57 protein-coding genes and 1 riboswitch (2 of these 58 cut by a window edge) are annotated in these 55,670 nt (G+C 71.6%); of the genes, 27 read left to right on the top strand and 30 right to left on the bottom strand.

The genetic code is table 11. The features are described from left to right. On the top strand, positions 1-163 hold the 3' portion of the coding sequence (locus tag IE278_RS08890) for a streptophobe family protein (protein ID WP_189770458.1). The gene continues 1,781 nt to the left of window position 1, outside the view; only the last 163 of its 1,944 coding nucleotides appear in the window; the start codon falls outside the window, past its left edge; it ends in the stop codon at positions 161-163. A 156-nt stretch (positions 164-319) separates the two neighbouring features. Then, a complete protein-coding gene (gene serB, locus IE278_RS08885; RefSeq protein ID WP_189770457.1) occupies positions 320-1,537 on the top strand; it encodes a phosphoserine phosphatase SerB in 1,218 nt (405 codons plus the stop codon). A 100-nt stretch (positions 1,538-1,637) separates the two neighbouring features. On the opposite strand, the gene IE278_RS08880 is transcribed toward serB, so the two are convergent. The 4 genes from IE278_RS08880 to IE278_RS08870 form a co-directional block, all read right to left on the bottom strand. After that, complete coding sequence (locus IE278_RS08880) at positions 1,638-2,153, bottom strand: SixA phosphatase family protein (RefSeq protein ID WP_189770456.1); 516 nt, start codon at positions 2,151-2,153, stop codon at positions 1,638-1,640. A gap of 109 nt (positions 2,154-2,262) precedes the next feature. After that, positions 2,263-2,478, bottom strand: coding sequence for a hypothetical protein (locus tag IE278_RS08875; RefSeq protein WP_189770455.1), 216 nt, complete (start codon positions 2,476-2,478; stop codon positions 2,263-2,265). Positions 2,479-2,722: 244 nt separating this feature from the next. Further along, entirely contained in the window at positions 2,723-2,839 is a 117-nt protein-coding gene (locus IE278_RS42900; RefSeq protein ID WP_107017780.1) for an SGM_5486 family transporter-associated protein, read from the bottom strand. Positions 2,840-2,899: 60 nt separating this feature from the next. Then, entirely contained in the window at positions 2,900-4,282 is a 1,383-nt protein-coding gene (locus IE278_RS08870) for a CynX/NimT family MFS transporter (RefSeq protein WP_189770454.1), read from the bottom strand. A gap of 49 nt (positions 4,283-4,331) precedes the next feature. Here IE278_RS08870 and IE278_RS08865 point away from each other — a divergent pair, with 49 nt between their 5' ends. Beyond that, entirely contained in the window at positions 4,332-5,036 is a 705-nt protein-coding gene (locus tag IE278_RS08865) for a FadR/GntR family transcriptional regulator (protein ID WP_189770452.1), read from the top strand. A gap of 37 nt (positions 5,037-5,073) precedes the next feature. Here IE278_RS08865 and IE278_RS08860 read toward each other — a convergent pair whose 3' ends face one another. From IE278_RS08860 to fabG, 3 genes are all read right to left on the bottom strand, one after another. Continuing rightward, positions 5,074-5,349, bottom strand: coding sequence for a hypothetical protein (locus IE278_RS08860; RefSeq protein ID WP_246570188.1), 276 nt, complete (start codon positions 5,347-5,349; stop codon positions 5,074-5,076). 381 nt (positions 5,350-5,730) lie between these two features. Next, positions 5,731-6,501 carry an enoyl-ACP reductase FabI gene (gene fabI / locus IE278_RS08855; protein WP_189770450.1) on the bottom strand — a complete coding sequence of 257 codons (771 nt, stop codon included), beginning with the start codon at positions 6,499-6,501 and terminating at the stop codon, positions 5,731-5,733. A 5-nt stretch (positions 6,502-6,506) separates the two neighbouring features. Further along, entirely contained in the window at positions 6,507-7,226 is a 720-nt protein-coding gene (gene fabG, locus IE278_RS08850) for a 3-oxoacyl-[acyl-carrier-protein] reductase (RefSeq protein ID WP_107017775.1), read from the bottom strand. 184 nt (positions 7,227-7,410) lie between these two features. Here fabG and IE278_RS08845 point away from each other — a divergent pair, with 184 nt between their 5' ends. The 3 genes from IE278_RS08845 (at position 7,411) to tyrS (ending at position 11,731) form a co-directional block, all read left to right on the top strand. Further along, positions 7,411-8,934, top strand: a complete 1,524-nt coding sequence (locus IE278_RS08845; protein ID WP_189770448.1) for a TldD/PmbA family protein — start codon at positions 7,411-7,413, stop codon at positions 8,932-8,934. Then, positions 8,931-10,325 carry a metallopeptidase TldD-related protein gene (locus IE278_RS08840; RefSeq protein WP_189770445.1) on the top strand — a complete coding sequence of 465 codons (1,395 nt, stop codon included), beginning with the start codon at positions 8,931-8,933 and terminating at the stop codon, positions 10,323-10,325. Before IE278_RS08845 ends, IE278_RS08840 begins: the two co-directional genes overlap by 4 nt. Before the next feature lie 137 nt (positions 10,326-10,462). Next, entirely contained in the window at positions 10,463-11,731 is a 1,269-nt protein-coding gene (gene tyrS, locus IE278_RS08835) for a tyrosine--tRNA ligase (protein WP_189770443.1), read from the top strand. A gap of 87 nt (positions 11,732-11,818) precedes the next feature. Here tyrS and IE278_RS08830 read toward each other — a convergent pair whose 3' ends face one another. Further along, positions 11,819-12,094: a GlsB/YeaQ/YmgE family stress response membrane protein gene (locus tag IE278_RS08830; protein WP_189770441.1), complete on the bottom strand. Its 276-nt coding sequence runs from the start codon at positions 12,092-12,094 to the stop codon at positions 11,819-11,821. 212 nt (positions 12,095-12,306) lie between these two features. Between IE278_RS08830 and IE278_RS08825 the strand changes: the two genes are divergently transcribed. Further along, the gene (locus IE278_RS08825; protein ID WP_189770439.1) at positions 12,307-12,693 is read left to right on the top strand and encodes a DUF3099 domain-containing protein; all 387 of its coding nucleotides are present in this window, start codon (positions 12,307-12,309) and stop codon (positions 12,691-12,693) included. Positions 12,694-12,938: 245 nt separating this feature from the next. After that, complete coding sequence (locus IE278_RS08820) at positions 12,939-13,196, top strand: hypothetical protein (protein ID WP_189770437.1); 258 nt, start codon at positions 12,939-12,941, stop codon at positions 13,194-13,196. Positions 13,197-13,224: 28 nt separating this feature from the next. Here the strand turns inward: IE278_RS08820 and moaA are convergent, their stop codons facing one another. The 3 genes from moaA to IE278_RS08805 all read right to left on the bottom strand — a co-directional run bounded on the left by moaA (position 13,225) and on the right by IE278_RS08805 (position 16,435). Continuing rightward, positions 13,225-14,214 (bottom strand): GTP 3',8-cyclase MoaA, encoded by a 990-nt coding sequence (moaA, locus tag IE278_RS08815; protein ID WP_213089713.1) that lies wholly within the window; start codon positions 14,212-14,214, stop codon positions 13,225-13,227. Between the two features lie 224 nt (positions 14,215-14,438). Further along, positions 14,439-16,082: a monocarboxylic acid transporter gene (locus IE278_RS08810; RefSeq protein WP_189770435.1), complete on the bottom strand. Its 1,644-nt coding sequence runs from the start codon at positions 16,080-16,082 to the stop codon at positions 14,439-14,441. Then, positions 16,079-16,435: a DUF485 domain-containing protein gene (locus IE278_RS08805; RefSeq protein WP_189770433.1), complete on the bottom strand. Its 357-nt coding sequence runs from the start codon at positions 16,433-16,435 to the stop codon at positions 16,079-16,081. The genes IE278_RS08810 and IE278_RS08805 overlap by 4 nt, the downstream gene beginning before the upstream one ends. Before the next feature lie 418 nt (positions 16,436-16,853). Between IE278_RS08805 and IE278_RS08800 the strand changes: the two genes are divergently transcribed. The 3 genes from IE278_RS08800 to IE278_RS08790 all read left to right on the top strand — a co-directional run bounded on the left by IE278_RS08800 (position 16,854) and on the right by IE278_RS08790 (position 21,361). Next, positions 16,854-18,380, top strand: coding sequence for a S8 family peptidase (locus IE278_RS08800; RefSeq protein WP_189770431.1), 1,527 nt, complete (start codon positions 16,854-16,856; stop codon positions 18,378-18,380). Between the two features lie 147 nt (positions 18,381-18,527). Beyond that, positions 18,528-20,063 carry a S8 family peptidase gene (locus tag IE278_RS08795; protein ID WP_189770429.1) on the top strand — a complete coding sequence of 512 codons (1,536 nt, stop codon included), beginning with the start codon at positions 18,528-18,530 and terminating at the stop codon, positions 20,061-20,063. A gap of 263 nt (positions 20,064-20,326) precedes the next feature. Further along, on the top strand, positions 20,327-21,361 hold the full coding sequence (locus IE278_RS08790; RefSeq protein WP_189770427.1) for a CopD family protein: 1,035 nt from the start codon (positions 20,327-20,329) through the stop codon (positions 21,359-21,361). Between the two features lie 35 nt (positions 21,362-21,396). On the opposite strand, the gene IE278_RS08785 is transcribed toward IE278_RS08790, so the two are convergent. From IE278_RS08785 to IE278_RS08755, 7 genes are all read right to left on the bottom strand, one after another. After that, positions 21,397-22,440, bottom strand: a complete 1,044-nt coding sequence (locus IE278_RS08785) for a zinc-dependent alcohol dehydrogenase family protein (RefSeq protein WP_189770425.1) — start codon at positions 22,438-22,440, stop codon at positions 21,397-21,399. Positions 22,441-22,527: 87 nt separating this feature from the next. Next, positions 22,528-23,226, bottom strand: coding sequence for a lysoplasmalogenase (locus tag IE278_RS08780; protein ID WP_189770423.1), 699 nt, complete (start codon positions 23,224-23,226; stop codon positions 22,528-22,530). Beyond that, entirely contained in the window at positions 23,223-24,182 is a 960-nt protein-coding gene (locus tag IE278_RS08775; RefSeq protein WP_189770421.1) for a sterol desaturase family protein, read from the bottom strand. Before IE278_RS08775 ends, IE278_RS08780 begins: the two co-directional genes overlap by 4 nt. Positions 24,183-24,395: 213 nt before the next feature. Continuing rightward, entirely contained in the window at positions 24,396-25,625 is a 1,230-nt protein-coding gene (locus IE278_RS08770; RefSeq protein ID WP_189770419.1) for an amidohydrolase family protein, read from the bottom strand. Further along, entirely contained in the window at positions 25,622-26,908 is a 1,287-nt protein-coding gene (locus IE278_RS08765) for an amidohydrolase family protein (RefSeq protein ID WP_189770520.1), read from the bottom strand. The genes IE278_RS08770 and IE278_RS08765 overlap by 4 nt, the downstream gene beginning before the upstream one ends. 61 nt (positions 26,909-26,969) lie before the next feature. Beyond that, on the bottom strand, positions 26,970-27,854 hold the full coding sequence (locus IE278_RS08760; protein WP_189770417.1) for an SDR family NAD(P)-dependent oxidoreductase: 885 nt from the start codon (positions 27,852-27,854) through the stop codon (positions 26,970-26,972). Next, positions 27,854-28,687: an acetoacetate decarboxylase family protein gene (locus IE278_RS08755; protein ID WP_189770416.1), complete on the bottom strand. Its 834-nt coding sequence runs from the start codon at positions 28,685-28,687 to the stop codon at positions 27,854-27,856. The genes IE278_RS08760 and IE278_RS08755 overlap by 1 nt, the downstream gene beginning before the upstream one ends. Before the next feature lie 255 nt (positions 28,688-28,942). On the opposite strand from IE278_RS08755, the gene IE278_RS08750 reads away from it, so the two are divergent. The 5 genes from IE278_RS08750 to IE278_RS08730 all read left to right on the top strand — a co-directional run bounded on the left by IE278_RS08750 (position 28,943) and on the right by IE278_RS08730 (position 33,962). Next, the gene (locus tag IE278_RS08750) at positions 28,943-29,956 is read left to right on the top strand and encodes a DEDDh family exonuclease (protein ID WP_189770415.1); all 1,014 of its coding nucleotides are present in this window, start codon (positions 28,943-28,945) and stop codon (positions 29,954-29,956) included. 113 nt (positions 29,957-30,069) lie between these two features. Next, on the top strand, positions 30,070-30,303 hold the full coding sequence (locus tag IE278_RS08745) for a metallothionein (protein WP_079103534.1): 234 nt from the start codon (positions 30,070-30,072) through the stop codon (positions 30,301-30,303). A gap of 49 nt (positions 30,304-30,352) precedes the next feature. Next, positions 30,353-31,144, top strand: coding sequence for an SURF1 family cytochrome oxidase biogenesis protein (locus tag IE278_RS08740; RefSeq protein ID WP_189770414.1), 792 nt, complete (start codon positions 30,353-30,355; stop codon positions 31,142-31,144). A gap of 189 nt (positions 31,145-31,333) precedes the next feature. Beyond that, positions 31,334-33,202 carry a glycoside hydrolase family 15 protein gene (locus IE278_RS08735; RefSeq protein WP_189770413.1) on the top strand — a complete coding sequence of 623 codons (1,869 nt, stop codon included), beginning with the start codon at positions 31,334-31,336 and terminating at the stop codon, positions 33,200-33,202. Positions 33,203-33,206: 4 nt separating this feature from the next. Beyond that, positions 33,207-33,962: an SDR family oxidoreductase gene (locus tag IE278_RS08730; protein WP_189770412.1), complete on the top strand. Its 756-nt coding sequence runs from the start codon at positions 33,207-33,209 to the stop codon at positions 33,960-33,962. 168 nt (positions 33,963-34,130) lie between these two features. Here IE278_RS08730 and amaP read toward each other — a convergent pair whose 3' ends face one another. The 5 genes from amaP to IE278_RS08705 are packed head-to-tail and all read right to left on the bottom strand — an operon-like array spanning position 34,131 to position 36,447. Continuing rightward, the gene (amaP, locus tag IE278_RS08725) at positions 34,131-34,718 is read right to left on the bottom strand and encodes an alkaline shock response membrane anchor protein AmaP (protein ID WP_189770411.1); all 588 of its coding nucleotides are present in this window, start codon (positions 34,716-34,718) and stop codon (positions 34,131-34,133) included. Further along, the gene (locus IE278_RS08720) at positions 34,715-35,389 is read right to left on the bottom strand and encodes a DUF6286 domain-containing protein (protein ID WP_189770410.1); all 675 of its coding nucleotides are present in this window, start codon (positions 35,387-35,389) and stop codon (positions 34,715-34,717) included. Before IE278_RS08720 ends, amaP begins: the two co-directional genes overlap by 4 nt. Continuing rightward, positions 35,386-35,739, bottom strand: a complete 354-nt coding sequence (locus IE278_RS08715) for an Asp23/Gls24 family envelope stress response protein (RefSeq protein WP_189770408.1) — start codon at positions 35,737-35,739, stop codon at positions 35,386-35,388. Before IE278_RS08715 ends, IE278_RS08720 begins: the two co-directional genes overlap by 4 nt. After that, the gene (locus tag IE278_RS08710) at positions 35,736-35,930 is read right to left on the bottom strand and encodes a hypothetical protein (protein WP_189770406.1); all 195 of its coding nucleotides are present in this window, start codon (positions 35,928-35,930) and stop codon (positions 35,736-35,738) included. Before IE278_RS08710 ends, IE278_RS08715 begins: the two co-directional genes overlap by 4 nt. Positions 35,931-35,952: 22 nt before the next feature. Beyond that, on the bottom strand, positions 35,953-36,447 hold the full coding sequence (locus IE278_RS08705) for an Asp23/Gls24 family envelope stress response protein (protein ID WP_189770403.1): 495 nt from the start codon (positions 36,445-36,447) through the stop codon (positions 35,953-35,955). An 87-nt stretch (positions 36,448-36,534) separates the two neighbouring features. On the opposite strand from IE278_RS08705, the gene IE278_RS08700 reads away from it, so the two are divergent. Further along, the gene (locus tag IE278_RS08700) at positions 36,535-37,260 is read left to right on the top strand and encodes a nucleopolyhedrovirus P10 family protein (RefSeq protein WP_189770401.1); all 726 of its coding nucleotides are present in this window, start codon (positions 36,535-36,537) and stop codon (positions 37,258-37,260) included. A gap of 54 nt (positions 37,261-37,314) precedes the next feature. On the opposite strand, the gene IE278_RS08695 is transcribed toward IE278_RS08700, so the two are convergent. The 3 genes from IE278_RS08695 to IE278_RS08685 all read right to left on the bottom strand — a co-directional run bounded on the left by IE278_RS08695 (position 37,315) and on the right by IE278_RS08685 (position 40,425). Further along, positions 37,315-38,106, bottom strand: coding sequence for an enoyl-CoA hydratase/isomerase family protein (locus IE278_RS08695; protein ID WP_189770399.1), 792 nt, complete (start codon positions 38,104-38,106; stop codon positions 37,315-37,317). 133 nt (positions 38,107-38,239) lie between these two features. Beyond that, the gene (locus IE278_RS08690; RefSeq protein WP_006143370.1) at positions 38,240-38,461 is read right to left on the bottom strand and encodes a helix-turn-helix domain-containing protein; all 222 of its coding nucleotides are present in this window, start codon (positions 38,459-38,461) and stop codon (positions 38,240-38,242) included. Positions 38,462-38,826: 365 nt separating this feature from the next. Continuing rightward, positions 38,827-40,425 (bottom strand): ABC-F family ATP-binding cassette domain-containing protein, encoded by a 1,599-nt coding sequence (locus IE278_RS08685; protein WP_189770397.1) that lies wholly within the window; start codon positions 40,423-40,425, stop codon positions 38,827-38,829. Positions 40,426-40,753: 328 nt separating this feature from the next. Here IE278_RS08685 and ypfJ point away from each other — a divergent pair, with 328 nt between their 5' ends. Beyond that, positions 40,754-41,644 carry a KPN_02809 family neutral zinc metallopeptidase gene (gene ypfJ / locus IE278_RS08680; RefSeq protein ID WP_189770395.1) on the top strand — a complete coding sequence of 297 codons (891 nt, stop codon included), beginning with the start codon at positions 40,754-40,756 and terminating at the stop codon, positions 41,642-41,644. Positions 41,645-41,803: 159 nt separating this feature from the next. Further along, the gene (locus IE278_RS08675; protein WP_189770393.1) at positions 41,804-42,217 is read left to right on the top strand and encodes a VOC family protein; all 414 of its coding nucleotides are present in this window, start codon (positions 41,804-41,806) and stop codon (positions 42,215-42,217) included. Between the two features lie 27 nt (positions 42,218-42,244). On the opposite strand, the gene IE278_RS08670 is transcribed toward IE278_RS08675, so the two are convergent. The 3 genes from IE278_RS08670 to IE278_RS08660 form a co-directional block, all read right to left on the bottom strand. Further along, positions 42,245-43,759: a hypothetical protein gene (locus IE278_RS08670; RefSeq protein ID WP_189770391.1), complete on the bottom strand. Its 1,515-nt coding sequence runs from the start codon at positions 43,757-43,759 to the stop codon at positions 42,245-42,247. A gap of 156 nt (positions 43,760-43,915) precedes the next feature. Next, positions 43,916-45,052 carry an alpha/beta hydrolase gene (locus IE278_RS08665; protein WP_189770389.1) on the bottom strand — a complete coding sequence of 379 codons (1,137 nt, stop codon included), beginning with the start codon at positions 45,050-45,052 and terminating at the stop codon, positions 43,916-43,918. Positions 45,053-45,193: 141 nt separating this feature from the next. Continuing rightward, a complete protein-coding gene (locus IE278_RS08660) occupies positions 45,194-45,901 on the bottom strand; it encodes a class II aldolase/adducin family protein (protein ID WP_189770387.1) in 708 nt (235 codons plus the stop codon). Between the two features lie 194 nt (positions 45,902-46,095). On the opposite strand from IE278_RS08660, the gene IE278_RS08655 reads away from it, so the two are divergent. From IE278_RS08655 to IE278_RS08645, 3 genes are all read left to right on the top strand, one after another. Next, positions 46,096-46,836, top strand: a complete 741-nt coding sequence (locus IE278_RS08655) for a lysozyme (protein ID WP_189770385.1) — start codon at positions 46,096-46,098, stop codon at positions 46,834-46,836. A 196-nt stretch (positions 46,837-47,032) separates the two neighbouring features. Then, positions 47,033-48,268 (top strand): inorganic phosphate transporter, encoded by a 1,236-nt coding sequence (locus IE278_RS08650; protein ID WP_189770383.1) that lies wholly within the window; start codon positions 47,033-47,035, stop codon positions 48,266-48,268. 12 nt (positions 48,269-48,280) lie between these two features. Continuing rightward, entirely contained in the window at positions 48,281-48,502 is a 222-nt protein-coding gene (locus IE278_RS08645) for a hypothetical protein (protein ID WP_189770381.1), read from the top strand. A 93-nt stretch (positions 48,503-48,595) separates the two neighbouring features. Here IE278_RS08645 and IE278_RS08640 read toward each other — a convergent pair whose 3' ends face one another. After that, positions 48,596-48,925 carry a hypothetical protein gene (locus IE278_RS08640; protein ID WP_189770379.1) on the bottom strand — a complete coding sequence of 110 codons (330 nt, stop codon included), beginning with the start codon at positions 48,923-48,925 and terminating at the stop codon, positions 48,596-48,598. A gap of 63 nt (positions 48,926-48,988) precedes the next feature. Beyond that, a riboswitch (cobalamin riboswitch) is annotated at positions 48,989-49,130 on the top strand. Between the two features lie 116 nt (positions 49,131-49,246). On the opposite strand from IE278_RS08640, the gene IE278_RS08635 reads away from it, so the two are divergent. The 5 genes in view from IE278_RS08635 to IE278_RS08615 are tightly spaced (at most 52 nt apart) and all read left to right on the top strand, a layout consistent with a single transcriptional unit that may run on beyond the window. After that, positions 49,247-50,251, top strand: coding sequence for a cobalamin biosynthesis protein (locus IE278_RS08635; protein ID WP_189770377.1), 1,005 nt, complete (start codon positions 49,247-49,249; stop codon positions 50,249-50,251). Beyond that, positions 50,248-51,768, top strand: a complete 1,521-nt coding sequence (locus IE278_RS08630) for a cobyric acid synthase (RefSeq protein WP_189770374.1) — start codon at positions 50,248-50,250, stop codon at positions 51,766-51,768. The genes IE278_RS08635 and IE278_RS08630 overlap by 4 nt, the downstream gene beginning before the upstream one ends. Positions 51,769-51,820: 52 nt before the next feature. Next, positions 51,821-53,956, top strand: coding sequence for a putative cobaltochelatase (locus tag IE278_RS08625; RefSeq protein ID WP_189770372.1), 2,136 nt, complete (start codon positions 51,821-51,823; stop codon positions 53,954-53,956). Further along, complete coding sequence (gene cobO, locus IE278_RS08620; protein WP_189770369.1) at positions 53,956-54,555, top strand: cob(I)yrinic acid a,c-diamide adenosyltransferase; 600 nt, start codon at positions 53,956-53,958, stop codon at positions 54,553-54,555. The genes IE278_RS08625 and cobO overlap by 1 nt, the downstream gene beginning before the upstream one ends. Next, positions 54,555-55,670 carry the 5' portion of a cobyrinic acid a,c-diamide synthase CobB gene (locus tag IE278_RS08615; RefSeq protein ID WP_189770518.1) on the top strand. 387 nt of this gene lie beyond the right edge of the window, so the window shows 1,116 of its 1,503 coding nt (coding positions 1-1,116); its start codon is at positions 54,555-54,557; its stop codon lies off the right edge, out of view. The genes cobO and IE278_RS08615 overlap by 1 nt, the downstream gene beginning before the upstream one ends.

Here is a 55,670-nt window from a genome sequence, read left to right as displayed (position 1 = left end):
CGTGTACGGTGCGCAGACGATGATCGGTCCCTTCCCGCCGTCGCCCCGTCAGGCTCCTCCCGGCAAGGGGCGCCGTGGCCGCTCGTGGCAGGACGGACCGCCTCCCCCGCCGGACGAGCTGCCGCCCCCGCCTCCGCCCCGCAAGCCGGGCGGGCGCCGCTGACAACTGACCGGGGAGGCGGAGCAGGCGCGGGGAGCGGGCGCGGGGCCGTCACGGCCCGTGCAGGCCGGGGACACCCGGGCGACATGTACTGTTCCCTGTCCGTCAGGCGGACCTCGGGGGCATTCGGCACGGAGTGCCGGATACGGTGTAAGCACCATGAGCGCATCACAGACCTCTGATGTTCCCACTGATGTCCCCACTCTCCTCGTCAAGATCTTCGGCAAGGACCGTCCCGGTATCACCGCCGGGCTCTTCGACACCCTCGCCGCCTACTCGGTCGACGTGGTCGACATCGAGCAGGTCGTCACCCGTGGCCGGATCGTGCTGTGCGCGCTCGTGACGCATCCGCCGGCCGGCCTGGAGGGCGATCTGCGCGCCACCGTGCACAGCTGGGCGGACTCGATGCGGCTGCAGACCGAGATCATCTCCGGTCACGGCGACAACCGGCCCCGCGGGCACGGCAGGTCGCTGGTGACCGTTCTCGGGCATCCGCTCACCGCGGAGTCGACGGCCGCCATCGCCGCCCGGATCACCGGGGCTGGCGGCAACATCGACCGTATCTTCCGGCTGGCCAAGTACCCGGTGACCGCTGTCGAGTTCGCGGTGTCCGGTACGGAGCCCGAGGAGCTGCGGACCGCTCTGGTGACCGAGGCCGCGGCGCTCGGCGTCGACATCGCGGTGGTCGCGGCCGGGCTGCACCGGCGGGCCCAGCGCCTGGTCGTCATGGACGTGGACTCCACGCTCATCCAGGACGAGGTCATCGAACTGTTCGCGGCGCACGCCGGGTGCGAGGCCGAGGTCGCCGAGGTGACGGCCGCCGCGATGCGCGGCGAGCTGGACTTCGAGCAGTCCCTGCACGCGCGCGTGCACCTGCTCAAGGGGCTCGACGGCTCCGTGGTGGACAAGGTGCGCAGCGAGGTGCGGCTGACACCGGGTGCGCGCACGCTCATCCGCACGCTGAAGCGGCTCGGTTTCCAGGTCGGGGTCGTCTCGGGCGGCTTCACCCAGGTGACGGACGACCTGAAGGAACGGCTCGGGCTCGACTTCGCCCAGGCCAACACGCTGGAGATCGTCGACGGGAAGCTGACGGGCCGGGTCATCGGCGAGATCGTGGACCGGGCGGGCAAGGCGCGGCTGCTGCGCCGGTTCGCCGCGGAGGCGGGCGTACCGCTCTCCCAGACGGTGGCGATCGGTGACGGAGCCAACGACCTGGACATGCTCAACGCGGCCGGGCTCGGAGTCGCCTTCAACGCCAAGCCGGTGGTGCGCGAGGCGGCGCACACCGCGGTGAACTTCCCCTTCCTGGACACGGTCCTCTACTTGCTGGGCGTGACACGCGAAGAGGTCGAGGCGGCGGACATGCACGTGGACTGACCGCCCTGGTGCGCGCTCCGGCGGGCACCTGGGGTCTCCCTGACAGGGACGGGGCCCGGCACCATCGTGGTGCCGGGCCCCGTCCGCGCTCAGGGGGTGTTCACTCGGACGGGTCCCAGTAGTCGAGCAGCGTGGCCGCGCCGGGCTCCAGGCTCTTCCAGGAGCCGGTGAAGGAGAGGACGGCGAACGCGGCGGGGTGGAACTCGCGGGTCGCTCCGTCCTTCGCGTCGGCCTCGGACCGGCCGGCCAGGATGTCGGCGAGGCCCTGCACTCCGGGGTTGTGACCGATCAGGAGGGCGTTCTGCGCGTCGTCCGGGGTTTCGTTCAGCACGGCGATCAGCTCGCCCGGGGAGGCTTCGTAGAGCCGCTCCTCGTAGACCGTCTTCGGCCGGTGCGGCAGTTCCTGGACGGCGAGCTTCCAGGTCTCGCGGGTCCGGGTCGCGGTGGAGCAGAGGGCCAGATCGAAGGGGATGCCGGTGTCGGCCAGCTTGCGTCCGGCGACGGCGGCGTCCTTGCGGCCCCGCTCAGCCAGCGGACGCTCGTGGTCGGGCACCTCGGGCCAGTCGGCCTTCGCATGCCGGAAAAGGACAATCCTGCGGGGTTCTGCGACGCTCATGGGTCCCAGCTTCGCATGAAACACGCCACGGGGCGCGGGTAGTTGCTGCGCTGCCACCCTGAGGCGCGGGGAGCTCGCGGCCCCGGTACAGCCCCGGTGCGGCACGCGCTCAGGAGCCCTGGTGCAGCACCAGCCGCTGGATCCGCTCGAAGAGGCTGCCGACCGCCGGGTCCGTGCCCGCCGCGTGGGCGTCCGCCGGGTTCAGTATCAGCAGCAGGAGCGCCGCGAAGGCGAGCGCGGGGAGGAGAAGCGCCCACCAGGGCAGTCGCGTATCGACGCCGCGCCCGGTCGCCGGGTGGGGCGGGGTGTGCGTTGGGGCCGACATGCCGCCTCCGTGGGGCTTCGAGTGGTCCGTGGTCCGCGTCCTCGCGGTCACCACTCGAAGGTACGGACTCGGGAACCCGCAACCCATCCGGTGATCCACCCACTTGACCCTGACACTCGCCCCCTAGGGGACGGTGGGGATAACCCCACCATGCGCCGCACGAGGGCTGGGCGGGGCCCGTTCAGGGAACCCCATAGGGTCCAGCGGGCCCACCGGGTCCAGCGGGCCCATCCACCCGGGGTGTTCAGGGTGAGGCGATGGACGCGATGACGCCGATGACCACGAAGATGAGGAGGAACGCGCCGAAGACGAGCAGCATCTTCTTCTGGCCGTTCTTGGGGTTCGGATCGAGCACGGGCATACGCCCAGTCTCGCACTCTTCGCCCGGCTCCTCACCGGTGGGGTCGGTGCCCCGGAGCGGTCAGCGGGCGGCGGCCTCGTCCTCCACCGTACGGTCGCGGCCCGCCAGGACGCCCACCACGATCTGCGGGACCATCAGGCCCGCCATGAGCGCGATCGGCAGCCCCCAGCCGCCGCTGTGCTGGTAGAGCACGCCCACCAGCAGCGGGCCGGGGATCGAGATCAGGTAGCCGGTGCTCTGCGCGAACGCCGAGAGCTGCACGACCCCCGCCCCGGTCCTGGCCCGCATGCCGACCATGGTGAGGGCCAGCGGGAACGCGCAGTTGGCGACACCGAGCAGCAGCGCCCAGGCCCAGGCGCCCGCGGCCGGGGCGAGGTAGAGCCCCGCGTAGCCGGCGAAGCCGCAGAGGCCGAGGGCGACGACGATCGGCCCCTGGTGGGGCAGCCGGGTGGCCAGCCGCGGTATGACGAAGGCCAGGGGCACGCCCATCACCATCGTGACCGCGAGCAGCAGCCCGGCGGTGCCCGCCGGGACCCCGGCGTCCCGGAAGATCTGCGCCATCCAGCCCATCGTGATGTACGCGGCGGTGGCCTGCAGTCCGAAGAAGACGGCGAGCGCCCAGGCGGTACGGCTGCGGGTGATCCGCAGCGGGGCGGCCTCCTCGCGCGCTCCGGAAACCGGAGCCTTCGGGACCGCGTCCGCCCCGGCCCCCGCGACCCCCGTGGGCGCCCCTGCTCCCGTGGCCACCCTGGCCTCCGTGGGCGCCGCGGACAGGGGCGTGCCCTTGGCCCGGACGAGAGGGATCCAGGGCAGGACGGCGACGGCCGCGAGGGCGGCCCAGACGGCGAGGCCCGACTGCCAGTTCCCGCCCAGGGCCCGGGTCATGGGCACGGTGACGGCGGCCGCGGCGGCGGTGCCGAGGGCGAGGGCCATGGAGTAGAGGCCGGTCATGGTGCCGACCCGGTCCGGGAACCAGCGCTTGACGATCACCGGCATGAGGACGTTGCTGACGGCGATGCCCATGAGGGCGAGGGCGCTGGCGACGAGGAAGCCCGCCGTGCCCCCGACGAAGGGCCGGAGCACCAGGCCCGTGCCGATCGCCAGCATGCCGGCGCAGACCACCGCGGCGGGTCCGAAGCGACGGGCGAGACGCGGCGCCATGACGCCGAAGACGGCGAAGCACAGCGGCGGTACGGAGGTGAGGAGCCCGGCGACGCTGCCGCTCATGCCGAGGCCGTCGCGCACCTCCTCCAGGAGGGCGCCCAGGCTGGTGATGGCGGGCCGCAGATTGAGGGCGGTCAGGACGATGCCGGCGATCACCAGACGCGTCATCCACGCGCGCGTGGGAGGCGTGCGCAGGTCCGCGTCCTGCGCCGAGCTGCGGATCGGTATCGATGGGGACACGGTCGTCCGGGTTTCCTCGCCAGTCATGAACCCCATCATAGAATCATGGGATGATTGGTTGTCCAACCCCCTGGCGCGAAGGACCGTCATGCCCCTGAGCCACCCCCGCCGGTCGGCGCTGTCCGAGCAGGTCATCGCCGCCCTGCGGAACGAGATCACTTCGGGCGAGTGGCCGGTGGGCTCCCGCATCCCCACCGAGCCCGAGCTGGTCGAGCAGCTGGGGGTGGCCCGCAACACGGTCCGGGAGGCCGTGCGGGCCCTCGCGCACAACGGTCTGCTCGACATCCGGCAGGGCTCGGGCACCTATGTGCTGGCGACCAGCGAGCTGGCCGGTGTGATGCACCGCCGGTTCGCGGACGCCGATCCGCGGCACATCGCCGAGCTGCGCTCCACGCTGGAGTCGAGCGCGGCGAGGCTGGCCGCCGAGCGCCGCACCGAGCGTGACCTCAAACAGCTGGACACGCTCCTCGTGCGCCGGGAGGAAGCCTGGGAGTCGGGCGACACGGAGGCCTTCGTGACCGCCGACACGACCTTCCACCTGGCCGTGGTCGCCGCGTCCCACAACGACGTCATGACGGCGATGTACGCGGACCTGGGCGAGGTCGTGCGCGACTGGCTGCGCGAGGACGTCGGCGAGGAGCTGACGCCCGAGACGCACATGGACCACACGCGTCTGGTGGACGCGATCCGTGCGGGCGACGCGCAGACGGCGGCCTCGGAGGCGGCGGGCTATCCGTTCCTGTGCCGCCCGGGGCGGTCCGAGCCCGCGGGGCGGCCGGGACCGCCGGAGTAACCGGGGGCGGCCGGGACCGCCGGGACCGCCGGGAGCGTCACTTCCGGTGGCTGACCCACGCCGAGCGGACTTCCTTCCAGCAACGGCCGGTCAGCCGGACGTTCTGCGCGGGGCCCGCCTCGACCCTCGCCCCGTCGGCGTCGATGTCCCACCACCGGTCGCACTCGATGTGCAGGCCGACATGGTCGGGCTCCGGATACGGGTTGCGGCAGTACGCCGTCACATGTGAGCCCTCGACGACGGTCCGGCACGCCGCTCCGAAGGGCCGTTTGTCGACGGGCCGTTTCTCGGCGGGCCGTTTGTCGACGGGCACGCGCGCGTGGAGCCCGTTTCCGGTGCCGTTCGTGCCGCGTGTGCCGTGCGTGCCGTGCCAGGTGTGGGTGGTGTGGGTGCTGTGTGAGGCGGCGTCGGAGGGCACCGCGAGCAGCAGGGTCAGAGCGGCGAGCAGCGCGGCGGGGGCCGCCGCGAAGCTGTTCCTGTGGTGCCGATGAATGCATCGGGCCTGGGACAGGCGCACAAAGGGACCTCCTCGGCTGGGCTCTGGAGGGCATCTCGGGAGAAGAACTCCTCCTTCAGAGTGGGCCGTTACCCCTCCTGGCCGCCCGGCCGGTGGGGCCGAACGGGTGACGCCCCGCTCCCCGCGCGCTGCGGGAAACGGGGCGCCGACTCCGTAGAGGCACCTTCGCGGGGGCGGTTACGCGCCGATCGCGTGCAGACCGCCGTCGACGTGGATGATCTCGCCGGTGGTCTTCGGGAACCAGTCGCTGAGCAGGGCGACGACACCGCGGCCGGCCGGCTCGGGGTCCTTGAGGTCCCACTCCAGGGGCGCGCGGTTGTCCCAGACCGCGGCCAGCTCGCTGAAGCCCGGGATGGACTTGGCGGCCATCGAGCCGATCGGGCCGGCCGAGATGAGGTTGGAGCGCACGTTCTGCTTGCCCAGGTCGCGGGCGAGGTAGCGGTTGGTGGCCTCCAGGGCGGCCTTGGCCGGGCCCATCCAGTCGTACTGCGGCCACGCGTACTGGGCGTCGAAGGTGAGGCCGACGACCGAGCCGCCGCCGTTCTGCATCAGCGGCAGACAGGCCATGGTCAGCGACTTCAGGGAGAAGGCGGAGACGTGCATGGCCGTGGCGACCGACTCGAACGGCGTGTTCAGGAAGTTGCCGCCCAGGGCGTCCTGCGGGGCGAAGCCGATGGAGTGCACGACGCCGTCGAGGCTGCCCAGCTCCGCGCCGACGACCTCGGCGAGCCGCCCGAGGTGCTCGTCGTTGGTCACGTCGAGCTCGATGACCTTGGTGGGCTTGGGCAGCTTCCGGGCGATGCGCTCGGTCAGCGTGGGCCGCGGGAACGCGGTCAGGATGATCTCGGCACCCTGCTCCTGGGCCAGCTTCGCGGTGTGGAAGGCGATGGAGGACTCCATCAGCACACCGGTGATCAGGACACGCTTGCCCTCAAGAATTCCACTCATGGTGATCAGTGACCCATTCCCAGTCCGCCGTCTACGGGGATGACGGCTCCAGTGATGTACGAGGCCTCTTCCGAGGCGAGGAACCGCACCGTCGCGGCGATCTCCTCGGGCTGCGCGTACCGGCCGAGCGGCACCTGCTTGACGATGGCCTCGCGCTGCTCGTCGGTGAGCGCCTTGGTCATGTCGGTGTCGACGAAGCCGGGCGCGACCACGTTGAAGGTGAGGTTGCGCGAGCCCAGCTCACGGGCGAGCGAGCGCGCGAACCCGACCAGGCCGGCCTTGGAGGCCGCGTAGTTCGCCTGACCGGCCGAGCCGAGGAGGCCGACCACCGAGGAGATGAGGACGACGCGGCCCTTCCTCGCGCGCAGCATGCCGCGGTTGGCGCGCTTGACGACCCGGAAGGTGCCCGTCAGGTTGGTGTCCAGGACGGACGTGAAGTCCTCCTCGGACATCCGCATCAGCAACTGGTCCTTGGTGACACCGGCGTTGGCGACGAGCACCTCGACCGGGCCGTGGGCGGCCTCGATCTCCTTGTAGGCCTGCTCCACCTGCTCGGTGTCGGTGATGTCGCACTTGACCGCGAGGCAGCCCAGTTCGGTGAGGGCGGCCGGGGGCTCGCCCGACCGGTACGTGATCGCGACCTTGTCGCCCGCGTCGGCGAACGTGCGGGCGATGGCGAGGCCGATGCCCCGGTTTCCTCCGGTGACGAGAACCGAGCGGCTCAACGGATCACCCTTTCGATAGCCGGTCTGGTACCTCGAAAACCTATCGGTACGGTCGGCCTCGCGGAGAATCGGGCACCGACAGTGGCTCGGGGGACTCGCTGTCGGGTCCCTACAGAAAAGTCTGGCCGCCGGGCCCGCCCGCGCGACATGATCGGACCGACAGGCGACAACAAGGGAGACCTCCGTGCCCCATTCCATCGACGAAGCCTTCACGGCACTGCCGCTACGGGCCCTGGCCGACGCGGCGCTCGCGCGGGCGCGGGCGCTGGGCGCCGACCATGCGGACTTCCGGTTCGAGCGGGTGCGCAGCGCGTCGTGGCGGCTGCGGGACGCGAAGCCCGCGGGCTCCTCGGACACGACCGACCTCGGGTACGCGGTACGGGTCGTGCACGGCGGCACCTGGGGGTTCGCCTCCGGTGTCGACCTGACGATGGACGCCGCCGCGAAGGTCGCGTCTCAGGCCGTGGCGATGGCCAAGCTGTCGGCGAAGGTGATCAAGGCGGCCGGGTCCGACGAGCGGGTCGAGCTGGCGGACGAGCCCGTGCACGCCGAGAAGACGTGGGTCTCCTCGTACGAGATCGACCCCTTCTCCGTACCGGACGAGGACAAGTCCGGGCTGCTGGCCGAGTGGAGTGCGCGGCTGCTCGGGGCGGCCGGGGTCAGCCATGTCGACGCCTCGCTGCTGACCGTGCACGAGAACAAGTTCTACGCGGACACGGCGGGCACGGTGACCACCCAGCAGCGGGTCCGGCTGCACCCGCAGCTGACCGCCGTGGCCGTCGACGAGTCGAGCGGCGAGTTCGACTCGATGCGCACGATCGCGCCGCCCGTCGGGCGCGGCTGGGAGTACCTCACCGGCACCGGCTGGGACTGGGACGCGGAGCTCGGGCGGATCCCGGAGCTGCTGGCCGAGAAGATGCGGGCGCCGAGCGTCACGGCCGGGGTGTACGACCTGGTCGTCGACCCGTCCAACCTGTGGCTGACCATCCACGAGTCCATCGGGCACGCCACCGAGCTGGACCGCGCGCTCGGTTACGAGGCCGCGTACGCCGGGACCTCGTTCGCCACCTTCGACCAGCTGGGCAAGCTGCGGTACGGCTCCGAGCTGATGAACGTGACGGGCGACCGCACCGCCGAGCACGGGCTCGCGACCATCGGGTACGACGACGAGGGCGTGGCCGGGCAGTCCTGGGACCTGGTGAAGGACGGCACGCTCGTCGGCTACCAGCTGGACCGCAGGATCGCGAAGCTGACCGGCTTCGAGCGGTCCAACGGCTGCGCGTACGCCGACTCCCCCGGCCATGTGCCCGTACAGCGCATGGCGAACGTGTCGCTGCGGCCCGATCCGGCGGGGATGTCCACGGACGACCTCATCGGGAGCGTGGACCGCGGGATCTACGTCGTCGGTGACCGGTCCTGGTCGATCGACATGCAGCGCTACAACTTCCAGTTCACCGGCCAGCGGTTCTTCAAGATCGAGAACGGGCAGATCACGGGCCAGCTGCGGGATGTCGCCTACCAGGCGACGACCACGGACTTCTGGGGCTCGATGGCGGCCGTCGGCGGCCCTCAGACGTACGTCCTGGGCGGCGCCTTCAACTGCGGCAAGGCCCAGCCGGGCCAGGTCGCGGCGGTCTCGCACGGCTGCCCGTCGGCCCTCTTCAAGGGCGTCAACATTCTCAACACCACGCAGGAGGCCGGTCGATGAGTCCTCGTACGAACAAGCCGCACGAGATCGTCGAGCGCGCCCTCGCCCTGTCCCGGGCGGACGGGTGTGTCGTCATCGCCGACGAGCAGTCGACCGCGAACCTGCGCTGGGCGGGCAACGCGCTGACCACCAACGGTGTCACGCGCGGGCGCACGCTGACCGTCGTCGCCACGGTCGACGGCCGCGAGGGCACCGCCTCCGGGGTCGTCTCGCGCTCGGCCGTGACCGCGGACGAGCTGGAGCCGCTGGTACGGGCCGCCGAGGCCGCGGCGCGCGGGGCGGGCCCCGCGGAGGACGCGCAGCCGCTCGTGGAGGGCGTGCCCGCCTCCCCCGACTTCACGGACGCGCCCGCCGAGACCTCCTCGGCCGTGTTCACCGACTTCGCCCCGGCGCTCGGCGAATCGTTCGCACGCGCGCGTGCGGGCGGCCGTGAGCTGTACGGCTTCGCCAACCACGAGCTGGTCATCAGCTACCTCGGTACGTCCACGGGGCTGCGGCTGCGCCACGACCAGCCCAACGGGACGCTTGAGCTGAACGCCAAGTCCCCGGACCGTACGCGCTCGGCGTGGGCCGGCCGCTCCACGCGGGACTTCAAGGACGTCGACCCGGCGGCGCTCGACGCCGAGCTGGCGGTCCGGCTGGGCTGGGCGGAGCGGCGGATCGACCTGCCAGCCGGGCGGTACGAGACGCTGCTGCCGCCCACGGCGGTCGCGGACCTGCTGATCTATCAGCTGTGGTCGGCGGCGGCCCGGGACGCGGCGGAGGGCCGGACGGTGTTCAGCAAGCCGGGCGGCGGCACGCGCGTCGGCGACCGGCTCACCGACCTGCCGCTGACCCTGCGCAGCGACCCGCACGAGGCCGGGCTCGAAAGCGCCCCCTTCGTCCTCGCGCACTCCTCCGGGGACGACGCCTCCGTCTTCGACAACGGGCTGCCCCTCACGGCCACGGAGTGGGTCCGCGAGGGCGAGCTGAAGCGCCTGACGAGCACCCGGCACAGCGCGGCCCTGACCGGTCTGCCGGTGGCCCCCGGTATCGGCAACCTCATCCTCGACGGCGGCGACGAGACCTCGCTGGAGGAGATGGTCGCGGCGACCGGGCGCGGGCTGCTGCTGACCTGCCTCTGGTACATCCGCGAGGTCGACCCGGCGACGCTGCTGCTGACCGGGCTGACCCGGGACGGCGTCTACCTCGTGGAGAACGGCGAGGTCACCGGTGAGGTGAACAACTTCCGGTTCAACGAGTCGCCGGTGGGGCTGCTGGGGCGGGCCACCGAGGCGGGGCGGACCGAGAAGACGCTGCCGCGCGAGTGGAGCGACTGGTTCACCCGGGCCGCGATGCCGGCGCTGCGGGTGCCGGATTTCAATATGAGTTCTGTCAGCCAGGGCGTATAACCTCGACGGATACCCTCGACGGGTGGCCCCTGCGGGTGGCCTCACGGCCGGCTGTCGCCCGGCCGGCGGGCCGCCCGGGGGGCATGGCCGCATGAAGATCATGACTGGCGAAGATCATTCAAGGAGACGCGAGAACCGTGACGGACATCGTCGACGAGCTGAAGTGGCGCGGGCTGTTCGCCCTGTCCACCGACGAGAACGCATTGCGCAAGGCGCTCGCGGACGGTCCCGTCACGTTCTATTGCGGCTTCGACCCCACCGCGGCCTCGCTGCACGTCGGACACCTGGTGCAGGTCCTCACCATGCGCCGGCTCCAGCAGGCGGGCCTGCGCCCGCTGGCGCTGGTGGGCGGGGCGACCGGCCAGATCGGCGACCCGCGCCCGACGGCGGAGCGCACGCTCAACGACCCGGAGACGGTCGCCAACTGGGTCGGCCGGCTGCGCTCCCAGATCGAGCCGTTCCTGTCCTTCGAGGGCGAGAACGCCGCGGTCATGGTGAACAACCTGGACTGGACGGCCGGTCTGTCGGCCATCGAGTTCCTGCGGGACATCGGCAAGCACTTCCGCGTCAACAAGATGCTCACCAAGGACTCGGTCGCCCGGCGCCTGGAGTCGCAGGAGGGCATCAGCTACACGGAGTTCAGCTACCAGCTGCTCCAGGGCATGGACTTCCTGGAGCTGTACCGGAGGTACGGCTGCACGCTCCAGCAGGGCGGCAGCGACCAGTGGGGCAACCTCACGGCGGGCCTGGACCTGATCCACCGGCTGGAGCCGGACGCCGAGGCGCACTGCATCGCGACGCCGCTGATGGTCAAGGCGGACGGCACCAAGTTCGGCAAGACCGAGGGCGGGGCCATCTGGCTCGACCCGGAGATGACGACGCCGTACGCGTTCTACCAGTTCTGGCTGAACGTGGACGACCGTGACGTCTCGACGTACATGCGGATCCTGTCCTTCAAGTCCCAGGCGGAACTGGAGGAGCTGGAGAAGCTGACCGAGGAGCGTCCGCAGGCCCGGGCGGCGCAGCGTGCGCTGGCGGAGGAGCTGACGACGCTCGTGCACGGGGCCGGGCAGACCGCCGCCGTGATCGCCGCCTCGCGGGCGCTGTTCGGGCAGGGGGAGCTGGCCGAGCTCGACGCGGCGACGCTGAGTGCGGCGCTGTCGGAGCTGCCCCGGGTGCGGGTGTCCTCGCTGGGACCGGTGGTCGACCTGTTCGCCGAGGTCGGGCTCGTGGCCAGCAAGTCCGCCGCGCGGCGGGCGGTCAAGGAGGGCGGGGCGTACGTGAACAACGTGAAGGTCTCCTCCGAGGACGCGGTGCCCGCCGCGGAGGATCTGTTGCACGGGCGGTGGCTGGTGCTGCGGCGGGGCAAGAAGTCGCTTGCCGCGGTGGAGGTCGCGCCCTCCTAGAGGGCCCTTTGAAAAGCGAAAGGATTGCGCCGTTCCCCGCGCCCCCGAATAGGGGCGCGGGGAACGGCGCAATCCTTTCGCTTTGCGTCAGGCTCTTTGTTTGTTGCCCTTCATTGCTGTGTAGAGCATGTCGCCCAGGAAGACGATGACGATCGCGGCCACCAGCTGCAGGGCATGACGGCCCCAGTCGACTCCACTGGTCTCGCCGATGCCGATACCGCGGGCGATCGCGTTGCCCACGATCGCGCCGATGATTCCGAAGATCGTGGTGAGCCAGAGCGGACTGTGCTGCTTGCCAGGAATGATCGCCTTGGCCAGCAAGCCCAGTACGAATCCCACGATGATCGCCCACAACCAGCCCATGGCTGCCTCCTATACGGCTCTACGCGAGCATTACGCCCAGTGTCGGCCCGGGTGCCGTACGGCGCATGTCGGGCACGGCCATACGCGGTACGGCGCAGACGTCCCCACACGGACCCGGGCCGACCCGCCCTCGTGGGCGGCGCAGCCGCGGCGTAACGTTGTTGCCCGTACGGGCCGGGGAGCGTCCGATGCAGGCGGGGTGGTGGAACGTGATGCGGAAGCAGAGCGAGACCGAGGTCTTCCGGATCACCGGGGCCAGGCAGGGGCTCGCCGACGACGTACGGGGCAGACAGCGCCGGTACATCATCTCGATGTCCGTGCGTACGGTGTCCGTCGTCCTCGCGGCCACCCTGTGGAACGTGGAGCGCCATGTCGCCGTCGTTGCGCTGGTACTCGGCGTGCTGCTCCCCTACGTCTCCGTGGTGATCGCCAACGCGGGACGTGAGAACGCGCCTTCACTGCCGTCCACTTTCGTGACCGCGCCGACCCGTCCGATGCTTGCGGGTCCGGGCGTCGGCGGGGCCGCGGAACCCGTCGTGGAAGACCTGACGGCAGATCCCGGAGCACGGCTGCGGGACGAGCCGCACGAGCGGACCTGAGCACCGGGAATCCGGTAAAAGCGGAATGCCGAACACCCGCCAAGCTCAAGAAAAGCTCAGATCAATCATGTTGTTCCGTTGCCGGGCAATGGGTTACCCGTGACATACTTGGTACGCACTCCGCATCCCCCGTCGGAGTGACAGACCGACGCCGGGCAGCTCCCCCCGTGGCTGCTCGGCGTCGCCTTTTCGGGCCCGTCCAGGACCCGTCCTGGACTCGGCGTGACTCGACTAGTGTCGAGGACGTGATCCTGAACGTTCCCGGTTCCGAGCCGTCGTCCCCGTCCTCCCCCATCTGCTCCGCCAAGGGCTGCCGGGCCGACGCCGTGTGGGTGCTCGCCTGGAACAACCCGAAACTGCACACGCCGGAACGCCGCAAGACCTGGCTCGCGTGCGAGGACCACCGCGACCATCTGTCGAAGTTCCTGAGCGTCCGCGGGTTCCTGAAGGACGTCGTCCTCATGACGGAGTGGGAGTCCGCGGAGCAGCCGCCCGAGCGGTGAGGGACAGCCCGGGCGACGCGCCGGGCGGTCAGCCGCCGATCGCCGACATCGGGCGGTCCGGCTGCACGAAGGAGGGGTCGTCCAGACCTGCCCCGGCCTTCTTCCCCCACATCGCCAGCCGCCAGATCCGGGCGATCTCCTCGTCCGGCGCGTCCGAGCGGAGCGCCGCGCGCAGATCGGTCTCCTCCTGGGCGAAGAGACAGGTGCGGACCTGGCCGTCCGCGGTGAGCCTCGTACGGTCGCAGGCCGAGCAGAACGGTCGGGTGACCGAGGCGATCACGCCGACCCGGTGCGGGCCGCCGTCCACCACCCAACGCTCGGCAGGCGCCGAGCCCCGCTCCTCCGACCCTTCCTCCGTGAGCTCGAAGCGTGTGCGCAGCGAGGTGAGGATGTCACCGGCGGTGACCATGCCGTCGCGCTTCCAGCCGTGCTGCGCGTCCAGCGGCATCTGCTCGATGAACCGCAGTTCGTAGTCGTTCTCCACGGCCCAGGCGAGCAGGTCGGGCGCCTCGTTCTCGTTCAGTCCGGGCATCAGTACGGAATTGACCTTGACCGGGGTCAGTCCCGCGGCGCGGGCCGCTTCGAGGCCCTCGATGACGTCCTTGTGGCGGTCGCGGCGGGTGAGGGTCTTGAAGACGTCCGGGCGCAGGGTGTCCAGGGAGACGTTGACACGGTCCAGGCCGGCCGCCTTGAGGGCGGTCGCGGTGCGCTTGAGGCCGATGCCGTTGGTCGTCAGGGACATCTGGGGGCGGGGTTCGAGCGCGGCCACGCGCTCGACGATCCCGACCAGCCCGGGGCGCAGCAGGGGCTCACCGCCGGTGAAGCGGACCTCGGTGATGCCGAGCCGGGTCACCGCCAGGTCGATGAGGCGGACGATCTCGTCGTCCGTGAGCAGATCGGGCTTGGCCAGCCACTGCAGGCCCTCCTCGGGCATGCAGTACGTACATCTGAGGTTGCACCGGTCGGTCAGTGAGACGCGCAGGTCGGTGGCCACCCGGCCGTAGGTGTCGATGAGCACGTGGGCCCCTCCCTCGATACGGACCGCGACACGGACCGACAGCTCCGAACGACCGGACTGCTGCGAACGACCGGACCGTTTCGAACGATCAGTCGACCCGATACGAACGAGCCTACGTGACAGGACCGACAAAAAGAGTGGCCCGATCCCACGAGACGCACCGCGGCCGCGTCGTAGATCCCTACGACGCGGCCGCCCGGCGTGACGGTCAGTACGTACTGGACTCAGTGCGCTCCGGTTCCGGTGAGGGAGCGGACCTCCAGCTCGGCGTACTTGCCGGCGTCCGGCTCCTCCTTGGACAGCAGGGTGCCGAGGAAGCCCAGCAGGAAACCGACGGGGATCGAGATGATGCCCGGGTTCTCCAGCGGGAACCAGTGGAAGTCGACGTCCGGGAACATCGAGGTGGCCTTGCCCGAGACGACCGGTGAGAAGAGCACGAGGCCGACCGCCGTGGCGAGTCCTCCGTAGATCGACCACAGCGCGCCCTGGGTGGTGAACCGCTTCCAGAAGAGGCTGTAGAGGATCGTCGGCAGGTTGGCGGAGGCGGCGACCGCGAAGGCGAGGGCCACCAGGCCGGCGACGTTGAGGTCACGGGCCAGGGCGCCGAGGCCGATGGAGACGACACCGATGCCGATGGTGGCGTACCGGGCCGCGTTGATCTCCTCCTTCTCGGTGGCCTTGCCCTTCCTGATGACGTTCGCGTAGATGTCGTGGGCGAACGACGAGGACGACGCCAGGGTCAGACCGGCGACCACCGCGAGGATCGTGGCGAAGGCCACCGCGGAGATCGTGGCGAGCAGGATCGCGCCCCAGGCCGAGTCGACGCCGCCCAGATGCAGGGCGAGCAGGGGTGCGGCCGTGTTGCCCGCCGGGTTGGACTCGACGATCTCCTGTTTCGAGATGAGGGCCGCCGCGCCGAAGCCGAGCGCGATGGTCATCAGGTAGAAGCCGCCGATGATGCCGATCGCCCAGTTCACGGACTTACGGGCGGCCTTGGCGTTGGGGACCGTGTAGAAGCGGATCAGGATGTGCGGCAGGCCCGCGGTGCCGAGGACCAGCGCGATGCCCAGCGAGATGAAGTCGATGCTGGAGGTGGTCGTGAGCCCGTACTTCAGGCCGGGCTCCAGGAACGCCGAGCCCTGGCCGCTGTTCTTGGCCGCCGAGCCGAGCAGGTCCGAGACGTTGAAGTCGAACTTGAGCAGCACCAGGAAGGTGATGAGCAGGGTGCCGCCGATGAGCAGCACGGCCTTGACCATCTGGACCCAGGTGGTGCCCTTCATGCCGCCGATGGTGACGTACACGATCATGAGGACGCCGACCAGGGCGACGATGCCGACCTTGCCGGCGTCGCTGGTGATGCCGAGCAGCAGCGAGACCAGGACGCCCGCGCCCGCCATCTGCGCGAGCAGGTAGAAGATCGACACGACGATGGTGGAGGTGCCCGCCGCGGTACGGACCGGGCGCTGGCGCATGCGGTAGGCGAGGACGTCGCCCATCGTGTAGCGGCCGGAGTTGCGCAGCGGTTCGGCGACCAGGAGCAGCGCCACCAGCCAGGCGACGAGGAAGCCGATGGAGTACAGGAAGCCGTCGTAGCCGAAGAGGGCGATGGCGCCCGCGATGCCGAGGAACGAGGCGGCGGACATGTAGTCGCCGGAGACGGCGAGGCCGTTCTGGAAGGCGCTGAACGAGCGGCCGCCGGCGTAGAAGTCGGAGGCGTCCTTGGTCTGCCGGCCCGCCCAGACGGTGATGACGAGGGTCGCGACGACGAACACCGCGAACAGGGAGATGATCAGCGGCCGGTGCTCACTGGCCTCCCCCGCCGCGAGGTGCGCCTGCGCGAGCTGTACCTGGTTGATCGCGGGGCTCATGCGCCGCCCTCCATCCGGGTCTTGATCGCCTCGGCCTTGGGGTCGAGCTTGGACGAGGAGTGCCGCTCGTACCACCAGGCGATGAGGAACGTGGTGAGGAACTGGGCGAGGCCCAGGACGAAGGCGACGTTGAAGTTGCCGAAGAGCTTGGTGCCCATGAAGTCGTCCGCGTAGATCGACAGCAGGACGTACAGCAGGTACCAGCTGATGAAGCCGATGGTCAACGGGAAGGCGAAGGAGCGGTGCGCGCGGCGCAGTTCACCGAACTCGGCGCTCTCCTGCACCTCGACGAACTCCGCTGTGGACGGGAGATGAGGTTCGGCTTTCGAGGGGGGTGGTGCGTCGGTGGCCACGGAGTCTCCTCGCGTTGCGGGTGCGGGTTCAGAGGCGGGTTCGGGGACGGGTTCGACGCCGGACGGGGATCTGTCCGGATCGGAGGACGGACTGGGTTCGGACATGGCTGGTTTCTGACCTCACGGTGACGTGGATCACGTGGGCCGGGTGGCGATGCTAGGTCCCCCGGGCGTGATCCAACAGGGGGCTCGACGGTGCTCGTGCTCCCTGCTCAACGTCACGGCGCGGCACGGGGAGCGGTTCAACCCCGGGCACTTCTTTCGGAACTCGGCCCGGGCGTTTCACAAGACATCCCCGTAAGTCATTGCTGGCCAGGGATGACGGGAGATAGCTTCGCCCTGCACCACCCCGTCATGTACCTGCCCGAGCACCACCTGTGTTCGGGCCGGTTCCTTTTCCGGATGATGTGGAGACCCCATGGCTCATCTGCGCTCCAGACGCCGCCTCGCTCTCGCCGTGCCCGTCGTGCTGTCGCTCACCGCCACGCTCGGTTTCCTGCCGGGTGCCGCTTCGGCCGCCCCGCAGGGGTCCGCCCCCGCCGCCACCGCGGCCAACGGACCGAACCTCGCGTATGTGGTCAACACGAAGACCGACCACCGCACGATCGCGTCGGTGAAGAAGGCGATCGTCAAGGCGGGCGGCACCGTCGTCGCCACGTATGACAAGATCGGCGTCATAGTCGCCCACTCGGCGAACACCGAGTTCGGGCCGCGGCTCCGCGCGGTGCGCGGCGTCCAGTCCGCCGGTGCCACGCGTACGACCCCGCTGACCGCCGCGGGTACGACGGACGAGGGCGCCGCCGACTACCTGTCGGCCGCCGAGGCCGCCAAGGTGAAGGCTGCGGCCACCCCCGAGAGCGAGCCCCTTGAGGCCGACCAGTGGGACCTGCGCGCGATAGGCGCCGACAAGGCCGCGAAGATCAACCCGGGCAGCAGGAAGGTCACGGTCGCCGTGATCGACACGGGTGTCGACGACACGCACCCGGACCTGGCACCCAACTTCTCCGCCAAGCAGTCCGCCAACTGTGTGGGCGGCGTGGCCGACACGAGTGCGGGCGCCTGGCGGCCGTACACCGCCGAGGACTACCACGGCACACATGTCGCCGGTGAGATCGCCGCCGCCCGCAACGGCATCGGCGTCGCCGGTGTCGCGCCCGGTGTGCAGGTCTCCGGCATCAAGGTCAGCGACCCGGACAACGGCCTCTTCTACCCGGAGAGCGTCGTCTGCGCCTTCGTGTTCGCCGCCGACCACGGCGTGGAGATCACGAACAACAGCTACTACGTGGACCCGTGGCTCTACAACTGCATGGACGACCCGGACCAGAGGGCGATCGTCGACGCGGTCAACCGGGCCCAGCAGTACGCCACGAAGAAGGGCACCCTGCACCTCGCGTCGGCCGGCAACTCCAACCACGACCTGGACTCGGACGCCATCGTGGACGAGTCGAGCCCCGACGACTCGACGCCGGTCACCCGCACGATCGACCCGCACGAGTGCTTCGACGTACCGACCCAGCTGCCGGGTGTCGTCACGGTGAGCGCGACCGGCGTACAGAACCTCAAGTCGTACTACTCGACGTACGGCAAGGGTGTCATCGACGTCGCCGCTCCCGGCGGTGACCGGCTCTACCAGATCCCGGACACCCCGTCGAAGAACGGCCGCATCCTCTCCACGATGCCGAACAACCAGTACGGCTTCCTCCAGGGCACGTCGATGGCGTCGCCGCACGCCGCGGGGGTCGCCGCGCTGCTCAAGTCCGAGCACCCGTGGGCGAGTCCGGCCCAGCTGCAGGCGCTGCTGAAGGCCCAGGCGGACAACCCGGGCTGCCCGGACTCCTACGACCAGGACGGCAACGGCACGCAGGACGCCACCTGTGAGGGCGGCAAGCGCGTGAACGGCTTCTACGGCTTCGGCATCGTGAACGCGCTGAAGGCCGTCAAGTAGCCGGATCGGCACGGAAGTTCCAGCCGGACCGGCCCAGAACCTCCCGCACGGCCCAGAACCTCCCGCACGGCACGGCATTTCCCGCACGGCCCGCACTGCCCGCACGGCACGGCCCGCACGCATTTCGCGAAACGAACTGGAGACAGCATGACCGCGCCCACCACCCGCTCGCGCCGCCTCATAGCCATCCCGCTGGGGATGACCATGGCCACGGCTCTGGCCTTCCTGCCGAACGTCAGCGCGTCCGCCGCTCCGGCGGACGGCGCGGCGGACGTGGCGAAGCAGATCTCGGCGGAGGCCACCCCGCTGAGCTACGTCGTCAACGTCCGCTCCGGGCACGGGGTTTCCTCCCAGGTGAAGAAGGCCATCACCAAGGCCGGCGGCACGATCGTGACGTCGTACGACCGGATCGGCGTGATCGTCGTCCACTCCTCGAACCCGGACTTCGCCAAGACCGTCCGCAAGGTGCGCGGCGTGGAGTCGGCGGGCTCGACGCGTACGGCGCCGCTGCCCGCGCAGTCCACGACCGACGTCGGCACCCCGAAGGCGCTCAGCGCGGACGAGATCGCCGACGTCGACGCCGTCGCCGGCCAGGACCCGCTGGAGCCCCTGCAGTGGGACCTGCCCGCCATCAAGGCGGACAAGGCCCACGAGAAGACGCTCGGCAGCAAGAAGGTCACCGTCGCCGTCATCGACACGGGTGTCGACGACACGCACCCCGACATCGCGCCGAACTTCGACCGCGACGCGTCGGTCAACTGCGTGACGGGCAAGCCGGACACGACCGACGGCGCCTGGCGGCCGAGCGCCGCCGAGAGCCCGCACGGCACCCACGTGGCGGGCGAGATCGCCGCCGCGAAGAACGGCATCGGCGTCACCGGTGTCGCGCCCGGCGTGAAGGTGTCCGGCATCAAGGTCTCCACGACGGCCGGCTTCTTCTACACGGAAGCCGTCGTCTGCGGCTTCATGTGGGCGGCCGAGCACGGCGTGGACGTCACGAACAACAGCTATTACACCGACCCGTGGTACTTCAACTGCAAGAACGACCCGGACCAGAAGGCGCTCGTCGAGGCCATCACCCGGGCGACGCGGTACGCGGAGAAGAAGGGCACGGTCAACGTCGCGGCGGCGGGCAACGAGAACTACGACCTCGCCGCGGACTCGATCACCGACCCGGTCTCGCCCAACGACTCGACTCCCTCGGAGCGCGTCATCGACCCGTCCGAGTGCCTCGACATCCCGACCCAGCTGCCGGGTGTCGTCACGGTCGCGTCGACCGGCGCCAAGGGCATCAAGTCGTCCTTCTCCAACCACGGCCTGGGCGTCATCGACATCGCGGCCCCCGGCGGCGACTCGACGCGCTACCAGACCCCGGCCCCGCCCGCCACCAGCGGCCTGATCCTCGGCCCGCTGCCGGGCGGCTCGTGGGGCTACATGGCCGGTACGTCGATGGCGTCGCCGCACGTCGCGGGCGTCGCGGCCCTGATCAAGTCGACGCACCCGCACGCCTCGGCGGCCCTGGTGAAGGCGCTGCTGTACGCGGAGGCCGACGCCACGCCGTGCACCGACCCGTACGACATCGACGGCGATGGCAAGATCGACGCGGTCTGCGAGGGTTCGAAGAACCGCAACGGCTTCTACGGCTGGGGCACCGCGGACGCGCTGGACGCGGTGACGAAGTAACACCCGCCGCGATCACCATCTGAGGGGCCGGGCAGCGTTGTGCTGTCCGGCCCCTTCGACGTGTCGGCTCCGGATGGCGACTTCGGGCGGCGGTTTCGGCTGGCGGTCTCGGCGTGTCGGCGGATTGCGTGGGCCGGGGCTGAGTCGCCGGGCGGCCGTGCGCGTATGAATGGGCGGAATGCCCGTGGGGCGGGTGGAATGCCGTTCCGCCAGTTGTTTTCCAGGACTTGCCCCGGTCTGGGACGACTGGTGAAGATCTTGGGGTGAGTTCGATACGACCGACTGCCGACACGGGTGGCGAAGCGGCCGGCAAACCCGGCGCTCCCCGGGTGAGCGTGGCCGCCCTGCGGCGCTCCGTCACCCTCCTCGCCCTGGTGGCGCTGGCCGCGCTGATACCCCTGCTCGGACCGTCCGTCGCGCTGAGCGGCACGGGCGAGGCCGCCGCGCCGGGGGCGGGCGGGATAGCACTGCTGCGGACGGTCCTGTTCGCGGCGGTGTGCGTGCCGGCAGGCGAACTGTTCGTCACCTGGCTGGCGCGTCGGGTGCCCGGCGCTCCGTGGGAGGACGCGCCGCCCAGCTGGGCCCCGGCGTCGGCCGCCGCCGGTTTCGTCGCCGCGCTCGGCCTCGCCTCGGTGGTGGCCACCGGCAATCTGGTGCCGCGCCGGCTGTCCGACATGGACATCGGCGGGCTCTACCAGTCGAGGGACGGCGCGCTCGCGCTCCTGGAGGTCAACGCGTTCGTCGTGCTGGGCCTGTGCGCCCTGTCCCGCCGGCCGGGCACCCAGGTGTGGCCGCTGGCCGCAGTGGCCGTCGCGGAGGCGCTGCGTGCCCATCCGACGACCGAACAGAGCCCGCTGGTCGGTTCGGGCCTGACGCTCGTTCATGTGACCTGTGCGGCCCTGTGGGCGGGCGGGCTGCTGTACGTCCTGCGCACGCTGCTCCGGTGGCGGAACACCTCCCCCGGGGAGGGCGCCGCGTTGCTGGGCCTCTACGCGCGCGTGGCGGCCGCCCTGCTCGCCGCGATCACCGCGACGGGCGTGTGCAGCACCCTGCGCCGGATGCCGCCCGGCACGGTCCTGGACCAGCTGACGACGACCGCGTACGGGCGCACGCTGCTCGCGAAGGTGCTGCTCGTGGTCGTCGTCGCCGCCCTCGCGCTGTGGGCCCGGCGTCGGCTGCGCCGTGCGGCGGATCCGCTCACCGCCTACTCCCCCGCGCGCGCGGAGGTCGTGGTGCTCGGTCTGGTGGTGGCGGCCTCGGCCCTGCTCACGGCGGTGCCGGTGCCGATCCGCTGGTGAGCGTTCGGTTGGCGGGGCCGGTCGGTCGGGTTCGCTCAGTTGGTGACCATGACCTTGAGCGCGGTGCGCTCGTCCATCGCCTTGTAGCCGTCCGGTACGCCGTCCAGACCGACCGTCAGATCGAAGACGGGCGACGGGTCGATGGTCCCGTCCAGCACGTCGGGCAGCAGTTCCGGGATGTACGCGCGGACGGGCGCGACCCCGCCGCGCAGGGCGATGTTCCGGTCGAACATGACGCTCAGGTCGAGACCGGTGCCGCTGCCGTGCGGCACTCCGACGAAGCCGATGGCGCCGCCGTCACGGGTGATGTTCACGGCCGTGCTCATCGACTGCTCGGTGCCGACGGCCTCGACGACGGCGTGGGCACCCTGGCCGCGGGTGAGTGCGCGGACCGCCTCGACGGCCGCGTCCCCGCGTTCGGCGACGACGTCGGTGGCTCCGAAGCGGCGCGCGATGTCCGTACGCGTCTCATGGCGGCCCAGCGCGATGATCCGCTCGGCGCCGAGGCGCCTGGCGGCGAGCACGGCGCACAGGCCGACCGCTCCGTCGCCGACGACGGCGACCGTGGCGCCGGGGCGGGCGCCCGCGCCGAGGGCGGCGTGATGACCGGTCCCCATGACGTCGGAGAGGGTGAGCAGGGCGGCCAGCAGACGGTCGTCGGAGGCGGCCCCGGCGGGCAGCGCGACGAGCGTGCCGTCGGCGTACGGGACGCGCACGGCCTCGCCCTGTCCTCCGTCGGACCCCACGGAACCCCAGAATCCGCCGTGTTCGCAGGACGTGGTGAGCCCTTCGCGGCAGTAGTCGCACACGCCGTCGGACCACATGAAGGGCGCGACGACGAGATCGCCCCGGCGGACGATGCCCACGTCGGCGCCGGTCTCCTCGACGATCCCGAGGAACTCGTGCCCGATGCGCTGCCCGGGCGTGCGGGCCGACTCGCCCCGGTACGCCCACAGGTCGCTGCCGCAGATGCAGGAGCGCAGCACGCGCACGACCGCGTCGCCCGGCTGCCGCACCACCGGGTCGGGAACGTCCTCCACGCGCAGGTCGAACGGGGCGTGGATGGTGGTGGCGCGCATGCGGGGTCCTGCTTCCGGCTCAGGTGGTGACGTGGTTCTGGTGGTGACGGTGTTGACGTGGTGACGGTGTTCCCGTCGTGACGGTGCTCAGGTGGTGACGGTGCGGTCTCCACGGTACGTCGCCGGGGGTCCGGGGCGCGCGCCGGGCGCCCCGAGCACGCCTGTGACCAGCAGGTACTGCGCCGCGATGTAGGTCAGCATGATCCACAGGTCGGGCCGTGGCGGCTGCGGCCAGTCGGCGACACCGGTCGCGATGAGGGTGTCCGACAGCAGGAACAGCGCTCCCCCGGCCGCCGCGATAGTCCCGAGCCGCGTGGCGCCGTACGCCATCGCGGTCAGCAGCAGGCTGTAGCCGGCGACGGGGACGCGGAGGCCGGCGGGAAGCCCGGGCCACAGGAGGGTGACGGTGGAGACGAGCGCGAGGGCGTACGCGGCTGCCGTGCGGCGGCCCCCACGCGCGCGTGAAGCGGTATTCGCGCCGAGCCTCGCGAAGAGCAGCAGGTAACACACGTGTCCCGCCGCGAAGGAGGCCATCCCGGCGAGGAACGCCGGTTCGGCGTCGAGGAGGAGCAGGACGTCGCCGCCCCACCCGAGGAGCAGGGCACCGACGAGGAGCCGGGGCCCGCCGCACAGGTGCGCGTAGAGGGCGAGCAGGGGCATCAGGAGGGGCTTGGCCACGGTGTGCCCGGCATCGCCGATGTCGTGACCGACGGCCAGGGACACGAGATCCACGACGCCGGCCAGACCGAAGCAGACGAGCGGCACGCGCGCGTGGCGCGGTGTCACGCGGCGGGTTCCGTGACAGCGGGTTCCGGAGGGGCCGCTCGCGCCGGGGTGGGCGCGGAAGCAGCCGGGGACGTGGAAGCAGCGGGAGGCACGGAAGCGGCGGGAGGCACGGAATCAGCCGTGTAGTTCACCGGCTGCCAGCCCGGCCCCCCGAACACCCGCCCGGCCCGCTCGCGCCAGCTCCCCGCCGCCCGCAGATCCCTGGCGATGGCGGCGTACTCGTGGGTGGCGACGCGGATCGGGTTGTACGTGTGGATGTTCTTGGTCAGCCCGTACACCGGCCGGTCCGTCTCCGGGACGAACGACCCGAAGAGGCGGTCCCAGACGATCAGGATCCCGCCGAAGTTACGGTCGAGATAGCCGCCCTGGGAGGCGTGGTGGACCCGGTGGTGCGAGGGCGTGTTGAAGACGAACTCGAAGGCCCGGGGCAGCTTGTCGATGCGCTCGGTGTGGATCCAGAACTGGTACACGAGGTTCGCGGACGAGCAGAACGCGAGCGCGGCCGGGTGGACCCCGAGGGCGATGAGCGGCACGTAGAACGGCCACACCGTCCAGGTCGTCCAGGGCTGTCGCAGCGCGGTGGTGAGGTTGAACTTCTCGCTGGAGTGGTGCACGACGTGGCAGGCCCACAGGATGCGGATCACATGGTGCCCGCGGTGGGACCAGTAGTAGAAGAAGTCCTGCGCCAGCAACATCAGTGGCACGGTCCACCACAGGACGGGCACGCGCAGTGGTGTCAGCTCATATATGGCCGTGTAGATCGCAAGGATCGGGATCTTCCACAGGAAGTCGAAGGCCATACTGCCCAGGCCCATACCGACACTCGTGGCGGCGTCCTTCGTCTCGTACCCCGCGGCGTCCTCGTCCGGGTGGATGCGGACACTCACCATCTCCACCACGGTGAGCAGCACGAAGGCGGGTATCGACCACAGCACGACATCGGGCAGGTTCGGCATTACTGCACCGTAGGGCGGCTGGTCGGCTGCGGCTAGACGTTGTTACCCACAAGTATTACCGACGGTACGCGCTTGTTTCTTGGTGATCTCCGCCAATCACCGTGCGGCCCGTCCTACGATGCGAAGTCGTGCCGGAAGCCGGAAATCGTGCCATCGGACCCCTCGGCACCGAGCACTTCCCACCGGAGCGCCTCAACCCCTGGGACTGACCCCTCACCAGACCCGTACCGACCCTCCCCGCGCGAACGCCGGGCTCGTCGCGTCCGGCGGAGGGGTCATCAGCGGCTCCGCGATCTCCTCCACCGTCGGGCCCACCTTCGCCGCGATCGGGTCCAGGAGGGCCAGGTCGAAGCCGTACACGCGGGCCGCGTTGCCGCCCGCCATCGCCGTGATCTCCTCGCGGGGCAGGTCCGCGTACGCGATGCGCAGGCCCTCCCTGCTGTACGGGTAGGTGCCCTCGTCGTGCGGGTAGTCGCTGCCCCACATGATCTTGTCGAGGCCGATGCGGTCCCGCAGCGGCACCTCGTGCGGGCGCATGAAACTCGCCCCTACGAAGCAGTTGTCGCGCCATACCTGGGACGGACCCTCGCCCATCGAAGCGGCGAGGCCCGCGCCGAACTTGGACTCGGCGGTGGCCGCCTTCGAAGCGGCCGCCACCAGGCGGCCGTGGTAGTAGTCCAGCATGTCGAGCACCCCGGGGATCCAGCCCGAGCCCTGTTCGGTCAGCACCAGTTTCAGGCCGGGGTGACGGCGGAAGGCCCCGCCGAAGATCAGGTGCCAGAGCGCGCGGTGCGAGAACCAGGTCGTCTCCACCATGAAGACCGCCCGGGCCGCGGGCTCCTCGCCGAGCGGCGGCGAGGCCGAGCCCGCGTGGTGGTTCACGGGCACGTCCAGTTCCTCGCACACCGCCCAGATGGGGTCGTAGGTGGAGGAGTACAGCTCGGGGAGGCCTGAGCCAGGTGGCGTGCCGGGCAGCAGCAGGCCGCCCCTGAGGCCCGCCGCGGCCGCCCACCTGATCTCCTTCACCGCCTCCGCGACGTCGTTCAGGAGGATCTGGAAGACGCCCGCCCGGCGGCCGGGGGCCGCCGCGCAGAAGTCCGCGAGCCAGCGGTTGTGGGCGCGCAGGCCCGCCCAGCGCCGTTCGAACTCCTCGGCCGTCGGCGCCGGCGCCATCAGGGAGCCGGACGGGAAGAACGGCGGGATGGTGTTCGGGAACAGGACCTCGGCGACGATGCCGTCCCGCTCCAGTTCCGCGAGGCGGCGCTCCGAGTTCCAGTTCTTGTCGGCCGTGTCGGCCATCAGGTCCTCGTACGGGTTGACGTACGTGGCCGCCCAGGCGTCGAACTCGTCGTGGTACTCCTTCGCCAGGTACGGCCGGTAGTCCAGGAGGTCCGCTCCCGCGTGGCAGTCCGCCGAGATGACCGTGTAGCGGTCGGGGCTCACGGGGTCACCCCCAGGACCGGGAAGTCGTGGTCCGTCAGCCAGTGGCGGCCCACCTCCCGCGAGCGCGCCCAGGACGCCTCGACCGCCGACTGGTCCTCGGACTGGCCGAGGTCCGCCGGGGTGGGGCCGATGCGCCGCGCGAGCGGGGCCAGCCTGTCCGTGTCGAAGCCGAAGACCTTCGCCGCCGCGAGGCCCAGCATGCGGCGGGTCTCCCTCACCGGGATGTCGTGGAAGGTCCGCGACAGCCACGCGCGCGTGTCGGGCCAGGTGCCCTCCGGGTGCGGGAAGTCGCTGCCCCAGAGGATGTTGTCGACGCCGATCTCGTACCGCTGGGCCAGTTCACGGCGTTTGGTGTTCGTCGCGCAGATGAAGACCTGGCGGTCCAGGTACTCGTGCGGCGGGCGACGCAACTCCGCGAACGGGGACAGCTTCTTGCCGCCGTGCGCGCCCAGGTAGAGACGGTCCATGAACCACAGCAGGTTCGGCAGCCACCAGCAGCCGGACTCCGCCACACCGAACCTGAGCCCGGGGTGTCGTTCGAAGACACCGGACCAGAGCAGGAACCACAGGGGGCGCGCCGGCCACCAGGTCACCTCGCTGACGTAGATACCCAGGTGGTCGCCGTACTCGTGGCGGGGCGCCGCTCCGGAGTGGGTCACCACCGGCATCCCGCACTCGGCCGCCGCCGCCCACACGGGGTCGTAACGGCGGTCGTGGTACGGCTCCTTGTCGACCCACATGGAGGGGATCATCAGCGCGCCGAGCCCCGACTCCTTCGCGCGGTGCACCTCGGCGACGACCTGGTCGGTGGGGGCCGTGACCGGTAACAGGGCCACCCCGCAGTGCCGTTCGGGGTGCTCGCCGACGAATTCGGCCAGCCACCTGTTGTGGGCCTTCGCGCCCGCCATGCCCAGGTCCGGGTCGTGGTCCCCGGAGAGGCCGAGGCCCACGCCGAAGGGCGCGGCCGTGCGGCTGTCCACGGCGTCGGCGTCCGGGAAGACCACCTCGCCCGCCACTCCGTCGCCGTCCAGCTCCTTGAGGCGCTGTGCCGCGTCCCAGCCGCCGCGCAGGCCCTCCTCGTTGTCGTGGAACCACTTGTCGGCGAAGGACTCGTTGCGGATGCCCAGACGGGTCATCTCCTCGCGGCGGCGGCCCTGCCCCGCGAGGAACTCGTCGAAGTCCCGGTGGAAACGGGCCTCCAGGTAGGGCCGGTACTCCTCGGTGGGCAGCCCGGCGTGGCAGTCGGAGGAGATGATCAGGTAGGGCTCCGTCGCGGAGGCCATGGGTGACTCCTCAGCCAGGGGTGACTTCTCGGTGGCCATGGGTGACTCCTCGGTCCGGTCCTCAGTCCAGGATGAAGTTCTCCAGGTACGCCGGATCGGCGCGGTCCAGCATCGACGCCGACCGCGCGCGGATCTGCGCGTCGCTGTGTTCGCTCTCGGGCAGCAGCCAGAAGCGGTCCGCGCGGATGCCGTCCGCCACGAAGTCGGCGACCTCCTCGACCGGCGTGAACCGCACCTCCTTCCCCGCCTCCCGCATCGCGGCCTCCCACTGGCCGAGGCTGCGGTACGGGGTCCTGCGGGGCCGCTGCTTGGCGTACCGGGCGGGCCTGTTGCGGTGCGACTCCCACAGGCCCGTGCGGAGCATGTGGGGGCCGGGGAAGAGCACGGAGGCCCCCACGCGCGCGTGCTCCGCCCTCAGGTGCGCGTACAGGGACTCGGTCATCGTCACGACGGCCGCCTTGGTGACGGCGTACACGGAGGCGGTGGGCAGCGGCGCGATACCGCCGTCGCCGGACGAGGTGTTGACGACGTGGCCCGGTTCGCCGCCGGCCAGCATCCTCGGTACGAAGGCCTGGATGCCGTGGAAGACGCCCCACACGTTGACCGCGAACGCCCATTTCCAGTCGTTCGGGTCGTGCTCCCACATACGCCCCTCGGCGCCCGAGCCGACCCCCGCGTTGTTGCACAGGACGTGCACGGCGCCGAACCTCTCGTACGTCTCCTCGGCGAGCGCGACGACCTCCTCGCGCTCCCCGACGTCGACCACGCGCGCGTGCACCACGGCCCCGGTCTCGCGCAGCGCGGCGGCGGCCTTCTCCAGGGCGCCCTCCTCCACGTCCGCGAGGACGACCTTCAGTCCGTCGGCCGCGAACCGCCGTGCCAGGGCCAGTCCGACCCCGCTCGCCGCGCCCGTGACGACGGCGACCTGCCCCTCCGTCAGCTCCATCAGACACTCCCCTGGGGCGGCCCGTCGTGGATCTGCCGGGGGTCGTCGTACCGCTGATGGATGTAGGGCAACAGCGCCCGGGGGTCGACGCGTTCGACGACTGTGCCCTTCTGGTCGGTGGTCTTCTCACTGATGGTGATCCCGAGGAGTTCGCGGACCGGGAGATCCGCGACGGGGTCGTACATCGACTCCCGCAGGACGACGTCACCGGTGATCCGCTCCAGCTTGCGCACCTTCTCGTTGCGCACGCAGTGCACGAGGACGGGGCCGGCGTCGAACCCCGAACCGTCCCCCGAGCCGTCCCCCGAGCCGTCCCCGGAACCGTCCACCGCGGGCAGGAACTTGAAGTAGAAGTCGGTCTTCCGGGTCGGTTCCGGCAGAGGCAGCGGGCCGCTGACGGCGCCGCGCACCTCCACGAACTCGATGCCGTGCCGGGCGAGGGCGGCGCGTACGACGAGGCCTTCGCGTTCGACCGTCACCTCGCCCAGTTTCTTGGGTTCGCCGAAGACCTCACGGCCGCCGACGAGAGCCCGTTCATGGGTCATCGGCATGACCAGCGGATACCAGCCCTCGACGCCGTCGTGCGCGGCGGCGACCGCGAACGAGCCCGCGCCCAGCGGGTATCCGGGGAGGTCCACCTTGCTGATGTTCACCCTCACGAGGGGTCGTCCGGTGGGTTTGAGCGGAGGCGGCAGGACCGCCGCGACCGCGTCCGGGTCGCTCTCCCAGACGGCCACCACACCGGTGGACCAGATGTCGGGGAGCCGGGAACCCGCGGTGCGCGCGGCGGCGATCTCCGCCCAGGTCCGCGCGCCGTACCGTACGCGTGCCATGCCGTACCGCCCTTCGCGTCGCATGCGTTCACTCGCGCATTCCGCTCGTGCGTGCCACTCGCGCATTCCGCTCGTGCGTGCCACTCGTTCAGTCCAGGCGCGCAGCACAGTCGCACCGGGTGCGGCAATGGTCCATAGCCGTGCAGGCACGAGCCCGCAGCAAATCGCCGGAATGTCGCCGAAGGGGGCTGAATACGCCCCGGGTTCGGACTCCGGGGACGGGAGTGTCAGTCGCGCCCCTTATCCTCAGTGACCATGCTCGAAGACCGTCAGACCGCACCGTCCGCCACCGCGTGGCCGGCCGCGTATCCCCAGGGATACGCGGTCGTCGACGTGGAGACCACAGGACTGGCCCGCGACGACCGCATAGTGTCGGCCGCGGTCTACCGGCTGGACGCGCGCGGCGAGGTCGAGGACCACTGGTACACGCTGGTCAACCCGGAGCGGGACCCGGGCCCGGTGTGGATCCACGGGCTGACGAGCGACGTGCTCGAAGGGGCGCCGCTGTTCCCGGAGATCGCCGAGGAGTTCGCGACCCGCCTGGAGGGCCGCGTGCTCGTCGCGCACAACGCGGTCTTCGACTGGTCGATGATCGCCCGGGAGTACGCGCGCGCCCAGCGCGAGGCGCCGGTCCGTCAGCGGCTGTGCACCATCGCGCTGTCCAAGGAACTGGGGCTTCCGCTGGCCAACCACAAGCTGGAGTCGCTGGCCGCTCACTTCGGCGTCGTACAGCAGCGCGCGCACCACGCGCTGGACGACGCGCGCGTGCTCGCCGAGGCGTTCCGGCCGAGTCTGCGGGCGGCGGCGCGCGACGGCGTACGGCTGCCGCTCCTGGAGTGCCGGCCGCTGACGGAGTGGACGGACCGGGCGGCGCCGCTCATCGGACGGCAGTCCGGGGGCTCCGGGGGTTACTCGTCCGGTGGCTACTCGTCGGGCCCACCGGCGAGTTGGCGTCCCTCGCGGAAGCGGCCCGCCTGCCCGTATCCGAACCCGGGCCGTTACGAACCGGGCAAGCAGCTCAAACAGGGCATGCGAATCGCGTTCTCCGGGGACACCTCGGTCGAGCGCGACCTCCTGGAGGACCGTGCCGTCGAGGCCGGGCTGCATGTCGCGACGAGCCTGTCCCGGCTGACCAGTCTGCTCGTCACGAACGACCCGGAGTCCGGTACGTCCAAGGTGGTCAAGGCGCGCCAGTTCGGCACCCCGGTCGTCGACGAGGCGGCGTTCGGCCAGCTCCTCGGGAACGTGGAACCGGCCACGGAGGGGTGAGCGCGGGGTCGTCCGCGGGGATGACGCGGGGGCGACCGTACGGACGGGTGATTCCGGGCGACTCGCCCACGGACCGCTCGCCCGGACCGCGGGAACGGCCCACCCTGTGGCGCATGGCGACATGTGAGGTTTGCGGCAACAGTTACGGAATGACCTTCGAAGTCCACGCACAGGGAGCGGTGCACGTCTTCGACTGCTTCTCCTGCGCGATCCATCGCATGGCCCCCCTGTGCGAGCACTGCCGGGTCCAGATCATCGGGCAGGGCGTCGAGGTCGAGGGCCACTGGTACTGCGGTGCCCACTGCGCCCGCGCGGAGGGAAAGGTGGGGATCATCGACAGGGTGTGACCCGGTACCCGACGGAACGCGCCCCACGACCCGGTTGTACGGTCGTGGGGTGTACCGCTTCCTGTTGTCCCGGCAGTGGGTGATCCTCACCCTCATCATGCTCGCGCTCATCCCGACGATGATCGAGCTGGGCTTCTGGCAACTGCACCGGCACGAGCACAAGGTCGCGCTGAACCGGGTGATCTCGGACTCGCTGTCCGCGAAGCCGGTCCCCGCCGAGTCGCTGACCGCGCCGGGGCAGGCGGTCAGGCACGAGAACCTGTACCGCCGGGTGACGGCGAAGGGCACCTTCGACACCGCCGACGAGGTCGTGGTCCGCCGCCGTACCAACTCCGACGAAGAGGTCGGCTTCCACGTACTGACACCGTTCGTCCTGGATGACGGGCGGGTCCTCGTGGTCAACCGCGGCTGGATCCCCGCGGACGGCGCGCAGACCGAGTTCCCGAAGATCCCCGCGCCCGCGAAGGGCGAGACCACGGTCACCGGGCGCCTGATGGCCGACGAGACGAGCGGCGACAGCGGCATCAAGGATGTGCGCGGGCTGCCCGACCGCATGGTCATGCTGATCAACAGCGAGCAGCAGGCGAAGGCGCTCGGCAAGCAGGTCCTCGGCGGTTACGTCGAGCTGACCGCGCCGGAGCCCGCGGGGGACGTGCCCGAGCTGATCTCGGCGCCCAACCACAGCGACATCGGGCCGCACATGGCGTATGCGGTCCAGTGGTGGCTGTTCGCCGCGGGCGTTCCTGTGGGGTTCGTGGTGCTGGTGCGGCGCGAGCGGCGTGACCGCGCGGAGGCGGCCGAGGCGGCGTCCGCGCCGGCGACGGAGCCGGCCCCCGTCTGAGCGCCGCCGCACCCGGCCCCCCGCAGAACCAAAAAGACCGCGCAGTTCCCCGCGCCCCTGAAGGGGCGCGGGGAACTGCGCGACCAGCACCCTCACCGGGCCGCACCCGGAATCCCGCCCGCCCTCGTCAGGGGATTCGGCGATCAACAGCCGGGGTTGATCGCCGGATCCCAAGGGAACCCGGCACACGTGCACCCTTCCATCGAGGACTACGCGCTCATCGGCGACCACCAGACCGCCGCCCTGGTAGGCAGGGACGGCTCGGTCGACTGGCTCTGTCTGCCCCGGTTCGACTCAGCCGCCTGCTTCGCGAAACTGCTGGGCGACGACGACAACGGACACTGGCGGCTCGCGCCGAAGGGAGCGGGCACCTGCACCCGGCGCGCGTACCGGCCCGACACCCTCGTGCTCGACACCGAGTGGGACACCGAGGACGGCTCGATACGCGTCACCGACCTGATGCCGCAGCGCGACCGCGCCCCCGACGTCGTACGGATCGTCGAAGGCCTCAAGGGCAAGGTGACCGTACGCAGCACCCTGCGGCTGCGCTTCGACTACGGCTCGGTCGTGCCCTGGGTCCGCAAGTCGGAGGGCCACCGGGTGGCCGTGGCGGGCCCCGACTCGGTGTGGCTGCGCAGCGAACCGGAGGTCCACACCTGGGGCGAGGACTTCGGTACGCACTCGGAGTTCACGGTCGCCGAGGGCGAGAAGGTCGCCTTCGTCCTGACCTGGCACCCCTCGCACGAGCCGCGCCCCGACCTGGTCGACCCGTTCGAGGCACTGGAGCAGAGCGTCGCCGACTGGCAGGCCTGGGCGGCCCGCTGCCGCTACGACGGGCCGCACCGCGACGCGGTCGTCCGTTCCCTGATCACCCTCAAGGCCCTCACCTACGCGCCGAGCGGCGGCATCGTCGCGGCCCCCACGACCTCACTGCCCGAGGAGATCGGCGGCGTCCGCAACTGGGACTACCGCTACTGCTGGCTGCGCGACTCCACGCTCACCCTCGGCGCGCTGCTCGCCTGCGGCTACCAGGAGGAGGCGGAGGCCTGGCGCAACTGGCTGCTGCGCGCGGTCGCGGGCGACCCGGCCGACCTGCAGATCATGTACGGGCTGGCGGGCGAGCGGCGGATCCCCGAGTACGAACTGGCGTGGCTGCCAGGATTCCGCGGTTCGGCGCCGGTGCGGATCGGCAACGAGGCCGTGGAGCAGTTGCAGCTCGACGTGTACGGCGAGGTGATCGACTCCCTCACGCTGGCGCAGCACGCGGGCCTGCCGGCCGAACCGGACATGTGGCGCCTGCACCAGGCCCTGATGGACTTCCTGCACACGGCGTGGCGCAAGCCCGACGAGGGCCTGTGGGAGGTGCGCGGACCGCGCCGCCACTTCGTGCACTCGAAGGTGATGGCGTGGGTCGCCGCCGACCGCACGGTGCGCACCCTGGAGGAGAACCCCGAGCTGGACGGCGACATCGACAAGTGGCGCGCGATGCGGGACGAGGTGCACCGGGAGGTGTGCGAGCGCGGCTTCGACCCCGAGCGGAACACGTTCACGCAGTCCTACGGCTCGCGTGAGCTGGACGCCGCGCTGCTGCTCATCCCCCGCCTCGGCTTCCTGCCGCCGGACGACCCCAGGGTGGTCGGCACGGTCGACGCGGTCCGCTCGGAACTCGCCCGCGACGGCTTCGTGCACCGCTACGACGCGTCCCTCGACGGCTCGGGCCCGCACGGCTCGGAGCCGTCCGGCTCGGACCTCAAGGACGTCGACGGGCTGCCCGGCGGCGAGGGCTCGTTCCTCGTCTGCTCGTTCTGGCTGGCGGACGCGCTGCATCTGACGGGCCGTACGAAGGAGGCCCTGGCCCTGTTCGAGCGGCTGATCGCGCTCCGCAACGACGTGGGGCTGCTGGCGGAGGAGTACGACCCGGTGGCCGGCCATCAGCTCGGCAACTTCCCGCAGGCGTTCAGCCACATCGGTCTCGTGGGCACCGCCCTGGCCCTGTTCGACGGCGAGGGGAAGACTGGGGTGCCCGATACGGACGAGACAGGGGACGAGGCAGGATAGGGCCATGGATCTTGGACTGAAGGACCGCGTCTACGTCGTCACCGGAGCAACGCGCGGCCTGGGGCACGCCTCCGCGCGTGAACTCGTCGCCGACGGCGCGAAGGTGATCGTCACCGGGCGCGACGAGAAGACGGTGGCCGAGGCCGCGACCGCGCTCGGCCCGAACGCCCATGGTGTGGCCGTGGACAACGCCGACCCCTCGGCGCCGGCGAGCCTGATCGCGGCCGCGCGTGAGCGGTTCGGCGGTTTCGACGGCATCCTGATCAGCGTCGGCGGTCCGGCGCCCGGCTTCGTCGCCGACAACACGGACGAGCAGTGGCAGGCCGCGTTCGACTCCGTCTTCCTCGGCGCGGTCCGGCTGGCCCGCGCGGCCGCCGCCGAGTTGGGCGAGGGCGGGGTCATCGGCTTCGTGCTCTCCGGTTCGGTGCACGAGCCGATCGCGGGTCTGACCATCTCCAACGGTCTGCGGCCCGGGCTGGCCGGGTTCGCCAAGTCCCTCTCCGACGAGCTGGGTCCGCGCGGGATCCGGGTGGTGGGGGTGCTGCCCGCCCGGATCGACACGGATCGCGTGCGCGAGCTGGACGGGTACTCGGCCGATCCTGAGGCGACTCGGGCGGCGAACGAGGCGCGGATCCCGTTGCGGCGGTACGGGAGGCCGGAGGAGTTCGGGCGGACCGCCGCGTTTCTGCTGTCGCCTGCGGCGTCCTATCTGACGGGGATCATGGTGCCGGTGGACGGCGGCGCCCGGAACGGGTTCTGACCCCGGGATCGGCCTCCCGGCCACGGGTCGTGGTGTCGCTGCGGCCGGTGGGGGCCTGTCGCGCCGTTCCCCGCGCCCCTGAGAAGACGGGGTGCGGGTCCGCGTTCCCGTGCGGGTCCGGTGAGGGCTGAGCGCGCCGTTCCCCGCGCCCCCATGAGGCGGCTCGGGTCAGTTGACTCGTTCCGGGCCGTGTTTCGCCGCGCGTAGGCGTGCCTCCGCCGGGAGGGACGCGAGGCCGGCCGAGTCCCTGGCGTGGGCGAGTGACTCCGTCGTCAGGCGGGTGAGGGTTTCGCCGGGGTCGGCGTGCGGCTCCAGCAGCAGGCGGACCCGCGCCTCGGGGGCCCGGCGTCGGCCGGTGAGCGACGCCTTCGCCCCCCGTACCCCTTCCAACGCGCCCGCCTCCGCGGCCAGTACGCCCTCCAGGGCCCGGCCCCGCAGCAGTGCGCCCTCGCCGTCGCCGGTGTCGACCAGTACCTCGGCGAGGCGGCGCCGGCGCAGTACCGCCGCCAGCCACCACAGGGCGAGCAGCACGGCCACCGCCAGCGCGGCGATGACGGCCAGCCACCACCAGCCCTCGGCCCGCCACCTCGTCCGGTCGGCGTCGCTCAGCAGCACATCGTGGCGGCCGTCGTGGATCCACCACGACGGCGGGTCCACGCCGAGGCCCACGGCGAGCGCGGAGCCGCCGAGCACGACCAGGAGCAGACCCGCGAGGCCCAGCAGGACCCGGTTCACGATCCTCAGCACTGCGGTCACCCCTTCCGGCCCGGCCGGGCGACATGCACCGACAGCGCGGGCCGCCGGGCGAGGCCGAGCCCCCTGACGCCGTCGGCGAGCGTGGCGTCCAGGTCGGCGCGTACGTCGTCGAGTTCACGGAAGTGCGAGACCGCGCGGACGTCGGCCTTCCTGCGCCGCATCCGCACCCGGACCGACTGCACGCCGGACACCTCCATGGCCCGGTCGCGCAGCACCGTCGCGGCGGCGTCGCGGTGCAGTGCGGCCCGTACGTCGGGGTGGGCGCGCCGCATCGTCAGGAGGTCGCGCAGTCCCGGGGTCGCGGCGAGGACGAGCAGCCACAGGCCCAGGGCCGTCGCGACCCCGGCGCCGACGAGCACCCACGTGTCGTCCAGGGGCCGTTCGGCGAGTTCACGGGCCAGGGACCTGCGCCAGTGCATGGCCGGCCGGTCGGCCCGGACGGCGACGACGTCGTACAGCAGGAGACCCGCGGCGGCCAGGACCAGCAGCGCGAGGACGCCCGCGGGGACGCGGCGGGCCGACCAGAACCGGCCGTTGCCGTCCTCGGCGTCGTCGAGGGTCGGCAGGGGGGTGTGATCGGCGGCGGAGGCGGACTGGTCGAGTTCGCTCTCGGCGGCCTTCTCGACGACGGGCAGCTGTCGGGTGCTCTCGGAGCCCTGGGGCTCGCTCATTGCGTCCTCCCCTGTACCGCGCCGCGCGTCTGCGCGGAGTGCAGTCGCTCCACCTGGACGGCGACCTCGGGCACTTTCATTCCCGCCAACGCCTCTACCCGCTGTGCGACGCGGCGACGCACAGCGCCGCACCGGCCGCCGATGTCGCAGGGGTAGCCGAGTTCGAGACTGACGCTGACGCGGGCGAGGTCCTGGTGGACGACGACCGTGGCGTGCGGGGGCACCGCGCCGGGAGGCAGCACGTCGAGCGCCTCCCGGGCCGCCTGCGCGGCGATCTTCGCGACGACCCGGTCGGCAATCTTCGTGGCGCCCCGCTCGCCCGGCGCGACGGCTTCGGACACGCGCGTCACCGCCGGCGGTCGTCGCGGGTGCCGCGGGACCGGAAGAAGTCACCGGGATCCAGGTCCCCCTCCAGGAAGCGGCCCACGACGAAACCGATGGCGCCCAGTGCGGCCACCAGGAGGAACGCGCCGAAGCCGCCGAAGTACCCGGCGAATCCCAGCGCCATTCCGGCGATCATGCCGATCACGGCCGTGCTCATGGTGCGCTCCTCAGCAGGTCGCTCACTGGAGTCGGTTCTCCGGTTCCTCGTCCTCTTCCTCCGGCAGCTTGACGTCGCTGACCGCGATGTTGACCTCGACGACCTCGAGGCCCGTCATACGCTCGACGGCCGCGATGACGTTCTCCCGTACATCACGGGCGACGTCGGCGATCGACACGCCGTAGTCGACGACGATCTCCAGGTCGAGCGCGGTCTGCACCTCGCCGACCTCGGCCTTCACACCGCGCGTGACGGACTTCGCGCCGCCTCCCGGTACCCGGTCGCGTACGGCGCCGAAGGTCCGCGAGATCCCGCTGCCCATGGCGTGCACGCCGAGGACGTCCCGGGCGGCGAGTCCGGCGATCTTCTCGACGACACCGTCGGCGATGGTGGTACGCCCCCGGGTCGACGGATCGCCGCCACCTCGCTTGGTCACGGCGCTCTTCCTGATCTGCTGCTGGTCCGGCTGTTCGGCCTCCGGGCTCTCCGGCCGATTGCGCTGAGTCGTGTCGCTCATCGCCGTACATCCCCTTTCGGTGGGCCTCTTCGCCCACATTAAGACGGGTTGCCGAGTCGCGCGCCAGGGATACGGCAGGCTGGGGCAATGACGGCGGACCGATGGACGCAAGCAGTAAGGCAACAACTGGGCCTGGGCAGATTGCTGCCGTTGGGCGGGTCGGGTGACGGGGCGTGGATCACGGAGGCCGCGGCGGCCTCCGTGTTGCGCCGGGCGGCGGGCCGGGTGCCGGGCGTACGCCTGGACTCCCTGCGCCTCGGCCTGGCCGACCCGGACGGCGTGTACGAGCCCGCCGTGCCCCCGCCGCCGAGCGCGCTGCCGCCCGGTCCGCTGCGTATCGACGCGGAGTTCGCGGCCTCGCCTGCCGAGCCCCTGCCTGCGGCCGCGGCCCGCCTGCGCGCGGCCCTCACCGCGGCTGCGACGGACGCACTCGGCCTGACGGTCACGGAGGTGGACCTGCGGGTGACGGGCCTGCTGGAGGAGGGCGAGGATCCGCCGCAGCCGGCGCAGTCCGGTCCGGCGCCCTCCGCCGCGCCGCTTCCCTCCCCCGACACGGACGAGTCCCGCGTGGCCACCGCCGCGCTCGCCGTCCCGGGCGTGACGGCCTTGACGGGCAAGGCGCACATCACCGAGGTCCACAGCGACACGGCTCTCTCCCGTCGGCACATCCGCGTGGAGATCGAGGTCAGGGAGACCGGGCGCACGCTGGACACGGCCACGGCGGTCCGCGCGAACATCACGCAGTCACTCCCCGACCACCCGACGGCAGCGGTACTGGTGACGGCGGTGACCCCGGTGGCTCCGGCCCCCTAGGGCCCGTAAGGGGCGCGGGGATCCCCGCGCCCAGCGTCCACCGACGCCGGCGCGTCAGTCGGAGAGCCCCGCGAGGTCCCGCAGGCGCCGCCCCTGAGCCGCCCGCTCGGCAACCCGCTGCTCCTCGTACGTACGATCCGACGCCCCCTGGAGCAGGGCCTTCGTCTCGACGAGCGCGTCCCGTGGGGCGGCCAGCAGCGCGGCGGCCAGCTCGCTCACCGTGTCGTCGAGCTGGTCGACGGGCACGGCGATGTTCGCGAGGCCGGTCCGCTGCGCCTCCTCCGCCTGCACGAACCGCCCCGTCGCGCAGATCTCCAGCGCACGGGCGTAGCCGACGAGCCCCACGAGCGGATGCGTACCCGTGAGGTCGGGGACGAGGCCCAGGCCGGTCTCGCGCATGGCGAACTGCACGTCGTCGGCGACGACGCGCAGGTCACAGGCGAGCGCGAGCTGGAAGCCGGCGCCGATGGCGTGTCCCTGCACAGCGGCGACGGACACGATGTCGCTCCGCCGCCACCAGGTGAAACCGTCCTGGTACTCGGCGATGGCCGCGTCGAGTTCGGCGTCGGAACCGCGTGCGAGATCGATGAAGGACGGCTCGCCGTCGAAGCCCTCGGGCGTGAACGCCTGCCGGTCGAGCCCCGCGGAGAAGGACTTGCCTTCGGCGCGCAGCACGACGACACGCACGGTGCCCGGCAGCAGCCGACCGGCCTCGGCCAGCGCCCGCCACAGGGCGGGGCTCTGCGCGTTGCGCTTGGCCGGGTTGGTCAGCGTCACCGTGGCGATCGCGTCGTCGACGGTGAGCCGTACGCCGTCCTTGTCGAGCAGCGAGTCGAACGAAGCCATGAGGGCGCCTCCGATGAGTGCGGTCAGCGGGGGTGCCGTTCGGGCACACCCTTAAGTGACTGCACAGTAACCACCCGGGCGGTCCAGGGACCGACCGGGTGGCCACCATCGGAGAACGAGGAGCCGTCCGGCGTCAGGCCGACGCGGACTTCTTGCCTCGCGTCGCCCCGCCACGCCCACGGAGCGTGACGCCCGACTCACTGAGCATCCGGTGCACGAACCCATACGAGCGGCCGGTCTCCTCGGCCAGTGCCCGGATGCTCGCACCGGAGTCGTACTTCTTCTTCAGGTCTGCCGCGAGCTTGTCGCGCGCGGCGCCGGTTACCCGGCTGCCCTTCTTCAGAGTCTCGGCCACCCGTGCCTCCTCAGCGGAAGTGCGCTCTGGACTTCTCATGATCACCCCTCATGAGCGTCCTGGCCACCCATTCGGCAAGGTCGATGGGACGAGCTTGCGTTGTGCAAGCGCGTCACCACGAGCGGAATTCCGCATTCCGTCCGCGTCCCGTCCGCGCCGCCGAACGAGTTCGGCGGCGAAGTTCCAGGTCAGCGACGCGCGGCGGCCGGGCCTTCAGGAACGAAGAGCCCGGCCGCGAAATGCGTGTAGGACACACCTCGGTACGAGGAGATCTCACTCAGATGATGGATCACGGATCGGCCGAATGATCCATACGAAGTGGATCAGCGAGTGGATCAGTTAAACGATCAACCAACGCGGCCCGGTCAGGCGAGCGCCACCAGGTCCGCGTAGTCGGCGCCCCACAGGTCCTCGACGCCGTCGGGCAGCAGGATGATCCGCTCCGGCTGGAGCGCCTGGACGGCTCCCTCGTCGTGGGTGACGAGGACGACGGCGCCCTTGTAGGTGCGCAGCGCGCCGAGGATCTCCTCGCGGCTGGCCGGGTCGAGGTTGTTCGTCGGTTCGTCGAGGAGCAGGACGTTCGCGGACGAGACCACGAGGGTGGCGAGCGCGAGACGGGTCTTCTCCCCGCCGGACAGGACGGAGGCCGGCTTGTCGACGTCGTCGCCGGAGAACAGGAACGAGCCGAGCGTCTTGCGGACCTGGACGAGGTCGAGGTCCGGGGCGGCGGAGCGCATGTTCTCCAGGACCGTCCGGTTCGGGTCGAGGGTCTCGTGCTCCTGCGCGTAGTAGCCGAGCTTGAGGCCGTGGCCCTCGATGATCTGCCCCGTGTCGGGCTTCTCCGCGCCGCCGAGGAGGCGGAGCAGGGTCGTCTTGCCCGCGCCGTTCAGGCCGAGGATGACGACACGGGAGCCCTTGTCGATGGCCAGGTCGACGTCGGTGAAGATCTCCAGCGAGCCGTACGACTTGGACAAGCCCTCCGCCATCAGCGGGGTCTTGCCGCAGGGCGACGGGTCGGGGAAGCGCAGCTTGGCGACCTTGTCGGACTTCCGCTCGGCCTCCAGGCCGGCGAGGAGCTTGTCGGCGCGCTTGGCCATGTTCTGCGCGGCGACGGTCTTGGTGGCCTTGGCGCGCATCTTGTCGGCCTGCGAGTGCAGGGCGGTGGCCTTCTTCTCGGCGTTCTGCCGCTCGCGCTTGCGGCGCTTCTCGTCGGCCTCGCGCTGCTGCTGGTACAGCTTCCAGCCCATGTTGTAGACGTCGATCTGGGCGCGGTTGGCGTCCAGGTAGAACACCTTGTTGACGACCGTCTCGACCAGGTCGACGTCGTGGGAGATCACGATGAAGCCGCCGCGGTACGTCTTCAGGTAGTCGCGCAGCCAGACGATGGAGTCGGCGTCGAGGTGGTTCGTGGGCTCGTCGAGGAGCAGGGTGTCCGCGTCCGAGAAGAGGATGCGGGCCAGCTCGATACGGCGGCGCTGACCGCCGGAGAGCGTATGGAGGGGCTGGCCGAGCACCCGGTCGGGGAGGTTGAGCGCGGCGGCGATGGTGGCGGCCTCGGCCTCGGCGGCGTACCCGCCCTTGGTGAGGAACTCCGTCTCCTGGCGCTCGTACTGCCGCATCGCCTTCTCGCGGGTGGCGCCCGAGCCGTTCGCGATGCGCTGTTCGTTCTCGCGCATCTTGCGGATCAGGGTGTCCAGGCCGCGCGCGGACAGGATGCGGTCGCCGGCCAGCATGTCGAGGTCGCCGGTGCGCGGGTCCTGCGGGAGGTAGCCGACCTCGCCGGAGCGGGCGACGGTGCCCGCGGCGGGGGTGCCCTCACCTGCGAGGACCTTGGTGAGCGTGGTCTTGCCCGCGCCGTTGCGGCCGACCAGGCCGATGCGGTCGCCCTTGGTGATGCGGAAGGTGGCGGACTCGATGAGCATGCGGGCGCCGGCACGCAGTTCGATACCGGAAGCGGAAATCACGGACAGACTCCTGGGCAGGGTTGATGACGGGGCGGGCGGCTGAGGGCGTTCACGCCGTCTAATGCACGAGGAGAATGGCCATGGGCCAAGTCTAACGGGGCGATGCAACCACTTTTTCTGTGTGCGGGTGTTCGGGGGTGTGACGCTCATTGCCCCGTGGCGGGCCCTGTCGTGACCCGCCCGGCCCGTCGTGGGGCGCCTCGTTCGTCCCCCGTCCGCCTCCCGCCCCTCCCCCGTTCCTCCCCCGTTCGGCCCGCCGCCCGGCGCCGTGCTCCGGGGGACGGGCGAGGATGGCGCCAGGGGGACGTCCGCAGAGGGTGGAGCGCCCATGCAGTTCGACGACGACGCCGGCCTGGACACCTCCGAGGTGCAGGATGTGCGCGGCAGTCGGATCCCCGGCGGCAGGGCCACGGTGGGCGGTGGCGTCGCCGGCCTGATCGCCCTCCTGCTGGGTCTCTTCTTCGGTGTCGGGCCCGACCAGCTGGGCCTCTCCTCCGGGGACGAGGAACCCGGGGCGAGCGCCTCGTCCCTGGCCCAGGTCCAGCAGACCTGCCGCACCGGACGGGACGCCAACACCAAGGACGACTGCCGCATCGTGGCGGTGGTCAACAGCGTCCAGGACTACTGGGCGCAGGAGTTCGAGCGGCGCGGCGGTACGTACACACGGTCGCCGACCGTCTTCTTCAGCGAGCGGGTCGGCACCGCGTGCGGGACGGCGACCTCGGCGGTCGGGCCCTTCTACTGCCCGGGTGACCGGAAGGTCTATCTGGACCTGGGCTTCTTCGACGAGCTGCGGACCACGTTCGGCTCCAGCGGCGGACCGTTCGCGCAGGCGTACGTGGTGGCGCACGAGTACGGGCACCACGTGCAGGACCTGACGGGGACCCTGGACCGTTCCCAGGACGGCCGGACCGGCGCGGACAGCAACGCGGTGCGGGTCGAGCTGCAGGCCGACTGCTACGCGGGCGTGTGGGCGCACCACGCGACGACCACGAAGGACGAGTCGACGGGCCGGCCGCTGATCACCAGCCTCACGGAGGCCGACATCCGCGACGGGATGGACGCGGCGGCGGCCGTGGGCGACGACCGGATCCAGGAGCGGTTCCAGGGCCGGGTGACACCGGAGTCCTGGACGCACGGGTCGGCCGCGCAGCGGCAGCAGTGGTTCCACCAGGGCTATCGCACCGGGGACATGGCCCGCTGCGACACCTTCCGCTGAGCGGGCGGGGGCGTTCACGGGCATGCGCGAGCGTTCGCGGGCATGCACGGGCATTCGTGGGGCGTTGTCAGTGCCGGGTGCCAGACTGTGTGGCAGGTCACATTCAGGCGATGTCCCCCAAGGCGGGCGGGACAGCGGGGACCGGAAGGAGTGATCGGCATGGCAGGCACGGACAGCGGACGCCCGAGCATCTACCCGACGCTGCTGTACGCGGACGCGAAGTCCGCGATCAGGCAGCTCGCGGAGGCCTTCGGCTTCACCGAGGCGTCGGTGTACGAGGACGAGGAGGGCAAGGTGGTGCACGCCGAGCTGGTGCAGGGCAACGGCGCGGTGATGCTGGGCTCCAAGGGCACGGGCAGCCGCTTCGACGAGGCCATGAAGAGCGCGGGCCCCACCGGGGTGTACGTCGTCGTGGACGACGTCGACGCACACCACCAGCGGGCCGTCGACCACGGGGCGGAGATCCTGATGCCCCCGACGGACCAGGACTACGGCTCGCGGGACTACATGGCCCGGGACATCGAGGGCAACATCTGGAGCTTCGGCACGTACGCCCCGGAGACCCGGGTCTGACCCCGCCTCCGGGCCGTGGGGCGGCCCTCAGCCGCCCCGGTGGACCTGGAAGGCGGCGCGGCGCACGGCCTTGGCGAGGGCCGGGTCGGGGTGGGCGGCGGCGAGCGCCACCAGGACCTGCACGGTGCGGGGGTGGCCGACCGCGCGCACCTCGTCGAGGAGCGCGGGGACGGTCGGCTGCACCGCGGACTCCAGGTGCCGCACGAGAAGCGGGGCCTCACCGTGGTCGGCGACGGCCGCGGCGGTGTCGACCCACAGCCAGGTGGCCTCCTCGCGGGTGAGCACCAGGTGGGCGTCCTCGGGGTCGTGTCCGTCGTGCTCCGCGAGCCACAGCAGGGCGTACGGGCGCAAGGGGGTCTCGTCCGCCACCGCGCGGATCTCCGGCTCGGCGGGGGCGCCGACCACGCGCAGGGCCTCGAAGGCCAGCCCGCGCGACAGGGCGTCCTCACCGCGGGCGGCGGCGAGGAGTTCGGTGACGGCGCTGCCGACGGGACGGGCGGCAAGCCAGGCGCGGTACTCGGCGCGGGCCGCGTTGGGTCTGAGCTGGGCGCAGCCGCGGAGCATGTCCTCGGCGCCCTGCTCGATGTTCCCGGCGGGGCTCTGCGCGGCCACGCAGATCTGCTCCAGCTTGACCCACACGGCCCAGCTGCCGAGCGGGGTGAGCGTGGCATGGCCGTCGGCGCAGGTGAGGGCGCCCACGGCGGCGAGGGCGTGCAGCGCCCAGTCGAGAAGGGGTGCGAGCGCGGTGTCCTCGGCCGGGCTCTCCGCCTTCTCCTCGGCGGACTCCGCGGGCTCCACCGGCTCCGTGAGCTCCGCGGGCTCGGGCTGCGGGCCGTAGGGGATCTCGCAGCGCTCGGTGCGCAGTTCGGTGACGCGCTGCTCCAGCAGGTCGAGGAGCTGCGGGACAGGGACGGGCCCCGCGGACAGCTGGAGGAAGGAGAGAACCTGGGGCATCGCCGAGACGACCTCGGCGACGGTGGAGGGCTCACGCCCGTCGGGGCCGGGGTGGGCGATCGACCAGGCGTCGAAGAAGGCGACCCAGCCGCGCAGTACGGCGCTGTCGTCACGGTTCCAGGCGCGCAGGCGCCAGCCGGGGCGCGCGGTGTCGCCGTGCACCTCGATGAGGCCGGCGAGACGTGCGATGTCCCAGTCGGCCCGAACCTGATCCGGGGTCAGGGACAGACTTGTCGCGGCTTGTTGCGCGATCGCGTCGGAGAGTGTGCCTTTCCCGCCGGAGCCGTCCTTCCCTCCGGAGCCGCCCTTCGCCGCGGGACCGCTGTCCGAGGCCGAGCCGTCACGGTCCCGGCGGGGGCGGGGGCCGGGGCCGGGGCTCAGGGTGGCGTCGGCCCAGCGGGCGACCCGGGCCGCGCCGGCGAGTACGGCGCGCGCCATACGGGCGAGTTCCGCCGGTGCCGGTGTGCCCTCCGGTGGGCGGGGGGCAGGTCGGCGGGCGGGCCTCTGGGTCATCGCTCGGGGGGCGGCGGCCAGGGTTCGCGGGCGGACGAGTCGGAGCCTGGAGTCGCGCGGGATACGGGACGTCACGGGGGCAGTCTTCCGGTTGACGGTCCGAAAACCCAAACGGAATGCCACAGGAGCCCACAGAGGCGGTCCGTGTGCCGGGCCCAGCAGGGGCTGCGAGGGTTTTCGGCCACTGGTACACGGTTAAACGGAAGCTTCGCGGCCGGGGCCGGGAGGTGGCTACATCAGTGGGGTGAGAAAGCGGCGGAGGGCCTCTTCGTAACCGGCCGGGTCGGCGTTCCACATGGCGCCGTGCGGGGCGTCGTGGACCGTGTGCAGGGTGACGAGGTCGGGGCGGCGGTCCGCGAGGCGGCGCGAGAGTCCCCAGGGGGCGACGGTGTCGTCGGGGCCGTGCAGCACGAGGGTGGGCACCTTGAGCCGTACCGGGTCGGTGGCGCTCCCGACGCGGTCGCCGCCCAGGCCCGTGCGCCCCTGGGCGGCGCGGACCGCCAGCGGCAGCAGGGCGCCGGGGGTGCGGCGGGCCGTGGCGAGGGCGCGCAGTGTGGTCTCCCAGCTGAGGACCGGCGAGTCCAGGACGAGCCCGCAGATCCGCTCGCGCAGCGCGGAGTGCTCGGCGGCGCGCAGGGCCATGGTGGCGCCGGTCGACCAGCCGTGCAGGACGATCCGTTCGGCGCCGTGGCGCACGGCGAAGCGGATGGCGGCGTCCAGATCGCGCCACTCGGTCTCGCCGAGGTGGTTCAGGCCGTCCGGGGGCCGGGGCGCGCCCGCGTCCCCGCGGTAGGCGAGGCCGAGGACGGGGAACTGGTTGCTGTGCAGGAACTCCATGAAGTTCATGGGGTGTTCGCGGGTGGTGCCGAGGCCGTGCACGGTGATCACCCAGGTGTCACGGGCGGCGGGTACGAACCAGGCGGGCAGGGTGCCCAGTTCGCCGGGGATGTCCACGTCGGTGAAGGCAAGACCCAGGGCGGAACCGGGGTCGCCGAGGTGCAGCCCGGGCGTGAACCACACCTTGTCGCCGGGTTCCAGCGTGCCGTGGGTGACGCGTTCCAGGCGGCGTACCACCGTGTCGGCGGTGTGCGCGGCCCCGGCCAGGAGCGGTCCGACGACGGCGTGGCTGCCGTGGCCGGCGAGGCCGTACACGCCAGGGCGCCGGGAGGCGAGGGCGCGGGTCAGGGCGATCTGGCCCGCGGCCGTGGCGTGCACGGTCAGACGGGGTTCGGTGGGCAGCGGCCGGCCTGGCGCCGCCTTCAGCGCGGCGTCGCTGGCGAAGCGGCCGGCGGCGATACCGGCCGCGCCGGCTACGGCCATGGTGAGGGCGGTGGTCAGGGCTGCGGTCGTCGGCTTCACGGTGCGCACGGGTCCAGTCTCCTGATCGAGCCCGCTGTCGGCCAGTGGAAGGGCGGCACGGGTGAGCCCGGCAGCCGCCGCGAGGGCGTGCCCCGGCCGCACCCGGGCCGGGGCACGCCCTCGGCCGCATACAGCCCCGAAGGCCCGGTGTCAGGGCTGGCCGTAGCCCTTCAGCCGCTCGCCCGCCTGTGCCACCTGGTCCTCGGTCAGCAGGGTGGGGGTGAGGCCCGGGACCGACGACGCGGTGAGCCAGACGCGGCACATCCATTCGAGCTGGGCGGTGCGGTCGTAGGCCTGGTCGAGGGTGGCGCCGTGGGCGAGGGTGCCGTGGTTCTGCAGGAGGCAGGCCGTGCGGTCCCGCAGGGCCCGGAGCATGTTCTCGGCCAACTTCTCGGTGCCGTAGGTCGCGTAGGAGGCGACGCGGACGGGCCCGCCGAGGGCCGCGGACATGTAGTGGACGAGGGGCAGCTCGGTGACGAGGGTCGAGACGGCCGTGGCGTGCACGGCGTGGGTGTGGACGACGGCGCGCGCGTCCGTGGAGCGGTAGACGGCGAGATGCATGGGCAGTTCGCTGGTCGGAACGAGTGAACCGAGCACGCGCCGGCCGTCCAGGGAGACCCCGCAGATGTCCTCGGGCGTCAGCCGGTCGTACGGGACCCCGGTCGGCGTGACCAGGACGGTGTCGCCCACGCGCACGGACACGTTGCCCGACGTGCCGACGACCAGACCGTCGGACACCGTCCGGCGGGCCGTGGCCACGAGGCCGTTCCACGCCCGCTCCAGCGCCTCCCCGGGCCGGGGCGCGCCCGTCTCCCCGGCGCCTCGTCCGTCTCCTGTGTCCCGCCGCCGCTCAGCCATGCCGTGATCCTGCCAGCCGCCCGGCCCTGCTCCGTTCGGGCGAGGGCACTGTAGGGCGGAACCCGTGCGTCCGAAAGGTATGAACAGGTACCAATCGACCGCCGGAGCGAATGACCGGCGAGCGACGGACCGTGCGGGATCTTCCAGTAATCTCTGGAAGATTTTTCACGTATGTCGCCATTCCGGGGGGAACTATGGCCATTGACCGCAAATCGTCCCGCCAGCGCGCCCGTCTCGTCGCCGCCTCCGTGGCGACGCTGGCGCTCGGCGGCACCGCCCTCGTCGAGGTGCCGGCCGCGGCCGCCGGCAAGCCCAAGGGGCACGACGTGTCCTCGCACCAGAAGAACGTGAACTGGTCGAGCGCGAAGAGCAAAGGCGCGGAGTTCGTCTACGTGAAGGCCACCGAGTCGCACACGTACCGCAACCCGTACTTCGCCCAGCAGTACAACGGCGCGCGCAACGCGGGCATCATCCGCGGGGCGTACCACTTCGCGCTGCCGCACACGTCGTCGGGCACCGAGCAGGCCGCCCACTTCGTGCGCAACGGCGGCGGCTGGCGGGCGGACGGCTGGACGCTGCCGCCCGCGCTGGACATCGAGTACAACCCGTACGACAAGAAGAAGTGCTACGGGCTGAGCAAGAGCGGCATGGTCGGCTGGATCAGGGCCTTCAGCGACGAGGTGAAGCGGCAGACCGGCCGCCGGCCCGTCATCTACACCAACTACAACTGGTGGAAGACGTGCACGGGCAACAGCGCCGCCTTCGCCGCGAACCATCCGCTGTGGCTGGCCCGCTACAGCGGATCCGCGGGGTCGCTGCCCTCGGGCTGGAAGTTCTGGACGTTCTGGCAGTACGACAACAGCGGCAGCCTGCCGGGTGACCAGAATCTCTTCAACGGTTCGCTGTCCCAGCTGAAGACCTTCGCGAGGGGTTGAGGGGGTAGCGGACCCCAGGATTCCGGCTCTGTTCGAGGATTTTCCCGGATTTTCCAGAGCCCTCGCCGCCACTTCGACACAAGCGGAGTGGCGGCACCTTGTTTGGGTCACCCCACCGCCCGACTCAGTTCATCTTCCGTTCACCCAGGTTGCTTACGTTCCCCGTGCCACTGTCGTCCAACAGAAGCCTGGGTAAATGGAACACATCACGCTCCTCCTCGGAATCGTGATCGTTACCGCTCTCGTGTTCGATTTCACGAACGGTTTCCACGACACTGCCAACGCGATGGCGACGACCATCTCGACCGGCGCTCTCAAGCCCAAGACGGCGGTGGCCATGTCCGCCGTGCTGAACCTCGTCGGTGCGTTCCTCTCCGTGGAGGTCGCCAAGACGATCTCCGGCGGCCTCATCAACGAGGAGGGCATCCGCACCGAGGTGATCTTCGCGGCGCTCGTCGGCGCCATCCTGTGGAACCTGCTGACCTGGCTCCTGGGTCTGCCCTCCAGTTCGTCCCACGCGCTCTTCGGCGGCCTGATCGGCGCCGCGGTGATGTCGGCGGGCTGGTCCTCGGTGAACGGCTCGACCGTCATCACCAAGGTCCTCCTCCCCGCGATCGCCGCACCCGTGGTCGCCGGTCTCGCCGCGATGCTCGCCACCCGGCTCACGTACCGGATCAGCCGGCAGGCCGGTGAGAAGGCGACCTCCAAGGGCTACCGCGCCGGTCAGATCACCTCCGCGGGCCTGGTCTCGCTGGCCCACGGCACGAACGACGCGCAGAAGACCATGGGCATCATCACCCTGGCCCTGGTCACCGGCGGTGTGCTCTCCCCCGGCTCGAACCCGCCCCTGTGGGTCATCGTCTCGGCCGGTGTCGCCATCGCGCTCGGCACCTACCTGGGCGGCTGGCGCATCATCCGCACCATGGGCAAGGGCCTCACCGACCTCGCGCCGCCGCAGGGCTTCGCCGCCCAGACCAGCGCCGCGACGGTCATCCTGGCCTCCTCGCACCTCGGCTTCTCCCTCTCGACCACGCAGTCCTGCTCCGGCGCCGTGATGGGTTCGGGCCTGGGCCGCAAGGGCGGTGTCGTCCGCTGGTCGACCGCGACCCGCATGTTCGTCGCCTGGGGCCTCACGCTCCCCGCCGCCGGTCTGGTCGGCGCGGGCGCGGAGTTCCTGACCAAGCAGGGCACCTGGGGCATCATCCTCACCGGCGTGCTGCTGATCGCCGGCTCGGCGGTCATCTGGACACTGTCCCGCCGCGAGCCCGTGACCGTCGACAACGTCAACGACGACCACGAGCCCGCGGGCGTCGTGACCACCGCGATCGCCGCCGTCACCCCGCCCCCCGCCGGTCCGGTCGCCCCGGCCCACGAGCTCAAGACCACCATCCCGGGCCCGGACGCCGAGCCCGCCCGTCCGGCCACGGTGTAAGGAACGAACCGCATGAAGATCGACTGGGCAGCCCTCGGCTCCGTGTTCGGAGTCAGCCTCATCTCCACCGTCGCCCTCGTGGGCCTCTTCACCCTCGGCATCGTCGGCCTCACCAAGCGCGAGACGGCCGCCGCGCAGGGGGGCTCCGCGACGCTCGCGGTCACGGGCGCGTACGCGTGCTTCGCCGCGTGTGCGGCGGCGGTGGCGTACGGGATCTATCTGATCGTGGCCTGACCGGTACGGCCGCCGAGCCTGTGCGGCCGGGCCGACCGTCCGACCGGTTCAGCCGCCCGGCCCGTACAGCCCTCGGGCCGTACGTCCGGAGCGTCATCGTCCGCCCTGTCGGGGCCGCCTCAGCCGCGGTCCCGGCAGGGCGGTCGCATGTCCGCGCCCGAGGGGACGTCGAGCCAGTCCGGCAGGGTGACTTCCGCACGTCCGGGGGTGCGGACCCAGCAGCTCGCAGAGCCGGGACATGGAGCCGTCCTTCAGGCGGTCCAGATCGTAGGAGAGCGTGCCCAGACCCGTTGCCCCGGACAGCAGACGGCCGCTGAAGAGCCAGGCACCGACCTGGTGGGAGACGGGCAGGGAGACCAGGTTCGAGGCACTGCCGTCGTCCCACACCTCCTCGGGCCCGTCGCCGGCCGCCGGGGACAGCACCAGCAGGCCCCTCCTGTGGGTCTCGGCACACTCTCCCGTCGCAGGTCAACAGCAAGTTGACGGGTGTTCTCGGACCGTGGTGGACTGCCGAGGCCATGTACGTCGGCAGAAGAGGAAGCCGGTGCGAATCCGGCGCGGTCCCGCCACTGTTACCGGGGAATCGATCCCCCCGGGAGCCAGGAACTCTCGCCGTCGGTCTCGTCGAACCAGGGCGTGGACACCCTGAGTGAGGACATATCGCCATGCGCGCCCACCTGTTGTGGACCAGTGTGCCCGACCCCGGTACGAGGGTTCCTCCTCGCGTGACGGCGGGCTGACCCCGTGCGTGCCGATCGCGTCTTCGCGTACGGCGCCGCCGCCGGCCTCCTCGGTGACCTGCTGCTCGGCGATCCCCGCCGAGGGCATCCGGTCGCCGCGTTCGGCCGGGCCGCGGGCGCCGTCGAGCGGGCCCTGTGGCGCGACCACCGGGGATGGGGGGCGCTGCACACCGCCGTGTGCGCGGGCGGCGCCGTCTGTCTCGCCGTGGCCGCCGAGCGCTCCCTGCGCACCTCCCCCGCCGCTTCCGCCGTCCTGACCGCCGCCGCCACCTGGGCCGTCGTCGGGGGGACCTCCCTCGGGCGGGAGGCCCGGGCCGTCGGCGGGGCGCTGGCCGTCGGGGACATCGAGGTGGCCCGTGAGCGGCTGCCCCATCTGTGCGGGCGCGACCCGCAGGCCCTGGATGCCGACGGGATCGCCCGCGCGGTGGTCGAGTCGGTCGCCGAGAACACCTCCGACGCCGTGGTGGGCGCCCTGGTGTGGGGCGCGGTCGCGGGCGTGCCCGGACTGGTCGGCTTCCGGGCCGTCAACACGCTGGACGCCATGGTCGGGCACAAGTCGGCCCGGCACCGCCGGTACGGGTGGGCGTCCGCCCGGCTCGACGACGTCGCGGGATGGCCGGGGGCCCGGCTGACGGCTGTCCTCGCGGCCGTCGCCGGGGGCGACCCGCGGGGGGCCGTCCGCGCCTGGCGTGCCGACGCCGCCCGGCACCCGAGTCCCAACGCCGGGCCCGTGGAGGCCTCGTTCGCGGGGGCGCTCGGGGTACGGCTCGGCGGGACGCTGTCGTACGCGGGGCGGGTCGAGCACCGGCCCGTGCTCAACGGTTCCGGGCGGGCCGTGCGGGTCGGGGACATCGAGCGGGCCGTCCGGCTCTCGCGCCGGGTGGGCCTGCTCGCGCTGGGCGCGAGTGTCGCCGGCCGGCTGCTCGCCACCTCGCTGGCCACTTCACTCACCACCTCACGGACCAAGTCGCTCGCCAAGTCGCGGGTCACGAAAGGGCGTACGTCATGAGCGGGGGAACAGGCGGTGGGCTGCTCGTCGCCGGGACCACCTCCGACGCGGGCAAGAGCGTCGTGACCGCCGGGATCTGCCGGTGGCTGGTGCGGCAGGGCGTGAAGGTGGCGCCCTTCAAGGCGCAGAACATGTCCCTGAACTCGTTCGTCACGCGTGAGGGCGCCGAGATCGGGCGGGCGCAGGCCATGCAGGCGCAGGCCGCCCGCGTGGAGCCCTCCGTGCTCATGAACCCCGTCCTGCTCAAGCCGGGCAGCGACCGCAGCAGCCAGGTCGTCCTGATGGGCAAGCCCGTGGGCGAGCTGAGCGCGCGCGGCTATCACGGCGGACGCCAGGAGGCGTTGCTCGGGACCGTGCTGGACTGTCTGGCCGAGTTGCGGGGCACGTATGACGCGGTGATCTGTGAGGGCGCGGGGAGTCCCGCCGAGATCAATCTGCGGCGGACGGACATCGTGAACATGGGGATAGCGCGGGGCGCGCGGCTCCCCGTGCTCGTGGTGGGGGACATCGACCGCGGCGGGGTCTTCGCCTCGTTCTTCGGGACGGTGGCCCTGCTGTCGCCCGAGGACCAGGAACTCGTCGCCGGGTTCCTCGTCAACAAGTTCCGCGGGGACGTCTCGCTGCTCGAACCCGGCGTCGACATGCTGCGCGGGCTCACCGGGCGGCACACCTACGGCATCCTGCCCTTCCGGCACGGCCTCGGCATCGACGAGGAGGACGGACTCAGAGTGTCCCTGCGGGGGGCGGTACGCGAGTCCGAGGTCTCCTCCCCCGTCGGCGAGGACATCCTGCGGGTCGCCGTCTGCGCGATCCCCCTGATGTCCAACTTCACGGACCTGGACGCCCTCGCCGCCGAACCGGGCGTCGTCGTGCGGTTCGTGGACCGGGCCGAGGAACTGGTCGACGCCGACCTGGTCGTCGTCCCCGGCACCCGGGGCACGGTCCGGGCCCTGGAGTGGCTGCGGCGGCGCGGCCTCGCGGACGCCCTGGTGCGCCGGGCCGCCGAAGGGCGCCCCGTACTGGGCATCTGCGGCGGTTTCCAGCTCCTCGGCGAACACATCGAGGACGAGGTCGAGTCGAGGGCCGGCGCCGTCGACGGCCTCGGACTCCTCCCCGTACGCGTACGGTTCGCGCGCGAGAAGACCCTGACCCGGCCCGTCGGCGAAGCGCTCGGCGAACCCGTCCACGGGTACGAGATCCATCACGGGGTCGCCCGGGTGGACGGCGGCGAACCCTTCCTGGACGGCTGCCGGGTCGGCGAGGTCTGGGGGACGCACTGGCACGGCTCGCTGGAGTCGGACGGCTTCCGGCGCGCCTTCCTGCGCGAGGTGGCGTCCGCGGCCGGGCGGCGCTTCGTACCGGCCCCCGACACCTCGTTCGAAGGGCTGCGCGAGGAGCAGCTCGACCGGCTGGGCGATCTGATCGAGGAACACGCGGACACGGACGCGCTGTGGCGGCTCATCGAGTCCGGCCCACCGGCCGGACTGCCATTCATCCCACCGGGAGCACCCGTATGAGCTCGCGTGAAGGCCAACTGCGTTATCCGGGCTATGTGGAGGACGACAACCTGTGAGTACCCCGTTTCCGTTCACGGCCGTGGTCGGTCAGGACGACCTGCGACTGGCCCTGCTGCTGAACGCCGTCTCCCCCGCGGTGGGCGGTGTGCTCGTCCGCGGCGAGAAGGGCACCGCCAAGTCGACGGCCGTGCGCGCGCTCTCGGCGCTCATGCCGCAGGTCGACGTCGTCCCCGGCTGCCGTTTCTCCTGCGCGCCGGACGCTCCCGACCCGGCCTGCCCCGACGGCCCCCACGAGGTGGGCCCGGGAGTGCCCCGTCCCGCCCGGATGGTCGAACTGCCCGTCGGCGCCTCGGAGGACCGTCTCGTCGGCGCGCTCGACATCGAACGGGCGCTCTCGGAGGGCGTGAAGGCCTTCGAGCCCGGCCTGCTGGCCGACGCCCACCGCGGACTCCTGTACGTGGACGAGGTCAACCTCCTCCACGACCACCTGGTCGACCTGCTGCTGGACGCGGCGGCGATGGGTGCCTCGTACGTGGAGCGCGAGGGCGTCTCCGTACGGCATGCCGCGCGGTTCCTGCTCGTCGGGACCATGAACCCCGAAGAGGGCGAGCTGCGGCCGCAGTTGCTCGACCGGTTCGGGCTCACCGTCGAGGTGGCGGCCTCGCGCGAGCCCGACCAGCGGGTGGAGGTCGTACGGCGGCGGCTCGCGTACGACGACGACCCGGAGGGGTTCGCGACGCGCTGGGCCGACGAGGAGTCCGACGTACGGGCGCGGATCGTGGCCGCGCGGAAGCTGCTGCCGTCGGTGCGGCTCGGCGACGGCGCGCTGCTGCAGATCGCGGCGACCTGCGCCGCGTTCGAGGTGGACGGCATGCGGGCCGACATCGTGATGGCCAGGACCGCGACCGCGCTGGCCGCGTGGGCGGGGCGGACCGACGTGCTCGCCGAGGACGTACGGCAGGCCGCGCTCCTCGCGCTGCCGCACCGGCGCCGGCGCAATCCCTTCGACGCGCCCGGTCTCGACGAGGACAAGCTCGACGAGACGCTGGAGGAGTTCGCGGGCGACGAGGACGGCTCGGGCGCTCCCGAGGGCCTCGACGACACCGACGGCACCGACGGCTCGGGGGACTCCGGCGATTCCGACGGTTCCGGCGACGACGACCCGGATCCGGACGGGCCCGGTGGCGGTGGCGGGCGGCCCCCGCAGGACGGGTCCGACGACGGTGGCGTCGACGGCGGCGACGGTTCCGGTGAGGTGCCCGCGCAGGGCGAGGCACCCGCGAACGAGTCCGAGAACGGGCGGGCGCCGTCCCCCGGCGCCGGCGAGCAGTCCCCCGTACGGGCCGCCGAGCCCTTCCGTACGAAGGTGCTGAGCGTGCCGGGGCTCGGCGAGGGGGCCGCCGGGCGGCGGTCGCGGGCCCGCACCGAGCACGGGCGCACCACCGGGGCGCGCCGCCCGCGCGGGGCGCTCACCAAGCTGCATCTGGCCGCGACCGTGCAGGCCGCGGCGCCGCACCAGCGGGCGCGCGGACGGTCCGGGCCCGGTCTCGTCGTACGGCGGGACGATCTGCGGCAGGCCACCCGCGAGGGCCGCGAGGGGAACCTCGTGCTGTTCGTCGTGGACGCCTCCGGGTCGATGGCGGCCCGGCAGCGGATGAGCGCCGTGAAGGGAGCGGTGCTCTCCCTCCTCCTCGACGCCTACCAGCGGCGGGACAAGGTGGGGCTCGTGACCTTCCGCGGGTCCGCGGCCGAGGTGGCGTTGCCGCCGACCTCGTCGGTCGACGCGGCCGCCGTGCGGCTGGAGTCGCTGCCGACCGGCGGGCGTACGCCGCTCGCGGCCGGGCTGCTGCGGGCGCACGACGTGCTGCGGGTGGAGCGGTTGCGTGATCCGGCCCGGCGCCCGCTGGTCGTGCTGGTGACGGACGGGCGGGCCACGGGCGGGCCGGAACCGGTCGCGCTCGCCGGGCGGGCCGCCCGGCTGTTCGCCGCCGACAAGGTCGCCTCCGTCGTCGTGGACTGCGAGTCGGGGCTCGTGCGGCTCGGACTCGCGGGGCAGCTCGCGGGTGAACTCGGCGGTACGGCCGTCACCCTCGACGAACTGCGGGCCGACTCGATCGCCGGTCTGGTCAGGGATGTGCAGAGCAGCAGCCGAGGCAACAGCCAGGGCAACAGCAGGAAGGCCGCGTAATGCCTCAGGGACAGCCGAGTGTCGTACCGGACGACGGACTGACGACTCGCCAGCGACGCAACCGCGCGCTCGTCATGGTGCACACCGGGATGGGCAAGGGAAAGTCGACCGCCGCCTTCGGGCTCGCGCTGCGCGCCTGGAACCAGGGGTGGCCGATCGGGGTGTTCCAGTTCGTCAAGTCCGCGAAGTGGAAGGTCGGCGAGGAGAACGCGCTGCGCGTCCTCGGTGCCAGCGGTGAGGGCGGGTCCGTCGCCTGGCACAAGATGGGCGAGGGCTGGTCGTGGGTGCAGCGCGACGCCCAGCAGGACAACGAGGAGAAGGCCCGCGAGGGCTGGGAGCAGGTCAAGCGGGACCTCGCCGCCGAGACGTACAAGCTGTACGTGCTCGACGAGTTCGCCTACCCGATGCACTGGGGCTGGATCGACGTCGACGAGGTCGTGGAGGTGCTGCGGGCCCGGACCGGGACCCAGCACGTGGTCATCACCGGGCGCAACGCTCCCGGGAAGCTGGTCGAGTTCGCCGACCTGGTGACCGACATGTCCAAGGTGAAGCATCCGATGGACGCCGGTCAGAAGGGGCAGAGGGGCATCGAGTGGTGATGTCCTGCGGCGCCGGTTCCGGCCCTGGTTCTCTTTCCGGCTTCGGTTCCGGGTCCGGCGCCGGTTCCGTTCCCCGGTTGGTCATCGCCGCGCCCGCCTCGGGGAGCGGCAAGACCACCGTGGCCACGGGGCTGATGGCCGCGTTCGCCTCGCGGGGGCTCGCCGTGTCCCCGCACAAGGTGGGGCCGGACTACATCGACCCCGGGTACCACTCGCTCGCCAGCGGGCGGGTGGGGCGCAATCTCGACTCCTACATGTGCGGTCCCGAGCTGATCGCGCCGCTGTTCGCCCATGGTGCGCGCGGGTGCGATCTCGCCGTGGTCGAGGGTGTGATGGGGCTGTTCGACGGGGCCTCCGGGGAAGGGGAGCTGGCCTCCACCGCCCATGTGGCGAAGCTGCTGCGGGCGCCCGTCGTGCTGGTCGTGGACGCGTCCTCGCAGTCCCGGTCGGTGGCCGCGCTCGTGCACGGGTTCGCCTCCTGGGACCCCGGGGTGCGGATCGGCGGGGTGATCCTCAACAAGGTCGCGTCCGACCGGCACGAGGCGCTGCTGCGGGAGGCCATGGACCAGTCCGGGGTGCCTGTGCTGGGCGCTCTGCGGCGGGCCGAGGAGGTGGGTACGCCGTCCCGGCATCTGGGGCTGGTGCCCGTCGCCGAGCGGCGGGCCGAGGCGGTTGCCGCTGTCGCGGCGATGGGGGCGCGGGTGCGGGCCGGGTGTGATCTGGAGGCGTTGTTCGCGTTGGCGCGCGGCGCCGGGTCGTTGGGGGGTGCGGCGTGGGATGCGGGGGAGGCTCTGGCTTTCTCGCCCCCGCCGCCCCTTCCCGTCCCGTCCCCGGGGGCTGCGCCCCCGGACCCCCCTGTCGCGCCGCGCGCTCGTCCTCGAACGCCGGACGGGCTGAACAGGCCCGTCGTCGCCGTTGCCGGGGGGTCCGCCTTCACCTTCTCCTATGCCGAGCAGGCCGAGTTGCTGGCTGCCGCCGGGGCTGAGGTCGTCAGGTTCGATCCGCTGCGGGACGAGCAGTTGCCGGACGGGACCCGTGGGCTGGTTCTCGGGGGCGGGTTTCCCGAGGTGTTCGGGCCGGAGCTGTCCGCCAACGAACCGCTGCGCAAGGCCGTC

This window comes from Streptomyces tauricus (assembly GCF_014650955.1).
GTDB lineage: Bacteria > Actinomycetota > Actinomycetes > Streptomycetales > Streptomycetaceae > Streptomyces > Streptomyces tauricus.
This window is presented reverse-complemented; position numbering and strand designations above follow the sequence as displayed.

Excerpts from the sequence above, each read along its gene's own strand:
- serB (WP_189770457.1), top strand. The coding sequence starts at position 320 with ATGAGCGCATCACAGACCTCTGATGTTCCCACTGATGTCCCCACTCTC.
- IE278_RS08880 (WP_189770456.1), bottom strand. The coding sequence starts at position 2,153 with ATGAGCGTCGCAGAACCCCGCAGGATTGTCCTTTTCCGGCATGCGAAG.
- IE278_RS08875 (WP_189770455.1), bottom strand. The coding sequence starts at position 2,478 with ATGTCGGCCCCAACGCACACCCCGCCCCACCCGGCGACCGGGCGCGGC.
- IE278_RS42900 (WP_107017780.1), bottom strand. The coding sequence starts at position 2,839 with ATGCCCGTGCTCGATCCGAACCCCAAGAACGGCCAGAAGAAGATGCTG.
- IE278_RS08870 (WP_189770454.1), bottom strand. The coding sequence starts at position 4,282 with ATGATGGGGTTCATGACTGGCGAGGAAACCCGGACGACCGTGTCCCCA.
- IE278_RS08865 (WP_189770452.1), top strand. The coding sequence starts at position 4,332 with ATGCCCCTGAGCCACCCCCGCCGGTCGGCGCTGTCCGAGCAGGTCATC.
- fabI (WP_189770450.1), bottom strand. The coding sequence starts at position 6,501 with ATGAGTGGAATTCTTGAGGGCAAGCGTGTCCTGATCACCGGTGTGCTG.
- IE278_RS08840 (WP_189770445.1), top strand. The coding sequence starts at position 8,931 with ATGAGTCCTCGTACGAACAAGCCGCACGAGATCGTCGAGCGCGCCCTC.
- IE278_RS08830 (WP_189770441.1), bottom strand. The coding sequence starts at position 12,094 with ATGGGCTGGTTGTGGGCGATCATCGTGGGATTCGTACTGGGCTTGCTG.
- IE278_RS08825 (WP_189770439.1), top strand. The coding sequence starts at position 12,307 with ATGCGGAAGCAGAGCGAGACCGAGGTCTTCCGGATCACCGGGGCCAGG.
- IE278_RS08810 (WP_189770435.1), bottom strand. The coding sequence starts at position 16,082 with ATGAGCCCCGCGATCAACCAGGTACAGCTCGCGCAGGCGCACCTCGCG.
- IE278_RS08800 (WP_189770431.1), top strand. The coding sequence starts at position 16,854 with ATGGCTCATCTGCGCTCCAGACGCCGCCTCGCTCTCGCCGTGCCCGTC.
- IE278_RS08795 (WP_189770429.1), top strand. The coding sequence starts at position 18,528 with ATGACCGCGCCCACCACCCGCTCGCGCCGCCTCATAGCCATCCCGCTG.
- IE278_RS08785 (WP_189770425.1), bottom strand. The coding sequence starts at position 22,440 with ATGCGCGCCACCACCATCCACGCCCCGTTCGACCTGCGCGTGGAGGAC.
- IE278_RS08775 (WP_189770421.1), bottom strand. The coding sequence starts at position 24,182 with ATGCCGAACCTGCCCGATGTCGTGCTGTGGTCGATACCCGCCTTCGTG.
- IE278_RS08765 (WP_189770520.1), bottom strand. The coding sequence starts at position 26,908 with ATGGCCTCCGCGACGGAGCCCTACCTGATCATCTCCTCCGACTGCCAC.
- IE278_RS08760 (WP_189770417.1), bottom strand. The coding sequence starts at position 27,854 with ATGGAGCTGACGGAGGGGCAGGTCGCCGTCGTCACGGGCGCGGCGAGC.
- IE278_RS08755 (WP_189770416.1), bottom strand. The coding sequence starts at position 28,687 with ATGGCACGCGTACGGTACGGCGCGCGGACCTGGGCGGAGATCGCCGCC.
- IE278_RS08750 (WP_189770415.1), top strand. The coding sequence starts at position 28,943 with ATGCTCGAAGACCGTCAGACCGCACCGTCCGCCACCGCGTGGCCGGCC.
- IE278_RS08745 (WP_079103534.1), top strand. The coding sequence starts at position 30,070 with ATGGCGACATGTGAGGTTTGCGGCAACAGTTACGGAATGACCTTCGAA.
- IE278_RS08730 (WP_189770412.1), top strand. The coding sequence starts at position 33,207 with ATGGATCTTGGACTGAAGGACCGCGTCTACGTCGTCACCGGAGCAACG.
- IE278_RS08720 (WP_189770410.1), bottom strand. The coding sequence starts at position 35,389 with ATGAGCGAGCCCCAGGGCTCCGAGAGCACCCGACAGCTGCCCGTCGTC.
- IE278_RS08710 (WP_189770406.1), bottom strand. The coding sequence starts at position 35,930 with ATGAGCACGGCCGTGATCGGCATGATCGCCGGAATGGCGCTGGGATTC.
- IE278_RS08705 (WP_189770403.1), bottom strand. The coding sequence starts at position 36,447 with ATGAGCGACACGACTCAGCGCAATCGGCCGGAGAGCCCGGAGGCCGAA.
- IE278_RS08700 (WP_189770401.1), top strand. The coding sequence starts at position 36,535 with ATGACGGCGGACCGATGGACGCAAGCAGTAAGGCAACAACTGGGCCTG.
- IE278_RS08695 (WP_189770399.1), bottom strand. The coding sequence starts at position 38,106 with ATGGCTTCGTTCGACTCGCTGCTCGACAAGGACGGCGTACGGCTCACC.
- ypfJ (WP_189770395.1), top strand. The coding sequence starts at position 40,754 with ATGCAGTTCGACGACGACGCCGGCCTGGACACCTCCGAGGTGCAGGAT.
- IE278_RS08675 (WP_189770393.1), top strand. The coding sequence starts at position 41,804 with ATGGCAGGCACGGACAGCGGACGCCCGAGCATCTACCCGACGCTGCTG.
- IE278_RS08660 (WP_189770387.1), bottom strand. The coding sequence starts at position 45,901 with ATGGCTGAGCGGCGGCGGGACACAGGAGACGGACGAGGCGCCGGGGAG.
- IE278_RS08655 (WP_189770385.1), top strand. The coding sequence starts at position 46,096 with ATGGCCATTGACCGCAAATCGTCCCGCCAGCGCGCCCGTCTCGTCGCC.
- IE278_RS08650 (WP_189770383.1), top strand. The coding sequence starts at position 47,033 with ATGGAACACATCACGCTCCTCCTCGGAATCGTGATCGTTACCGCTCTC.
- IE278_RS08645 (WP_189770381.1), top strand. The coding sequence starts at position 48,281 with ATGAAGATCGACTGGGCAGCCCTCGGCTCCGTGTTCGGAGTCAGCCTC.
- IE278_RS08630 (WP_189770374.1), top strand. The coding sequence starts at position 50,248 with ATGAGCGGGGGAACAGGCGGTGGGCTGCTCGTCGCCGGGACCACCTCC.
- cobO (WP_189770369.1), top strand. The coding sequence starts at position 53,956 with ATGCCTCAGGGACAGCCGAGTGTCGTACCGGACGACGGACTGACGACT.